Raw genomic sequence first — 46,629 nt, 5'->3', positions numbered from 1 at the left:
CCGGGCGACAATGTGACGATGGAAGTCGCGCTGATCGTGCCGATCGCCATGGAGGAGAAGCTGCGCTTCGCCATCCGCGAAGGCGGACGCACCGTCGGCGCCGGCGTCGTCGCCAGCATCATCGAGTGATTGACGCGCGACGGGATGCGGTCAACCGCATCCCTGTGCGCCGCCCAAGTTATGGCGAGCATTATTGAGTGACGTGAAGACATCGGGGAGGAGGCCGGGCGTCATCCTCTCCGGGACGACAGCAGCCCCCACGGCTTAGCCATCCACGAGATTCAGCCGCTGCTGGATGCGCTCAATCTTGAGCTGAATCGAGGCGATGGCGCCGTCTTGGGCGACCTCGCTCTGCATGAACGCGGCCATGTGTCCCTTTAGGCCCCGCAAGTCGGCCTTGAGGTCCACAATGTCGCTGGCGATGTCGAACAGCTTCGCCTGGATTGCTTTCAGCGTTTCGAGGAGCAACTCGTTCGTGACATTGTCGGCCATGTTCCGCTCCCGATGCGCCAAATAGTACGATAATCGATAATTTAATGCATATCAAAGGGAAGACTAGCGCTCGTCGATCGACGCTGATGCGCAGTAAATCTAAAGGCAGGAGCCGCGCTCTTGCCCCTTTCATTTTGCCGTTCTGATGTCAGACGGCGGCAAAAGATCGAGATCCGCGATGAAGCCTTCGGTCATAAGCCTCGAACGCACGCATCAGCGCTGGGCGACGATGTCGATCGCGACCATCCGCATGCCGGACGGAACGACCTTGTTGCGCGACGTCGAGGATCATGGCTGCGCCGCCGCCGTGCTGCCCTACGATCCCGCGCGCAGGACGGCGTTGCTCGTGGAGCAGCTGCGCGCCGCGGAACTGATCGCCGTCGGCGCGACGGCGTCGCTCGAAGCCATCGCCGGCCTTATCGAAGGCGAGGATGACGCCGCGGCGACGGCGCGACGCGAGGCGCTCGAGGAAGGCGGGCTGCAGCTCGGCGCGCTCGAGCATGTCGCAACCGCCTGGTCGATGCCGGGCGTTTCAACGGAGCGCATGGCGCTCTATCTCGCCGAATATCGCGCCGAGGACCGCGTCGGCGTCGGCGGCGGCGTCGCCGCCGAAAGCGAAGAGGTCCGCGTCGTCGAAATGAGCCTCAACGAACTCGCGGCGCTGATGGCGGGAGACGGCTTCGTCGACATGAAAACGCTCGCCCTCGTGCAGGCGCTGCGTCTTCGTCGCCCCGAACTTTTCGACTGACGGAGCCGCTCCCGCCAGACGGCGGATGTTTCCTCAGCAGCCGGACGTGGTGACGCCCGGCGCGAGCCGCAGCGCGTCGCAGAGGTTGCGCGACTGGAAATCGTCCATCATCTTTCGGGTGATGACGCTGGTCGAGCCCGGGACCTGCATCACGGGCGTCGGCTGCCCCGTCGGCCCCGTCACATAATTCGTGAAATAGCCGTCGTCATAATCGGGCGGCGGCGGCGCGACGCGATGGATGCGCGCGCGGGCGCCGCGGACCCGCTGATCGCCCGCAATGGCGGGGACGGTCAGAACGGCGCACGCGACGACGAGAAGCTGAAACAGTGCGACAGCCTTGCGCATGGCTTTGTCCTCCTCGCCAATCATATAGCTGTCTGGGCATATTCACCAAGGCTCAGGCAAACTGCGCGGGCGCTTGCACCGTCACTTCGACGATCTCCGGCGGCCGCATGAAGCGCATGGGCAGGATCGACTCGCCGAGCCCCGCCGAAATCACCATGTGGCGGTCGTCTTCGACGATATGGCCGTAGATATGCGTGGTCTTCCAGCGCCACTCCGCGAAGACGGGACCCGCAAGGGGAAGATTGATCTGGCCGCCATGCGTATGGCCGCAGAGCGTCAGCGCGACGCGCTTCGGCACGCGCGGGAAAATGAAGGGCTCATGCGCCAGCAGAATGGCGGGGGCGTCGTCGGCCACGCGCGCGAGAGTCGCATCGAGATCGTCATGCCCACGCCAGCCGGCGTCGTCGCCGGGCGTCATCGCCAGCTGGTCGCCGAGCCCCAGCAGCCAGAAGGGCGCGCCGTTCTTTTCGAGCTTGAGCGCGTCGTTTTCATAGAGGCGCGCGCCCATCTGCTTCAATGCGCGGCGCGCGCTTTCGGCGTCGTCCGGAGCGTCGCCAGGCAGCGGACCGTGCCACCAGTCGTGATTGCCGAGCACCGCGTGCACGCCGAGCGGCGCGTTGAGGTCGGCCAGAGCCTCGCCCCATTGCTGGGGCGTCACCCGTCCCGTGGCCAAATGCGTGCCGCCGGCGAAATCGCCGAGCAGAACGGTCAGATCCGGATATAGGGCATTGGCGACGCCGACGATCTTGCGAATGCGCGAGACCGGCATCCAGGGTTCGCAGGCGTGGAGATCGGTGATGACGCAGATCCGCAGCGTCAGGCCTGCGGGCCAGTCTTTCGGCGTCACGACCCGGCGGGTCACGTCGAGAATGAAATTCGGTTCGATAACGACCGAATAGGCGCTCAGGCCGCCGCCGACCGCCGCGCCGAGAACCATGCCGGACTGCCAGCGCAGGAACGCGCGCCGGCTGATCATCGCCAGCCCTTCGGCCGCATGCGACGGACCGGCGCGAAGCGCCGGCTGCGGCCAAGACAGCCGAGATCAGGCGGCGAGTTCGTCGCCGAGGAGCGCCGCGGGCAGGCGGCGTTCGTCGAGGCGTTCGACCGCGGCCGCCGGCCGCTGCGCGAACTGCTCGACCTCCAGCGCCGCCGCGACGGCGGAGATGCCGATCTCGCGGTAGAGACGCGCCAGGAGGTCATGAGGATGGCCGCCGGATTGGGGTTCGTTGAACTCGACGGAAAATTTGTCCGACATGGGCGCGCTCGACGCTGGGAGAGAAACTCAATTGGCCTTTTCCTAGAATTGGGCTCAGCGAGTTAATGAGTCGCTAAGGAATCGAGGCGCGGGCGGCGCCCATCGAAGTTTTTTTGCGGACTGGCGAGAACCGTTGCAATCGCCGTAAATTTGCGAAGAATGCGGCCCAGCCGCCAGCGGCGGCGGTCACGCGAGTCTTTGATCCGATGCGACGTCATTTTCCGCCCGAGCCCTGGTCCAAAGTCGCCCTGTGGAGCCGACGCTTCGCGATTTTCGCCGCGACTGTGGCGATTTTGGCGATCCTTCTGGGGCGACTTGGCGCCATCGACCCGCCCTCGGCGCTCGCGTCGCTCGGCGGCGCCATGGCTTTGGCGCTCATCGCGCTGCTGCTCTTCTTCGCGGCCTGCAATGTGATCTGGCGTGAGGGACGGCGCGGCGTGGGCGCGGCGGCGACCGCCTTGCTGATCGCAGCGGCGACCTTGGGCTATCCGGCCTATCTCGCCTTCGAGGCGATGCGTCTGCCGGTGCTGTCGGACGTTTCGACGGATGTCGCCGATCCGCCCCATTTCTCCTTCTCCCAGGCGGCCGTCGACGCCCGCAACGGCTTTCTGCCGCCGGGGCCGCCGGCGCGGGCGCGGGAGGCGCAGCGGGCGGCCTATCCCGACGTCGAGCCGATCGTCGTCGATCTGGACACGGACGAAGCCTTCGCGCTGGTGTTGAAAACGGCGAAAGCCCGCGGTTGGACTCTCGTCGACAAGCGTCCGCCCGGCGGCCGCAGCGGCGACGGCCATATCGATTTCATCGATAAGACGCTGGTCATGGGGTTCGACGACGACATCACCGTTCGCTTCAAGCCGCTGCCCGGACAGACCCGCATCGACCTGCGGTCGGCGTCGCGCTATGGACGGCATGACTTCGGCGCCAATGCGAAAAGAATCACCGCCTTCGCCGAAGAACTGCAGTCCCAGCTCGACGCCCGCTAGCGCGCTTCCCAAATTGAATGATGGGAAGATGCGCTCGTTTTTGGCGACGTCTTCGATTATGCTGCACAGCAAAGCTTAGCGACGGGAGCGGCGAAATGGTCGAGGAGAGCGGCGGCGTCGCAACGGGCGCGCCAACGGTTCCGCCCTTCACCCGCGAGCAGGAGCTCACAGCCTTTCGCGAGATGCTGCTCATCCGGCGCTTCGAGGAAAAGGCCGGTCAGCTCTACGGGATGGGCGTCATCGGCGGCTTCTGTCACCTCTACATCGGACAGGAGGCCGTCGTCGTCGGCGTCAAGATGGCGACGCAAGACGGCGATCAGTTCACGACGAGCTACCGGGACCACGGACATATGCTCGCCTCGGGCATGGAGCCGAAGGGGGTCATGGCCGAGCTTGCCGGAAAGCGCCACGGCTATTCCAAGGGCAAGGGCGGCTCGATGCACATGTTCTCGCGCGAGAAGAATTTCTACGGCGGGCATGGCATCGTCGGCGCGCCTGCGCCGATCGGCACGGGCGTCGCCTTCGCGAACGCCTATCGCGGCGACGGCCGGGTCTCCATCACCTTTTTCGGCGAAGGCGCTTCCAACCAGGGGCAGGTCTACGAGGCCTTCAACATGGCCGCGCTCTGGAAACTGCCGGTCGTCTTCATCGTCGAAAACAACCGCTATGCGATGGGGACGGAAATTCACCGCGCCTCGGCGCAGACCGACTTCGCGAAACGCGGCGCGGCTTTCGCGATCCCCGGCATGAAGATCGACGGCATGGACGTGCGCGTCGTCAAGGCCGCGGCGGATGAGGCGATCGAATGGTGCCGCAAGGGCAACGGCCCCTATCTCATCGAGGCGCAGACCTATCGCTATCGCGGCCACTCGATGTCCGATCCAGCGAAATATCGCTCCAAGGAAGAAGTGCAGAAGATGCGCGAGGAGCATGATCCGATCGAGCAGGTTCGCGCGCGCTTGATCGCCGACGGGATGAGCGAAGACGAACTCAAGAAGATCGACGCCAATGCGCGCAAGATCGTCTCCGAGGCCGCCGATTTCGCGATGGCGGACAAGGAGCCGGACCCGAGCGAATTGTGGACCGACGTGCTGGCGTGAGGAATTGATTCAATGACCGTCAATGTCCTGATGCCCGCACTCTCGCCGACCATGGAGCAGGGCAAGCTCGCCAAATGGCTCAAGTCGGAAGGCGACGAGGTCAAGGCCGGCGACGTCATCGCCGAAATCGAGACCGACAAGGCCACGATGGAGGTCGAGGCCGTCGACGAGGGCGTGCTGGCGCGCATTCTCGTGCCGGGCGGGACCGAGAATGTCGCCGTCAACACGCCGATCGCGGTGATCGCCGAGGAAGGCGAGTCGGTCGCCGACGCCGCCGCGCCGATCGCGCAAGCCGGCAAAGACGATCAGGCTGAGAAACAGTCCCAGGCGGCGCCGCCCGCGCCGGGCCAGACCGCGCCTCAGGATCAGCCGGGAGAAGCCAACAAGGCTGCGGTCAAAGCCGCCGTCGACGCTGCGGCCCCTTCGCCAAAACCGACGAGCGTCGCCGAACAGCCGTCGGCGACGGTCGCGCCGGAGGTTCCCGCTGGTACCGCCATGGTGTCCATGACCATGCGCGAAGCCCTGCGCGACGCCATGGCCGAGGAGATGCGGCGCGATCCGGCCGTCTTCGTGATCGGCGAGGAGGTCGCCGAATATCAGGGCGCCTATAAGGTCACGCAGGGTCTTCTGCAGGAATTCGGCGCCAAACGCGTCGTCGATACGCCGATCACCGAATATGGCTTCGCCGGCGTCGGCGTCGGCGCCGCCTTCGCCGGACTGCGGCCGATCGTCGAATTCATGACGTTCAATTTCTCGATGCAGGCCATCGACCACATCGTCAATTCTGCGGCGAAGACGCTGTACATGTCGGGCGGACAGATCAATTGTCCGATCGTCTTTCGCGGACCGAACGGCGCCGCGGCCAGGGTCGCCGCGCAGCACAGCCAGGATTATTCCGCCTGGTATTCGCAGGTGCCCGGACTGATCGTGATCGCACCGTCCAACGCCAGCGACGCGAAAGGCCTGCTGAAGGCGGCGATCCGCAACGACAATCCGGTCGTGTTCCTCGAAAACGAGATTCTCTACGGCAAGACGTCGGACGTCCCGGCGCTCGAGGATTTCGTCCTGCCGATCGGCAAGGCGCGCATCGCCCGACCCGGCAAGGACGTGACGCTCGTCTCCTTCTCCATCGGCATGACCTATGCGCTGCAGGCGGCGGAAGAACTCGCGAAAGAGGGGATCGAGGCGGAGGTCATCGATTTGCGCACGCTGCGCCCGATGGACACCGAGACGGTGATCGCATCCGTGAAAAAAACCGGCCGCTGCGTCGCGATCGAAGAAGGCTGGCCGCAATGCGGCGTTTCGGCCGAAATCGCCACCCGGGTTCAGGCTGAAGCGTTCGACTATCTCGACGCGCCGGTGCTGCGCGTCACCGGCAAGGACACGCCGATGCCCTACGCCGCCAATCTCGAAAAGCTCGCCTTGCCGAGCGCACCTGAAGTCATCGCGGCGGCGAAGGCCGTCCTGTACAGGGCTTGAAGATGGCGCTCGTCACTCCCGACACCGGCGCGCCGCGCATTTTCGCCTCGCCTCTGGCGCGCCGTTTGGCGCGAGAGGGCGGGCTGGATCTTTCGGCGCTTACCGGCTCGGGGCCGCACGGCCGCATCATCGAACGCGACGTGAAAGACGCGCTCGCGCGCGGCGGAACGGCAAAGGCGGCGCCGCTCGCCGCCGCGCCGTCGGCGGACGTCACGCGCAAATTCTTCGAGCCGGGCTCCTACGAGGAAATCCCGCACGACAATGTCCGCAAGGCGATCGCGCGCCGGCTGACGGAAGCGATCCAGACGATCCCCCATTTTTATCTCAACGTCGACTGCGAGATCGACGCGCTGCTGCGCCTGCGCGAGGACTACAATTCCGCTGCGCCGCTCGGCGCGGACGGCAAGCCGAATTGGAAGACGTCGGTCAACGATTACGTGGTCAAGGCCCTCGCCATCGCGCTCCAGCGCAAGCCCGAGGCGAATGTCACCTTTACGCCTGACGCCTTGCTGCGCCACAAATCCTCGGATATCGGCGTCGCGGTGTCGATTCCCGGCGGACTCGTCACGCCGATCATCCGCAACGCCGAGGCGAAATCCGTTCGCGAGATTTCCGACGAGATCAAGGAGCTTGCCGGACGCGCCCGCGCGCGCAAGCTGAAGCCGCATGAATATGAGGGCGGCGTGTCGGCGGTGTCCAATCTCGGCATGTATGGGATCAAAAGCTTCACGGCGGTGATCAATCCGCCGCAGTCGACGATCCTGGCGGTCGGGCAGGGCGAGCAGCGCATGATCGTGAAGGACGGCGCGCCGGTCGTCGCGACGCTAATGAGCGTCACGCTCTCCTGCGATCACCGCGCCGTCGACGGCGCGCTCGGCGCCGAGCTTTTGGCGGAATTTAAACATATCGTCGAACATCCGGCGATGATGTTCGCGTAAGATTGGACGAATTGCAGCCTCACATGCAGCTCCGATCGACTCTGACATGCCCGCACTGCGCGCGCGCGGAAACGCTCGACATGCCGCAGGACGCCTGCGTGATCGTGCATGTCTGCGCCGGATGCGGCGCGCGGCTGACGCCCAAGGCGGGCGACTGTTGCGTCTTCTGCTCCTATGCCGACGTTCCATGCCCGCCTGTGCAGATGGCCGGCGATTGTTGCCGTGGACCGATGGACGAGAGGCGCTAATCGCGGCATATGCCTTGCCTAGAATTGCTCTAAACAGGCAAGGAGCGGGCGCGTGGCGACGGAAGCTGACATTTTGAAGACTCTGGAAGGGCTGCATGGGCCGGGCGGCGCGCCGCTTGCCGGCGCCGTGAGCGGGATCAATCTGTCGGGCGCCAAGGCGTTTGTCTCGCTGGCGGCCGATCCGAACCAGTCGCAGGCGTGGGAGGCGACGCGCGTCGCCGCCGAGCGCGCCATCAAGGCGGCGCCTGGAATCGAGCAGGCGGTCGTGACCTTGACCGCAGAGCGCGCGCCGCGCCAGGAGGCTCCGCCCCCGCAGCGCAAGGGCGTCATGCCGGCGCTCGAGAAAATCCGGTTCATCGTCGCCGTCGCCTCGGGCAAGGGCGGCGTCGGCAAATCGACGACCTCGGCCAATCTGGCGCTCGGCCTCGCGGCGCAAGGCTGGCGCGTCGGCGTGCTCGACGCCGACATCTACGGCCCCTCGATGCCGCGGCTTTTCGGCCTGACCGCCAAGCCAAAGGTCGAAGACGGCAAGCTTGTGCCGCTCGAAGCCTATGGCCTGAAGATCATGTCGATGGGTTTCCTCGTCGACGAAAACATTCCCATGGTCTGGCGCGGCCCGATGGTGTCGCAGGCGATTTCGCAGATGCTCGGAGAGGTCGCCTGGGGAGAGCTCGACGCGCTGGTGATCGACATGCCGCCGGGGACCGGCGACGTTCAGCTGACCATCGCCCAGCAGGTCCCGCTCGCCGGCGCGGTGATCGTGTCGACGCCGCAGGACCTGGCGCTGATCGATGCGCGCCGCGCCGTGTCCATGTTCCAGAAGGTCGAGGCGCCGATCCTCGGCGTCATCGAGAATATGAGCTACTTCCTGTGCCCGCACTGCGGCGGCCGTTCGGAGATCTTCGCCCATGGCGGCGCGCGCCACGACGCCGAACAGATGGGCGTGCCCTTTCTTGGCGAGGCGCCGCTCGACATCAAGATACGCGAAACCTCCGACGCCGGACGTCCCGTGGTCGGGGCCGAGCCCGACAGTCCGCAAGCCGCCGTCTATCTCGGTCTTGCGGCGAAAGTAAAAACCCTGCTCGAAACGCAGAAGCAGCGCGCGGCGCCGCAGATCGTTCTCGGCTGAGGCGCGCCGCGCAAAAAAGACGCGCCTCCGATAAGGAGGCGCGCCAGGCAGGCCGACCGCCGCCGGCCGTCAGGGAGCCGCTAAGATTCAGAAATGACTGGGGATCCAGGAGTCGTCGCCTGCATCCCATTTGTAATTGTAGCCGACCGTGAACTCCATGCCCTGAACAAATGGCGAGACGGTCGCGCGCGGGTTGGGCGCGCCAAATGGCGTCGCCGGGCTCTGCGGAAGCCACTCCATGCCGGTAAACGAGTTCTTGAACGCGTAGACGAACGCGAAATCGAACGAGGAGTTCTTGGTGAAGCCGTAGTTGAAGCCGACGCTCGCATGATGCTTGTTGATGATCGGCGTGAGGATGTTCACGACGACCGAGCGCCAGCGTAACGGGTTCGTCGAATAATGATAGCCCGTGCGCAGCGTCAGCGAGGGCGAATAGCGCCATTCCACGCCAAACGACGCCGAATCGACATCAGTCCAGTCGAAGCCGGGGCCATTCGCCCCGCCAAGCGAATTGCGCAGAAGCGGATTGGTCGGATTGCCGAACACCGACACGGCCGAATAGAAGATATGCCGCCAATCGGCCATCACCGTCAGGTTTGGGAAGACGTCATAGGCTAGGCCGGCCTGCATCTGAGCGGGAATGTCCAGGCGGCCGGAGTCGGTGATCAGCCCGGAATATTTGTCGAGACGCGACATCCACATCGGCGTTGAGGCGGAAAGGCCGAAACGGAAGTTGTCCGTGATCCCCCACAGAGCGCCGGCGCGAAGACCGCCGCCGTAGGACCAGTCATAGGCGTCGTCCGACAGCTCCCACGGATTGGAGGAGAGGGGAGCGAAGTTCCTCAAGCCTTGAATATTGATCATCTGAACGGCGATCGTCGGCGCAACGCCGATGGCGATCGGGCCGATGGGCGTCGTGAAGCGCCGCGCGTAGCCGATGCTCATGAAACTTTGCTGGAGATCGACCCCGGCAAAGCCGCCGCCCAGCGGGCCGCCGAGCGGCGGATGCCAGTGGCCCCAGCTGTAGGCGGTGTTGATGCCGCCATTGGCGTAAACGGCGATGCTCCAGGCGGAGGCGTCGTCGATCGGCTGGATATAGCCGGAGTTCGGCACCGGGAACCAGGGACGCCCGCTGCGCACATAGCCGGGCGTCAGAAGCCGGGGCGTGCCGCTCGTCGAATAGCCGCGATCCGCATTGATCGCCGTGAGGCCGATCTGGAACTGCCGCTCCAATCCGATGAAGCTCGCCGGATTGACCGAGAGCGCCATGGCGTCGCGCTGGTCGGCGGCGCCGGCCCCTGCAAGCGCCTTTTGGCGCGGCCCATAGCCGATCAGGAAAAAGCCGTCGGCGCCGAAGGAGAGGGAGGGCGTGAGCGCCGCAGTCGCCGCAAGCGTGAACAGGAAGCCGCGCGAAAACAAATTCTTCATTGGGGCGAATCCTGAAGCGCAAAGTAATTTGATCGCGTGACGGTCGTCCGTCGCGCCTTGCCGACGCATGTTCACGTTGTTTTACAGATTACCAGAGCCCCCCGGCCTTGCAGCGCAAATCTCGCTTCGCATGCACAGATTTCGTGCGCCTGTCACGTCTTTGCAACACAAGCGCTTTTTGGCTTTCGCGCTCTATTTCCCATCTCAATTCGAACAGAGAATTCAGACGAAGGCGCGCTTTCGAAAGGCCGCCGTTCGCCGCCTTGCGATGTGGTCGCGGACGGACTAGTTTTCAGATGATGGCGAGGGGCGCCGCTTGCGCGGCTGAGAAGCACCCGTCGAACCTGATCCGGGTCATTCCGGCGTAGGGAAGGCCAGCGAAATGAGCGCGCGACGCGCCGTCGTCGACGCCATGATTGCGCATCCCTCCTTCGTCGTCCTGGCTCGCGTCCGCTTCACTTGACGAAGCGTGATGAAGGAGCGCGATCATGAATATTCACGACAAGCGCCTGCCGGCGAGCGTCACCACCGGGCCGATCGGAAAGTCGCGCAAGGCCTATTCCTCTCCGGACGGTCGCGACGACATTCGCGTTCCCTATCGCGAGATATCGCTCCATCCTTCAGCGGGCGAGACGGCGCTTCACGTCTACGACCCGTCCGGACCCTACACCTGCGCATCTTTCGCGCCTGACCTTTCGGCTGGGCTTCCGGTTGCGCGTCCCTGGCTCGCGGCGCGCGCCCGGCTCGAAACCTATCAAGGCCGGGCCGTCAAGCCCGAGGACAACGGCTTCGCCGAAGGCGAACGCCTCGTGCCGCCGTGCCCGGCCGAGCGCAAGCTCTACCGCGCCTCCGGGCCGCAGCCGGTGACGCAATTCGAATTCGCCCGCGCAGGCGTCGTCACGGAAGAGATGATCTATGTCGCGCATCGCGAGAACCTTTGCCGCGGGCGCTCGCTCGACGTCGCGAAGGAGCGCATCGCCGACGGCGAAAGCTTCGGCGCATCGCTTCCCGAATATGTCACGCCTGAATTCGTGCGCGACGAAGTTGCGCGCGGCCGCGCGATCATCCCGGCGAACATCAATCATCCCGAGCTCGAGCCGGTCGTCATCGGCCGAAACTTCCTGGTGAAGGTGAACGCCAACATCGGCAACTCGGCCGTCACCTCTTCGGTCGCGGAAGAGGTGGAGAAGATGGTGTGGGCGATCCGCTGGGGCGCCGACACGGTGATGGACCTTTCGACCGGCCGCAACATCCATAACATCCGCGATTGGATCATCCGCAACGCGCCGGTTCCGATCGGCACCGTGCCGATCTATCAGGCGCTGGAGAAGGTCGGCGGCGACGCGCTGAAGCTCGACTGGGAGGTGTTCAAGGACACGCTGATCGAACAGGCGGAGCAGGGCGTCGACTATTTCACCATCCACGCCGGCGTGCGTCTGGCTTACGTGCCGCTGACCGCCAATCGCGTCACCGGCATCGTTTCGCGCGGCGGCTCGATCATGGCGCGTTGGTGTCTCTCCAAGCATCAGGAGAGTTTCCTTTACGAGCGCTTCGACGAGATTTGCGACATCATGCGCAAATATGACGTCTCCTTCTCGCTCGGCGACGGCTTGCGTCCCGGCTCGAACGCCGACGCCAATGACGCGGCGCAATTCGCCGAGCTGGAGACGCTCGGCGAACTGACGAAGATCGCCTGGGACAAGGGCTGTCAGGCGATGATCGAAGGCCCCGGCCATGTGCCGATGCACAAGATCAAAGCCAATATGGAGAAGCAGCTGCAGGCCTGCGGCGAGGCGCCGTTCTATACGCTCGGTCCGCTCGTCACCGACATCGCGCCCGGCTACGATCATATCACGTCGGGCATCGGCGCCGCGATGATCGGCTGGTTCGGCACCTCGATGCTCTGTTACGTCACGCCAAAAGAGCATCTCGGCCTGCCGGATCGCGACGACGTCAAGACCGGCGTCATCACCTATCGCATCGCCGCGCATGCGGCCGATCTCGCCAAGGGCCATCCGGCGGCGCGCGAGCGCGACGACGCGATGAGTCGGGCGCGCTTCGACTTCCGCTGGGAGGATCAGTTCGAGATCGGGTTGGATCCCGACACCGCGCGGGAATTCCACGACGAAACGCTGCCGAAGGAGGCGCATAAGGTCGCGCATTTCTGTTCGATGTGCGGCCCGAAATTCTGCTCGATGCAGATCACCCGCGACCTGCGCGAAGAGGCCGCCGCCATCGCCGCGCGCGAGCAGGGGATGGCCGACAAGGCGGAAGAGTTTTTGGAACGAGGCGCTGAGATCTATGTGCGAGAGTAGGCGTTCGGCCTCCCGTATCTCGATCGTGCATCACCCTCGCTTCTAAAAAAGCGCCCGGCCAGGCCGACAGGCCGGGCGCCGCGTTGACGTCAGCTCTTGCCGAGCACTTCGACATGCACCTGTCCGGTGCCGCGTTCGATGAGGCCGAGCTGAACCGCCGCGCCGCGCGAGACGTCGAGACCGCGCCCCGTCCAGGCCGCCGGACCCCGGTCATTGATGCGCACGACGACGGAGCGCCCCGCATAGGTCAGGCGAAGCCGCGTGCCCATCGGCAGCGTGCGGTGGGCGGCCGTCATGTCCCACATGTCGAAGATTTCGCCGTTGGCGGTGCGGCTGTTGGGTTCATAGCGACGCGGACCGCCGCCGTAGAAAGACGTGTTGACGGTAAAGTCCTTGCCTTGCGTCGCCTCGACGTGACGCCGGGGATGATGATGGTGGTGGGCGTGACGGGACGCGTGGTGCGCCAGCGCGGGCGCGGTCAACAGTCCAAGAATCGTCAGTGCGCCACAGGTTCGCTTCATGCAGGATTGCTCCGTTTACGCGCAATGCGCGAAGAACGTCGACGAGCGCCATCGCTTCATCGATCGCATAAATTCCATCCGCTTGAATGGAGGTGAAGACAAAATCGTTAAATATGAAATGTGGCGAAATATGTATTGATAATATCTCAACGTTAAGTGACGGACGCCTTGTCAGTAGTCCTACGAATTATCCTGAATGCTCTATCGTATATGCGGATAAATGCTTTTTTATATTGACTTATGCAATGAAATTGTGCGCGCTAATCTAGCTTGAGCGCTGCAAACGTCGATAGTGACAAGGGCCGGGCGACGCGGCAAACATGCCGCCGGGAGGCAGGCCAATGACAGACGAACAGCGCGCCGCAATCATCGGCGTCGTCACCGCATCCGACCGCGCGAGCGCGGGCTTATACGAGGATGAGAGCGGACCGGCGATCGAGAGCTATCTGCGCGCCGTGCTCACGACGCCCTTTCGCATCGAGCGGCGGATCATTCCCGACGGGTTTGAGAGCGTGCGCGACACGCTGATCGACCTGGCCGACACTGTGGGCTGCGACCTGATCGTAACCACCGGAGGCACGGGCCCGAGCCCGCGCGATCTGACGCCCGAAGCGACTCTCGCGGCCTGCCCGCGCGAATTGCCCGGCTTTGGCGAACTGATGCGGCAGGTGTCGCTGGCGCAGACGCCGACGGCGATCCTCTCCCGGCAGTTGGCCGCGCATCGCGACAAATGCCTGGTGATCAATCTGCCGGGCAAGCCAAGGGCGATCGAACTCTGCCTGGACGCCGTCATGCCCGCGGTGCCGTACTGCCTCGACCTGATCGGCGCAGCCTTCATTGAAACGGACCCGGCGCGCGTGAAAAGCTTCCGGCCTCAGGCGAAATAACCGCCCTTTTGGGTGGGCGCGCTGCGATTCGACGCAGCCTGCGCGCTTCTCATGACGGCGCCTCGGCTGTATAGGAGAGGCGCTCCAACGAGCCGAATCGAAGCCAAATCGAAGCCAAGAAGCGCAGGGCGAGGGCGACTGAACATGAGCGAACTCCGTTTGGCGGTGGTCGGCGCGACCGGGCGAATGGGCCGAATGTTGACCCAGATCATCCCCGATACGGTGGGCGTTCGCCTAACCGCCGCCCTTGAGCGTCCCGGTTCGCCGGCGCTTGGCTCCGACAGCGGCGGCGCAGCGCCCAATGGCGTGCCGATCACCAGCGACGTCGCGGCGGCTTTCGCCAACGCTGACGCGGTCGTCGATTTCTCAGCGCCGGGTTCGAGCGTCGAAATGGCGAAGGCGGCGGCCGAGGCGAAGATCGCCGCCATCATCGGCACGACGGGACTTTCCGGGGAAGATCTCGCCGCCATCGCCGCATGCGCGCGTGAGGTCGCGATCGTGCGCTCCGGCAATATGAGCCTTGGCGTCAATCTCCTCGCCGTGCTTGTCGAACAAGCCGCGCGGGCGCTGGGAGCCGCCTGGGACGCCGAGATCGTCGAAATGCATCACCGCCTCAAAGTCGATGCGCCTTCGGGCACGGCGCTCCTGCTCGGCGAAGCGGTCGCGCGCGGACGCGGAGTCGACCTCGCGGCGAAGAGCGCGCGCGGACGCGACGGCCTGACCGGACCGCGCAAGGCGGGAGAGATCGGCTTCGCCAGCCTGAGAGGCGGCACGGTCATCGGCGAACACACGGTGATCTTCGCCGGGACCAGCGAGCGGATCGAATTCTCGCATCATGCAGAAGACCGAGGGGTGTTCGCGCGCGGCGCTCTGGCCGCCGCGCTCTGGACGCGCGGCAAGCCCCCGGGGCTCTACTCGATGGCCAACGTGCTTGGCCTTTCCGGCGCCTGAAATCGACGAGAGTCTACGAGCATGATTCGCACTCTCGTTCTGGTTCGCCACGGCCAAAGCGAATGGAATGCCAAAAACCTTTTCACCGGGTGGAAAAATCCCGATCTGACGCCGCTTGGCGTTGAGGAGGCGCGACGCGCCGGCCGCGAGTTGAAGAAGCTCGACATTCTGTTCAGCGTCGGCTTCACCTCGGCTCTGGTGCGCGCGCAACACACGCTCAGCCTCATCTTCGAGGAGCTTGGTCAGACGAATGTTCCGACGATCAAGGACCGCGCGTTGAACGAACGCCATTACGGCGATCTTTCCGGTCTCAACAAGGATGAGGCGCGCGACAAATGGGGCGAGGAGCAGGTGCGGCTGTGGCGGCGCTCCTATGACGTGCCGCCCCCCGGCGGCGAGAGTCTGAAAGACACGGTGGCGCGCGTCGTGCCCTTCTATGTCCAGCGCATTCTGCCGCCGGTGATGCGCGGCGAACGCGTGCTGGTCACCGCGCACGGCAATTCGCTGCGCGCGCTCTGCATGGTGCTGGAGCAGATGACGCCGGAGTCCGTGACGACCCTGGAACTCGCGACCGGCGTGCCGATCATCTATCAGCTCAACGCCGATTCGACGGTCGCGTCGAAGACCGTGCTGGGCTAACGCGCGCAAGCGCATCACGACCTGATGGACGAAAGCCGTTTCGTCGCCACTTATCCATGATGTCCGAACTTGCGCCCGGCGCGTTTCATTATCGTGGCGTCCTCGACGAAGCGGCGCAGAGCGCTCTGGCCGACGACGTCGCCGCCATCATCGCCGCCGCGCCGCTCTATGTCTCGACCATGCCGAAAACCGGGGCGCCGATGTCGGTGCGCATGACGAATTGCGGCGCGTTGGGCTGGGTGAGCGACAAGGCGCAAGGGTACCGCTACGAGCCCCGCCATCCGGCGACCGGCGATCGCTGGCCGGCGATTCCGCAGCGCCTCTTCGACCTCTGGAATGATCTTACGCGCTATCCCAAGCCGCCCGAGGCTTGCCTCGTGAACGTCTATGACGAAACGGCGCGCATGGGCCTCCATCAGGACAGGGACGAGGCGGATGTCGCCGCGCCGATTCTCTCGCTGTCGCTCGGCGCCGACTGTCGCTTCCGGCTCGGCGGTTTGCGGCGGGGCGACAGCGCGTCAACCTTCGCGCTCTCGTCTGGAGACGCGCTCGTGCTCTCCGGACCCGCGCGGATGCGCTTTCACGGCGTGGACAGGATCCTGCCGACAATCGCCATGCCTTTGCCGCCGGCGCTGGCGTCGTTTGGCGTTCGCATCAATCTCACGCTTCGGCGGGTCACCTAAGCCTCAGGTTCAGCGAACGTTCACGCCTGCTGCGATAAAGAGCTGAGCGTACGGACGCCACTCTCGCGTATTGTGTTGCACAGCGGCTTCGTTGTAGTTTCCAATTCGTCTAAAGAGCGCCGTGAGGCGCCAACATTTGGCGGGCGCATTCAATAAGGGCGGGCGCGACGCGAACGCCGGGAAGAGGAAAGGAACAAGGATGAAGACGATTTCCCTGCTGACGTTCGCCGCGAGCGTAGCTTTTGTCGCTTCCGCCGGCCAGGCTTTCGCCGCAGGCGACGCCGCCGCGGGCGAAAAGGTCTTCGCGAAGTGCAAAGCCTGCCATCAGGTCGGCGAGACCGCCAAGAACGCCGTCGCGCCTCAGCTCAATGGCATCGACGGCCGCAAGGCGGGCTCGGTCGAGGGCTACAACTATTCCGAGGCCGACAAGAATTCCGGCATCGTCTGGGACGAGGCGACCTTCAAGGAGTTCATCAAGAACCCGAAGGCGAAGATCCCGGGCACCAAGATGATCTTCCAGGGCCTGCCCAGCGAGCATGACCAGGAGAACGTCTGGGCCTATCTCGTTCAGTTCGGACCCGACGGCAAGAAGAAGTAAGCGCTTCTTCCCGAGAGAGACGATTTTGGCGGCCCTGTTTTCAGGGCCGCTTTTTTCTTGCCGAATCGCACGACGAAGCTCTGTCGACGAGTCCGTCCTCAGGCGTGGACGCGCGGCAACAGTCAACAAAAAGCGCTCCATTCGAACTTAAAACGGTTCCAACCAAATTCGTATTTTTGTCGTATTTGAGCAACACTTCGTTACAATCAGAAATATTCGCTTGGAACCATTCCATACTGGCGGCTCTACTAATTGACGGTTTTCAAATCGAAATCTTATGCATTGCCACGTCTCTGACGCGTATCGGAAGGCATGGCAGACATGATTCAGAAACAATCAGGGCTTCGACGGACGCTCGTCGCTATTATTCCTCCGGCTTTCAACCCCAAGACACGCGCAGCGCCGGTCGCCGCCTTAGGTCTTGCCGCGGCGCTGACGTCGAGCGTCAGCGTTCCTGTTCTCGCGCAATCCCAATCCAACCGCCTGCCAACGGTGAGAGTCGATGCGCCGCCGGAGAAGGCGCGCAAGGTTGCGCGTGCGAAGTCGAAACCTGTCGCCTCTCGAGCGCATGCGAGCGGCGCGCAAAAATTGCCCCGGATTGATGTCGGCGGGGCGCGACGCAGCGCTCGGGTTCATCCGACGACGCATGCGCCGGCTGGCGCTGCAGCGCCTGCTGTCCAGGCCGTTCGGGGCGACCGTCCGCTCTTTCCCGCCACGGCGCTCGGACGCGGTCCTACGGACGTCATCGGCTATTTCGCCGGCAGGACATCGACCGCGACGAAGACGAACACGCCGATCATCGATATTCCTCAATCGATCACGATCCTCACCCAGCAGCAGCTTCAGGATCGCAACAGCATCGATCTCAATCGGGCGCTGATGTATGTGCCAGGCGTGACGGTGGCGCAGGGCGAAGGCAATCGCGACCAGATCACGATTCGCGGACAGGACACGACCGCGGACTTTTATACGGACGGCATACGCGACGACGCGCAATATTACCGCGACCTTTACAACATCGAGTCCGTCGAGGTTCTCAAAGGACCGAACGCGCTGATCTTTGGCCGCGGCGGCGGCGGCGGCGTGGTCAATCGCGTCACGAAAAAAGCGGACGGCCAAAGGCTGCGGTCGATGATCGTCAGTTCGGGCAGTTTCGCGCGCAAGCGCCTCACCGTCGACCTCGGCGACGCCATCAATGACACGCTCGCCGTCCGGCTGAATGGGCTTTACGAACAATCATACGGCTACCGCGACTTCTTCAAACTCGAGCGCTACGGCGTCAACCCGACGATGACCTGGCGTCCGCTCGAAAAGACGTTCGTCACGCTGAGCTACGAACATTTTCGGGATCGCCGCACCGCCGATCGCGGCATTCCGTCGGTGGGCGGATTCGTTTTCGGCGGCGCCTCAATCTATCCGGGATATCCGTCGCCGGCGCCGAGAGACGCTTTCTTCGGAGTCGGCGATCCTTCGGTCGAAGCGGTGAATTACGCCAAAGTCGATCTCAATCGCGCGGCGCTCGCATTCGACCACACGACGGAATTCGGCCTCAACATCCGCAACCAGACGGTCTATGCGGATTATGAGAAGCGCTATCAGAACACGTTTCCGGATCAGGGCCTGGGCGTCGTCACGACGCTTCTGAACCCGGTCGCGACGACCATTACGCCAGCGGGAATCGCGCGTCTCGACGGATACGTCAATTCGAACCCGCGCCAGAACATCTTCAACCAGACGGACCTTGTCTACAAATGGCGGATGACGCCGGACATCCGTCACACCTTTATGTTCGGCGCCGAGGTCGGCAATCAGAGGACCGACGACAACCGCAATCTCTCTTGCTTCAATTTCTCCTGCGCAAATCGGCGCGTGACGACGCCATTCTGGACGCCGACCGCCTATGTCCCGGTGGCGTTCGCCAACCCCAACCGCCGTCGCCACACCAATCTGAATCTCGCCGCGGGCTATGTTCAGGATCAGATCGAACTCACGCGATATTTCGACCTGATCGCGGGGGTGCGATTCGACCGGTTTGATCTGACGTTCACCGGCTTCGACACCGGTCCAACAGATTTCAGAGGCCAGCTGCGCCGCGTCGACAATGTATGGTCGCCGCGCTTCGGCCTTGTCTTCAAACCGATCGAAATTCTTTCGCTCTACGGTTCCTATTCGCGAAGCTTCCTGCCCGTGGCGGGCGATCAGTTCAACGTGCTGTTTCCGACCGTCGCCAATCTTGCGCCGCAAGGCTTCGAGAATTTTGAGGTCGGATTCAAAGCGCAACTATTGCCCGCCTTGCTCTTCACCGGCGCTTTGTATCAGCTCAATCGTTCAAACCAACAGCTCACGGTCAATGCGACGACGTCCATTCTCGCGAACACCAGGACGCAGGGCGGAGAACTCGGTCTCGTCGGCAATCTCACCGATCAGTGGGAGATTTCGCTCGGCTACGGCTATCAGGACGCACGGGTCGTCAGCACCGACAGAACCCCGACCTTGCGGACGCCGTTCTTCACCGACGTCGGCAAGACCAATCCCTCTGTGCCCCGAAACACGTTCTCCTTCTGGAACAAATACGACGTTTCCGCTTTCGTTGACGCGGGTCCCGGCGTTCTGGGGGTGGGCGCCGGCGTCGTCTACAATTCGAAGTTCTATCCCGCGATCGACAATTTCGTCGTTGTGCCAGGTTACGCGCGCGTCGACGGCGCGCTGTTCGTCAAGTTGAGCGAGAACGTCTCGGGGCAGCTCAACGTCGAAAATCTGGCTGGCGCGCGATATTATGTGTTCGCGCACAACAACAACAACATCACGCCGGGGGCGCCGCGCGCCGCATATGTCACTCTGAATGCGAGATTCTAGCGGCGCCCGCTCTTGGGGCTCGCCGATTGGCGCGGAATGGACTATTCCTGCCGCGCCAATCCTCGCCTTGCCCAGAGCAGCGCGTCCGCAGTCGAAATCCCGGAGGGGCTTAGCTCTTGCGCCGCGCACGCCGGGACTGCACCTAGGACGCCGTGACCCGCAAACCCGACGAAATATCCGCCGATCTGATGCAGCCGCTGGCGACTCTGCCGGTGTTCTACGGCCTTGCCGGACGACGCGTGCTGGTCATCGGCGGCGGCGAGGCGGCGGCCTGGAAGGTCGATCTGGCGGCGGCGACCGGCGCGCAGGTCGACGTTTTCGCCGAGGCGCCCTGCGACAAGCTGCGCGAGATCGCGCAGGCGCGCGACAACGTCGCCGTTCATGCCCGCGCCGTCCGGCCGGAGGATTTCGCCGGCGCGGCGATGGCGCTTGGCGCCGTCGAGGACGATGCCCTCGCGCGGAACGCGCATGAATGGGCGCGCGCCGCCGGCGCGCCGCTCAATCTCACCGATCGGCCTGCGCTCAGCGATTTCACCATGGGCGCCATCGTCAATCGTTCGCCGCTCGTGATCGGCGTGTCGACGGGCGGCGCGTCGCCGGTCTTCGCGCAGGCCGTGCGCGGCCGTATCGAGACGCTCGTTCCGGCGACATTCCAGGCGTGGGCGCGGGCCGCGCAGGCCTGGCGGCCGCTCGTGCGCGCGTCAGGCCTGGACTTTCTGGCGCGGCGCGACTTCTGGCGCCGATTCACGCGGCTCGCGTTCCACGACATCGAGCGCGCGCCGCGCGACGAAGACCGCGCCGCATTGCTTGACGAGGCGCGCGCCGGCGCCGAAGCCACGGCGCGCGGACGCGTCACGCTCGTCGGCTCGGGGCCGGGCGATCCCGAGCTGCTGACGCTCAAGGGCATGCGGGCGCTCGCCGGCGCTGACGTCGTGCTCTTCGACGATCTCGTGCCGGCGAGCATTCTCGATTTCGCGCGCCGCGAAGCGACCAGAATCAATGTGGGCAAGCGCGGCTACGCGCCGTCGGTGCGTCAGGAGGAGATCAGCGCGTTGCTCGTCGAACTCGCGCGCGAGGGCAAGAATGTGGTGCGGCTGAAAGGTGGCGATCCGCTGATCTTCGGCCGCGCCAATGAGGAAATCGCCGCTTTGCGCGAAGCCGGCTTTTCGATCGAGATCGTGCCCGGCGTCACGGCCGCCTGCGCCGGAGGCGCCGCCATCGGCGCGTCGCTCACGAGCCGGGAGACCGCCCGGCGCCTTCAATTCATCACCGCCCACACCAAGGACGGCGAGTTTCCCGAAGACTTCGATTGGGGCGCGCTCGCCGACGAACGCGCTACGACGGCGGTCTATATGGGCAACCGCACGCTGCCGGAATTGTCGCGTCGCTTGCTGCAGGAAGGCATGTCGCATGACACGCCCGCCTTCCTCGTCGAACGCGCGTCCACGCCGCACGAGCGGGTCGTCAAGGGCACCATCGCGGATCTGCCGTCGAAAGTCGCGGGACAAATGATCGTCGGCCCCGTCATGGTGCTGATCGGCTGGGCGCTGGCGGAGAACTGATTGCGCGCTATGCTTCGGCGAGGACCGTGAGCGGAGAAAAAGATGGCCTTCACCAGACGATCCGCTCTGCTTGTCTCCGGGCTCGGACTGCTGACGCCCGGCGGCGCCCTCGCCAAGGCGAAACCGCAATCGTCGCCCGTTCGCGAGCCGACGCAGAAACATCTGAACGAACTCAATAAGCTCGTCGTCGACGTCATGAAGAAGACGGGCGTGCCTGGAATGTCGATCGCCGTCGTCACGCCCGATCGCGTGCTTTACCTGAAGGGATTCGGCGTGCGCCGCGCCGGCGCCGCCGATCGCGTCGATCCGGACACGGTCTTTCAGCTCGCGTCGCTTTCCAAGCCGCTGTCCGCCACGGTCGTCGCGGGCCTGGTCGGCGACGGCGTGGTGTCGTGGGATCATCCGATCGCGCGCAGCCTGCCGGACTTTGCGATGAGCGATCCCTGGGTCACGCGCGAGATCACACTGCGCGATATGCTCTGCCATCGCAGCGGACTGCCCGATCACGCCGGCGATCTCGTCGAGGACATCGGCTATGATCGCGACGAGATCATGCGCCGGTTGCGCTACATCAAGCCGGACACGAGTTTTCGCACCCATTACGCCTATAACAACGCGGGGTTTTCGGCGGCCGGCTATGCGGCGGCGAAAACTGCGGGAAAATCCTGGGCGGACGTTTGCGACGAGCGGCTGTACAGGCCGCTCGGGATGGCGAGCGCAAGTTCGCGCCACGCCGATTTCATCGCGCATGGGAACCGCGCCTTCGGCCATGTGCGCCGTCAAGGGAAATGGGTGGTCGGCGAACAGCGAAAGCCCGACGCCCAGCAACCGGCGGGCGGCGCGTCGGCCTCGGCGCGCGACGTGGCGACATGGGTTCGGATGCAGCTCGGACGCGGCGCCCTCGACGGCCGCGAGATCGTCAAGCCGGAGGCGATCGGAGAAACGCATTTCCCGCAGATCGCCACCGGACCCGCCCATGATCCGATGCGCGGGCCAACATTCTATGGACTTGGCTGGGACATCGACTATGGCGGTCCGGCGCAGGTTCGCTGGAGCCACTCCGGCGCATTTTCGCTCGGCGCGTCGACCTGCGTCTATGTCATGCCCGCCGAGCGGTTCGGCGTCGTGGCGCTGAGCAATTCCGCGCCGGTCGGCGCGCCCGAAACCATCTGCCGCAGTTTTCTCGACATCGTCCTCACAGGCAAGACCGAGCGGGATTGGCTTCCGCTCTTTGGGGAGGCGTTCGCGAAGATGGTGGTCCCGACATACGGCCGGGACGCCGATTACGCCAAGCCGCTCGCCAGCGCGCCGCCGCGCGCATCGCGCGCCGCCTATGTCGGCGACTACCGCAACGAGCTTTACGGGCCGATCGGAATCGTCGAGACGGCGGATGGGCTTTCGCTGAACCTCGGACCGGCGCCGACGTCCTATCCGCTGCGCCATTATTCAGGCGACATTTTCACCTTTCAGCCGCCGGGCGAAAACGCGAGCGGGGTCAGTCCGGTGCGGTTCTCCCGCAATGGCGGCGAACAGGCGACGAGCGTCGTCATCGACTATTTGAACGCGAACGGTCAGGGCGTTTTCACGCGCAATTGATCTGACAGAAGAGACAGAAGATGTTCTTCGTCGGGCTTCGCCGCGACCTGAGCATTCAAGCCAAGGGTTCGAAGCGGCGCCGCCACATGCTCCGACAGCGCGAAATGCGTCATGTCGCGCAGCGCATCGGCGAGTCCGGCGTCCTGTGCGAGCTTTAGGAAAATCTCTGCGCTGCGCCTCGAATAGTGCAGGGCGGCGATCAGCCGACGGGCGGCGACGCCGGATATGGCCTCGTCGGTCAGCGCCCGCGCCGCCCGCGCTTCATAGACCTCGACCGTAAGGACGTCGTGGCCGGCGGCGCGCAGGCCCGCCTCCAGAACCGGCTGCCGGTCGCGCCCGGCGAGATAGAGGAAATGCGCCGGACGTCGCCCGTAGCGCGCGAGAAGAAGCGGAAGAATGGCTTCGGCGCTCCCGGCGACGATATCCGGATGAACGTCGAGCTTGCGCGCCGCTTCGGCGGTTTTCTCTCCGACGACATGCAGCGGGATCGTTCCGAGCCGCCGCGCGTCGCCGGCGAACGCGACGCCTTTGGCGCTCGTTACGATGGCGGCGTCAAAATCTCCGCAGGGAATGACGGCGCCGGTGGCGGCGATCTCCAGAACCGGCGAGATCACGGCCGCACAATCGAGCGCGCGCAGTTTCTCGGCGGTGCGCGCGGCGTCATCCGCGGCGCGCAACACCAGGACGCGCCTCACATAAGCCCCGCGACGCCGTGCGGCAGGCGCAGCAAGATTTCCTTTCCGGCGTCGGCGCCGATCAACGCGGCGTCAATGGCGCGGCCGCGCCGGCGCACGACATAGACTTCCGCCCCATCCGCTTTCAGCACCTCGCCGACGAAGGAAAGTTCAGCGCCGTGAACCTGCGCATGGCCGGCGATCGGCGTGCGGCAGGAGCCGTCCAGCGCGGCAAGAAAGGCGCGCTCGGCGGCGAGCGCAAAGCCGGTCGCTTCGTCGAACAGCGGCGCCAGCAGGTCGCGCGCAGCGTCGTCGCCGGCGCGTCGCGTCACGCCGATCGCGCCCTGTCCGCAGGCTGGAGGAAACTGTTCCAGGGGCAGCAGCGCCGTGGCGCGTTCGGCGAGACCCAGCCGTTTCAATCCGGCGAGCGCGAGCAGGGTCGCGTCGATCTCTCCATTTTCGACCTTATTGAGACGCGTCTCGACATTCCCGCGCAGCAGCGTCGTCTCGAGATCCGGGCGCCGGCGCTTCAGCTGCGCGGCGCGGCGCAGCGAGGCGGTTCCGACGACGGCGCCCGCGGGCAGCGCATCGAGCGCGACGCCGCCGCGCGATATCCAGGCGTCGCGGGCGTCCTCCCGCGGGAGATAGCCCGCGATGACGATTTCGCTCGGCAGATGAGTCGGCAGATCCTTCGAGGAGTGCACCGCGAGGTCGATCGTTCCCGCAATGAGCGCCACATCGAGCTCTTTGGTGAACAGTCCTTTGCCGCCCGATTCAGACAGCGGGCGGTCCTGAATCTGGTCGCCGGTCGTGCGGATGATCTCGATGGGAAAATCCGCTTCGCGCGCCGCATGGGCGCGCATCAGCGCCTCGCGGACCATATGGGTCTGGGCGAGAGCGAGCGGACTGCCGCGCGTGCCAATTCGAAGGAAGGAGGGAGATGTCATTTCTTGCCGGCGCTTGTTGCGCGCGACTATAGGCGGGACGGCCCGAAGGGCAAGCGCGACGCATTCCGCACGAACGCTTCGCAAGAAAAGCGGGCGCCCGCTCGTAGAAGCGGACGCCCTGTTTTCGCTCCGCGCGCGAACGCTACGCCGCTCGCGGCGGGCAAAACTCGATCACCACCACCAGCCGCCCAACAGGCCGGATCCAATGCCTGCGCCGAGGCCGAGGCCAGCGCCAAGTCCTGCGCCAAGTCCTGCGCCGACCAGGCCGCCGCCATAGCCGTAGTAGCCTGGACGGTTATAGCCATAGTAGCCATTGGACGGCCAGTTGGCGCCATACCAGTTGGAGCCGCAATAGCTGCCGCAACGCGGCCGGTAGTATCCGTAATAGGCCGGGCGCGAATAGCCCCAATAGGTCGGCCGGCAACGGACGTAACGACCCGTGCGGACGTAGCGCGACGGACGAACCGCGCTGCCCCAATAGGTTCCACAATGCTTGTGCCAGCCGTAATGGCTTCGGCAATAGCGCGCCGCTTCGGCCATACTTGTGGATCCGATCACGGCGGTCATTGCAATCGCGGACGTTAACGCCAAGGCTTTAATTTTGTTCGACGCCATTGTCACCTCCATACAAGTTAGACCGCGAGCAACCTCAACCGGGACGCTAATTACCTCTTCGCCTTAGCCAGTTGACACTGAGCTCAAGATATAGCTGCCCATTGGGAAGCAACGATCTGCTGACCCAACTTGTATTCGCTCAGATCGTGTCAAGAGGGATGCCGATGAAATCTGAAAAATTAATCTGTCGATCTTTAGCGCTGCTTTATGATTACGTTTCGTAATACGAATAAAATGAGAGTTGTAGCTGTAAATCATTCCGCAAACGCAATTTTCTAAACTTCTCATGACCTCAGCGGTATAAGCTTCGTGAGCTTGATCGAGAATCAGCCGTAAGGTTTTTGCGCTGGGAGCGCGCATGCGAGTTTTGGGCATTGAAACGACTTGCGACGAGACCGCCGCGGCGGTCGTGTCGGAACGGCTTGGCGGCGAGGGCGGAGAGATCCTGTCCAATGAAGTCCTGAGCCAGATCGCCCGCCACGCGGCCTATGGCGGCGTCGTGCCGGAGATCGCCGCGCGCGCGCATATCGACGTGCTGGACCGGCTGATCCGCCGGGCGTTGGAGCGCGCCAAGACCGAGGCGCGGGAGCTCGACGCGATCGCCGCGGCCGCCGGTCCGGGACTGATCGGAGGCGTTCTCGTCGGGCTTACCGCCGGCAAGGCGATGGCGCTCGCGCTCGGCAAGCCGTTCATCGCCGTCAATCATCTCGAGGCGCACGCGCTGACGGCGCGCCTCACCGATCGGCTGGATTTTCCCTTCCTGGCGCTGCTGATTTCCGGCGGCCACACGCAGCTCGTCGCGGTCAAGGGCATTGGCGATTACCACCGGCTGGGGTCCACGATCGATGACGCCGCCGGCGAGGCCTTCGACAAGGTCGCGAAGATGCTCGAATTGCCGTACCCGGGCGGGCCGGAGATCGAAAAGCTCGCGCTTGAAGGCGATCCGCGTCGTTTCGAGTTCCCGCGCCCGATGCTTGGCCGCGAAGGGGCGGATTTTTCGCTCTCGGGCCTCAAGACCGCGGTGCGGCAGGAGATCCTCAAACTCCAGAAGGCGAACGACCAGGACGTCAGGGATCTTGCCGCGTCCTTCCAGGCTGCGATCGTCGACGTCATCGTCGATCGGGTCCGGTCCGGCGTGCGCCTGTTCGCGCGAAGCGAAGGCCGGGCGCCGCAAGGCCTCGTCATCGGCGGCGGCGTCGCCGCCAACGGCGCCATCCGGCGTGCGCTGATGCGGCTTTGCGCGGAAAGCGGTCTCCGGTTCGTCTCACCGCCGGCGGCGCTGTGCGCCGACAATGGCGCGATCATCGCCTGGGCCGGGCTGGAGCGATTGAAGCGCGGGATGACGGACGAACTCGACTTTGCGCCGCGGCCGCGCTGGCCACTCGACGCGGCGCCAAGCCGAACGCATCACGGCAAGGCCTGAGGCGCATCGATGCGGCTCCTGTTTCTCGCGGCGCTTGCGGTCATGACGCTTGCGCCGACGCCGCAGCCGGCAGGGCTTCTCGCCGAAGAGCCGACCTTCGCCGGCGTGCGCGTGCTCTACGGACCCGGCGACGGCTTCAGCGCCGTCGATGCGCGTCTGATCAGCCAGGCGCGCCGTTCGATCGACATGGCGGCCTATGTTCTGACGGACCGCTCATTGACGGCGGCGCTGGGCCGCGCCGCCATGCGCGGCGTGAAGGTGCGCGTCTATCTCGACGGCGACGAGATGGGGCGCGGCGCCTCGCCGATCGAAGACATCGCCGACGCGCCCAATCTCGAGGTGCGCCGCAAGGGGCTCGGGCGCGACCTGATGCATCTCAAATCCTATCAGGTGGATGATCGGGTGTTGCGCAGCGGTTCGGCGAATTTCTCGGTTTCCGGCGAAGTCTATCAGGACAATGACCTGATCGTGATCGAAAGCCCGCAGGCGGCGGCGCGGTTTCGTGAAACCTTCGAGAAATTGTGGTCGCGTCCCGACAATCAGAGGATCGGCGTAAGATGACGCGAGCGGCCGTCGCAGTTCTCGGAGCAGGGGCGTGGGGCGTCGCGCTCGCCAATGTCGCTGCGCAAGGCCGCGCGCGGGTGTCGCTCTGGGCCCATGATCCGCAGGCCGCGCAAGCGCTCGCGCGCGACCGCGAAAACACGCGTCGACTGCCGGGGCTGCCGTTCGCAGCCGCGGTTGCGCCGACGGCGGACATTTCCGTTTTACGTGACGTGGACATCGTCCTTGCCGTCACGCCCGCGCAGGCGATCCGCATGACGGCGCGCGCCGCGCGGCCGCACATGCGGGACGGCGTCGCCTTTATCATTTGCGCCAAGGGCATCGAGCGCGACCGCCACAGGTTCCTCAGCGAAGTCGCGGCGGAAGAATTGCCGCAGGCGCGCATCGCTGTGCTGTCGGGACCCAGTTTCGCCGTCGACGTCTGCCGCGGTCTGCCGACCGCCGTGACGCTCGCGGCGCATGACGAGCCGCTGGCCCAGCGTCTTTGCGAAGAGCTGTCGACAAAGACGTTCCGGCTCTATCGCTCGACGGACGTGCGCGGGGTCGAGATCGGCGGCGCGGCGAAGAACGTTCTCGCCATCGCCGCCGGAATGAGCCACGGGCGGGGACTCGGCGCGAGCGCGCAGGCGGCGCTCATCGCGCGCGGATTTGCCGAGCTGATGCGGCTCGGACGCGCGCTCGGCGCGCGTCAGGAGACGTTGATGGGTCTTTCCGGACTGGGCGATCTCGTGCTGACCTGCGGATCGGCGCAATCGCGCAATTTTGCGCTGGGCGAGGCGCTGGGACGAGGCGTGCCGACGGAAGACGCCGCTCACGGCAAGCTCGCGGAAGGCGCGTTTACGGCGCGCGTCCTGGTTGAAATGGCGCGGGCGCATGATGTCGAACTGCCGATCTCGGAGGCCGTCGACGCCATTCTGTCGGCGCGGCTCAGCGTCGACGGCGCCATTGAAGCGCTTCTCATGCGTCCGCTCAAAGCCGAAGACGAATGATCGCCACTATTTCGAATCCAGGATCTCGCGCATCTTCAACGCCAGCTGCTCGAGGGTGAACGGCTTCGTGAGCAGCTTGACCCCCGGGTCGAGAACGCCGTTGTGCACAATGGCGTTGCGCGTATAGCCGGTGACGAAGAGAACATGGAGATTGTGGCGGCGAAACACCGCCTCTCGCGCGAGCCGGGCGCCGTCCATGCCCGGCATGACCACATCCGTGATCATCAGCGCAATGTCCGGGCGGCGGCGAATGATGTCGATCGCGGCGCGCCCATTCTCCGCCTCCAAAACCGAATACCCGAGTTCGCGCACGCCCTGCGCGGTCACCCGGCGGGCCGTTTCGTCGTCCTCCACGATGAGCACGACTTCTTCCGGATGTCCCAGCGGCGCTTCGATCAGGTTCGACGGCGCAAGCGGCTTTTCGGCGGTCGCTTCGACGTGGTTGTAACGCGGCAGATAGAGCTTGACGCAGCTCCCGCGTCCGGGCTCCGAGTAGATTTTGATGTGGCCGCCCGACTGTTTGACGAATCCATGAACCTGCGAAAGCCCAAGTCCGGTTCCCTTGCCGACGGGTTTGGTGGTGAAGAACGGATCGAACGCGCGCGCAATGATTTCGGACGGCATGCCTTCGCCGGTGTCGGTCACCGCGATCATCACATATTGGCCGGGCTTCACGTCGCCGTTTTCGGCGGCGTAAGCGTCATCGAGATAGCAATTGGCCGTTTCGATCGTCAGCTTGCCGCCATCCGGCATGGCGTCGCGCGCATTGACCGCGAGATTGACGATGGCGGTCTCCAATTCGTGCTGATCGATTTTCGTCGTCCACAGACCGCCGGCGAGCACGGTCTCCAGTTGGATTTTCTCGCCGAGCGCCCGACGCACCATATCCGAGACGCCGGAAACGAATTTATTGGGATCGAACGGCTGCGGCGCCAATGGCTGGCGTCGCGAAAAGGCCAGCAGCCGGCGCACCATCGCCGCGGCGCGGTCGGCGCCGTCCATCGCCGAATCGATCAGTTGGCCATGATCGCCGTCAGAGCCCGCGAGCTTGCGCCGCAGCAGATGAAGACTGGCGACAATGATGCCGAGCATATTGTTGAAGTCGTGCGCGATGCCGCCGGTCAGGTGACCCAGCGCTTCGAGTTTCTGCGACTGCCGCAGCTCTGACTCCAGCGCTTCGCGGCGCGTCGTTTCAGCGATCAACTGATCATAGGCGACCTTGAGGGAATCGCGCGAGGATTCGAGCGCCGTCATCTGCTTTTGCGCATTGAGAAGCGAAAACACGCCGAGCACGACGATCGTGCCGCCGAGCGCCCAGATCGCGGCCTCGAATGCGCCGCGCGCCGAATTGTAATCGCGTTCGCGTGATTCAAGCAGATTGTTCTCGTGCTCGATCATGCCGTCGATGATCGCTTGAAGGCGATCCATCAGCGACTTGCCGCGTCCGGATTTGACAATATGGACCGCGTCGTCCAGTTGCCCGGAGCGCGTGTCGACGATCCCCTCATTGACGATCTGAAGTCGTTCGCTGAGCAGAGGCCTGATCTCGGCGACAGCCTCGAGCTGCCTTGGGCTGTCACGCACGCGTTCCGATATTTCATCGAGAATCACCGGGATCTGACCCGCCGTCTCAAGACATCCCTCCGCGAAGCGTTCGTCGCGGGTGATCATGAAGCCGCGCTGGTCGCTTTCGATCGTCTGCAGCATTCCGTAAAGGCGGTAAAGTTCGCTGCGCACCTCGATCGTGTGGCGCAGCCAAACGCCGGCCGAACGTCGGTGCTCTTCGGCCCGCAGGGCGACGTAAGCGGCGAGCACAAGCACCGCAAATCCCAAAGCGATGCCGAGTAGTCCCGAGGCGACGAACTTACGTGACGGCGACATTTTGTTCCGGCGGGGCGAAAGACGCGCAAGACAATCTATGATGCGCGCCCGATTTGCGAAAGATCAAGGGACCAGTCGCACCGCGCCTTTCGCCGCGCTCGTCGTCATCGACGCATATGCGCGCAGCGCCGCAGTCACTTTGCGCGGCCGGGGGGCCGCCGGCGCGAAGCCTTTGGCGGATTGCTCGGCGCGGCGCGCCGCCAGTTCGTCGTCGGCGACGGCGAGCGTGATGCTGCGCGCCGGGATGTCGATCTCGATCTTGTCGCCGTCTCTGACCAAGGCGATCGCGCCGCCTTCGGCCGCTTCAGGAGAGACGTGGCCGATCGAAAGCCCCGCCGTGCCGCCGGAAAATCTTCCGTCGGTGATCAGCGCGCAGGCCTTGCCGAGCCCTTTCGACTTCAGATAGCTCGTTGGATAGAGCATCTCCTGCATGCCGGGTCCGCCGCGCGGGCCTTCGTAGCGGATGACCACGACGTCGCCAGCCTTTACGTCTCCCGTAAGAATCCCCGAAACGGCCGCGTCCTGGCTTTCATAGACCTTGGCGGGGCCGGAAAACGTCAGAATCGAGTCGTCGACTCCGGCGGTTTTCACAATGCAGCCGTCAAGCGCGAGATTGCCGGTGAGCACGGCCAGTCCGCCATCCTTGGAGAAGGCGTGCGCCGCATCGCGTATCGCGCCTTTCTGGCGATCGTCGTCGAGCGCCTTGTATCGGCGGTCCTGACTGAAAGCGACTTGCGTCGGCACGCCGCCGGGCGCGGCGCGGAAGAATGTGCGCGCCGTCTCGCTCTGCGTGACCGCGATGTCCCAGCGCGCCACCGCGTCGCTGATCGAAGGACTGTGGACGGTCGGAAGATCGCCATGCAACAGACCGGCGCGCAGCAGTTCGCCCAATATGGCGATGACGCCGCCGGCGCGATGCACGTCTTCAAGATGCACGTCGGGCGCGGAAGGCGCGACCTTGCACAGAACCGGCACGCGCCGCGACAGCCGATCAATGTCGGCCATGGTGAAATCGATCTGGGCCTCATGCGCCGCGGCGAGAAGATGCAGCACGGTGTTGGTGGAGCCGCCCATGGCGATGTCGAGCGTAATGGCGTTCTCGAAGGCTTCGAATGTCGCGATCGAGCGCGGCAGCGCGCTGTCGTCGTCCTGCTCATAGTAGCGGCGCGCAAGATCGACGATGAGATGGCCGGCCTCGACAAAGAGTCGTCGGCGATCGGCATGGGTGGCGAGAGTCGATCCATTGCCGGGAAGCGCCAGTCCCAGCGCCTCCGCCAGACAGTTCATGCTGTTCGCGGTGAACATGCCGGAGCATGATCCGCAGGTCGGACAGGCGGAACGTTCGATCGTGGCGACGTCGGCTTCGCTGACCGCGTCATCTGCGCCGGCGATGATCGCGTCGACAAGATCGAGCGCGTGCTCCTTACCGCCGAGCACGACCTTGCCCGCCTCCATCGGACCGCCCGAAACGAACACTGTCGGGATGTTGAGGCGCAGCGCCGCCATCAGCATGCCCGGCGTGATCTTGTCGCAATTGGAGATGCAGACCAGCGCATCGGCGCAATGCGCATTCACCATATATTCGACGCTGTCGGCGATGAGGTCGCGCGAGGGCAGGGAATAGAGCATGCCGTCGTGGCCCATGGCGATGCCGTCATCGATCGCAATGGTGTTGAATTCCTTCGCGACGCCGCCGGCCTTTTCGATCTCAGCGGCGACGAGTTGGCCGAGATCCTTCAAATGCACATGGCCGGGGACGAATTGCGTGAAGGAATTCGCGACCGCGATGATCGGCTTGCCGAAGTCCTCCTCCTTCATGCCTGTCGCGCGCCACAGGCCGCGGGCGCCCGCCATGTTGCGGCCGTGAGTCGTCGTGCGTGAACGGTAAGGAGGCATTGGAATCTCGTCGTCGCGCCGGCTCGTCATTCGAGCCATTCTCAAGACGACTAGCGCAGCGCAGGAACTGCCGCAACTGCGGGCGGCGCAGCCGTAGCCGCGACGTTCGAAGCGCCAAGCTTGGCGCGCCCGGCCAAGACCCCGATGCGCGCGTCGCTTGACTTAAATCGCTTAGCTTAAGCCGCGCGGCGCTCGGCCGAAGGGGCCAGTTGGCTGACGCAATTGCGAACAGCGTCGATCGAAATGAAGCTTTGCCGCTGGAGCATGGACACCGGGAACTCGACGTCGAAGGCCTCTTCCAGCGCCAGCATCGTGCGGATCGCCGCGAAAGGCGTCAGCCCGGCGTTATAGAGATCATCCGAATCCGACAATTGTTCCACCGGGGTGTGCAGTCGGCCGTGTTCTTGCAGTAAACGGCGTATCGTATCCATCATCATCGATCCAACTCCATGAGCCCCGCTGTCTCGCGGGCTGCAGCGTTGTTGTCGCGATTAGCGCGATCGTTACTTGCAATCGTAACTAGCGCAGAAAGGATTCGGGCGCCTCGCCTGAACGCAGGATGAATTGGCCATGCGCGCATCGAGTCGTGGCTTACAAATGGTTAATGAAAGTCGCTTCCGCGCGCCGCGCTGTGGCCGTATTTGTTTTGCTGCGCTATGTTAGCGACGATGCGAACCCCATCGTTTCTTCCACTGTCGCTCGTCTTGTTTTTCGGAGGCTTGCCGACCACTCAGGGACTGGCGCAGGCGATGGACCAGCCGTCGATCGAATCGTTCGGAGAGGATGAGGGCGAGTTTCTTTTTATTCCGGGGATCGGCAGGATTCCCTTGCCGCCGGGCAGTCGGGCGCTCGGCCCGGGAATAGGCGGGCGCGAGCTTGGTCCGGAGCGGCGCGCGCCCTCGGCCGCTGCGCCGCCACCGCCCCCCAAGGACCCTGCGGAACGGCGCGCCGAGGAGATGGCGCGGCTCTATCTGCGCCTGGAGCAGGCCGAAGACGAACGCGAGGCGAAGGGCCTGACGGCGGCGATCGTCAGCCGCTGGTCGCAGTCCCAGTCGGACACAATCGACCTGCTGGCGGCGCGCGCGCTTGCGGCGGACGCCGGCGGCGCGCCGTCGCTCGCGTTGAGACTCCTCGATTACGTGGTGGCGCTCGCGCCACAGTGGGCGGACGGCTATGTGCGTCGCGGCAAGGTGCGGGCCGAGCAGGGGGACGACAGCGGCGCGATCGCCGATCTCGAAACCGCCGCGAGGCTCGAGCCCAAGCGTTTCGACGCCCTCGCCGCGCTTGGCGCGCTTGAAGAAAAAACCGGCGACAAGAAGCGGGCGCTGGCGTCCTACCGGAAGTCGCTCGCGATCTCGCCGCAGCAGGATTCGCTTCGCAAGACGGAAGAGCGTCTGCGGATCGAAGTCGAGGGGCGCGACATCTGAACCCCGCCCCGGGGGAGTGTGATGACGAGCGATAACCACGCCGCGGGCCCGATTGCGCCGGAAGCCCTGGAGCGGCTCTATACGGGAGCGCGGACTCACAATGGCTGGCTTCCCAAGGAGGTTCCGGACAGCCTGCTGGAGCTCGCCGTAGATTACGCCAAATGGGGGCCGACAAGCGCCAACTGCTCGCCGCTGCGCGTCGTCTTTGTGCGCTCGCCGGAGGCCAAGGCGCGGCTCGCGCCGGCGATGTCGGACGCCAATCGCCCGAAGACCATGGCCGCGCCGGCCACCGCAATCATCGCCTATGACCTCGATTTTCCGGATCGTCTCCCGCATCTCTATCCGGCGACGGACGCCCGCTCCTGGTTCGTCGGCAACGAGACGCTGATCGAGGAAACCGCCGTCCGCAACGGCTCGTTGCAGGGCGCCTATCTGCTGCTCGCGCTGCGCGCCATGGGTCTCGACTGCGGACCGATGAGCGGATTCGACCGGGCCAAGGTCGACGCGGAATTCTTCCAAGGAACGCGTATAAAATCCAATTTCCTGATCAATATCGGCTACGGTGATCCGGCCAAGCTCTATCCTCGCGGCCCACGGCTCGCCTTCGAGGAGATCGCCAGCATTCTTTAGGGAGGCCAATCCGCATGACTTTGCGAATCATTCCGCAACGCTTCGCGCCCTATGCGCAGGGTCTGCTGCGCATCGCCGCCGCTTTGCTGTTCATGCAGCACGGCGCCGCCAAGCTCTTCAGCGTTCCGCATGTCGAGATGTTCGACGGTCTGAAGCTGTTCTCGCTGATGGGCGCGGCGGGCGTTCTCGAACTCGTCGGGGGCCTGCTGATGCTCATCGGCCTGCTCACCCGACCTGTCGCCTTCATCCTTTCCGGCCAGATGGCGGTCGCTTATTTCCTCGCCCACGCCGGCGCGAATATTTGGCCGATTCTCAACAAGGGCGAACTCGCTGCGCTCTATTGCTTCGTATTTCTGTTCTTTGCCGTCGCCGGACCGGGGGCCTTTGCGCTGGACCGCGAATGAACGCGAACCTGAAGCGTCGGCGACGACGCGAACGCGTCTCTATTGACATTGGGCGGCGGGAACATATTCCCTTGCGGAATGTCCGAGACGGCCGTCAACGGCAAGCGTCGGTCTCAAGCCCTGGCGCTGCCTAATCTGCTGACCTATGGCCGCGTCGCCGCCGTTCCGGTGGTGGCGGCGCTGCTCCTGGGGTTCAAGGAAGACTGGGCGCGCTGGGCCGCGCTCGGCGTGTTCATAGCGGCTGCCGTGACCGATTTTCTCGACGGCTATTTCGCGCGAATCTGGCAGCAGCAATCGCCGCTCGGGCGCATGCTCGATCCAATCGCCGACAAGCTGCTCGTGGCGACGACTCTGATGGCGCTGGTCGCCGACCAGACTCTCTCCGGCTGGACGATCTGGGCGGCGATCATCATCCTGTGCCGCGAGATCCTCGTTTCCGGATTGCGGGAGCACCTGGCCGAGCTCAAGGTCCGCTTGCCGGTCTCCGCGATCGCCAAGTGGAAAACGGCGGCGCAGCTCGTGGCGCTGGGGTTCCTGATCGCCGGGTCGGCGGGCGAACTCGTTCTCCCCGGCACCGTCAAGATCGGGGCGAGCCTGTTGTGGGCGGCGGCGATTCTGACGCTTTACACGGGGTTCGACTACCTTCAGTCCGCTTGGGATCATTTCGGGGAAGACGAGCCCAGATGAAGGCGCTGTATTTCGCATGGGTGCGCGAACGCATCGGCGTGGCGGAAGAGGACATTGCGCCGCCGGCGGACGTGGCCACGGTTCGCCAGCTGATCGAGTGGCTTTCCGCGCGCGGCGAGGGCTATGCGGCGGCCTTCGCCAACCCGGCGACGATTCGCGCCGCGGTCGACAAAATGCATGCGACGGCCGACGCGCCGATCGGCGCGGCCCGCGAAATCGCCTTTTTCCCGCCGATGACGGGCGGCTGACGTGACGACGCGGCCGGCGCCGTCGGTGCGCGTGCAGGCGGAGGATTTCGATTCGGGGCGCGAGCAGGCGCTACTGACGCGCGGACGACGAGACATTGGCGCGCTCGTCAGCTTCGTCGGCCTCTGCCGGGACGAGGACGGCGCGCTCGACGCGCTGGAGCTCGAACATTATCCGGGCATGGCCGAGGCCGAGATCGCGCGCGTCGCCGATCAGGCGCTCGAGCGCTGGCCGCTGCAGGGCCTGACGGTGATTCATCGATTCGGCCGCATCCGGCCGGGGGAGCAGATCGTGCTCGTGCTGACGGCGTCGCGTCGCCGCGCCGACGCCTTCGCCGCCGCGGAGTTTCTGATGGATTATCTCAAGACCCGCGCTCCCTTCTGGAAAAGGGAGCGTCGCGCCGACGGCGCGGCCGGCGACTGGGTCAGCGCGAAATCCGAGGACGACGCGGCCGCCGAGCGCTGGCGCTAGATCAGCTGCTGCGGCGCAATCAGATGCACGACCCATCCATGCAGCGCGACCGTCGCGACGGCGAGAAAAAGCGTGGCGAGCGTGAAGACGTCGAGATTTTCCTTCGGCACCCGCATCATTGTCGGCAGCCCCACGGAAAAAACATAAATTCCGTAGAAACCAAGCACATCGAGCCAGCGCAGACCGGGCAGCAGACCGAAAAGCGCGGCGAGCCAGACCGGCGTATAGGCATAGGCGATCAGCATCAGGGCCCGGCGGTCGTCGGTCTTCCCTTCAAAATGCGGCGCGATCGCCGATATGACGAAGGCCACGAGGAAGAAGGCCGGCAGGCTGAGCAGATATTGCACGAAGGCGCGATACAGTCCGCCCGAGAAGGTCGGATGCATCACCTCGCCGGAGCCGTATGAAACGCCGAACAGCCACGAGCCGAGGAAACTCGCGAAAGGCGGAAGAAGCGCCAAAATGGCGATATAGTTCTTGTAAAGATCGAGAGTCGACGTCTCCTCTTCCGAAATCTTCGCCCATTCCGTCTGCGGCGTAAGGATTAAGCCCTTGATCCGCGATAGCAATTGCATTCCGGTCTCCGTTCTGTGCGCCGCAAGCGTGAGTTATGGAGGCGATTGCGGAGCCGGGCTTGCGGGCGCCGGGTCCTCCATGCGAGGGAGAGTGCGGCCAGCTGCGGCCGGTTCGATGATCGACGGTGAAATCTAACGCGACGGGCCGCATGAGAAAACTGCTGGAATATTTTTGGCCGGTCGTCGGCCTTATCGCGGTCGTCGCCTCTTTCTTCCTCCTCTATCATGAATTCAAAGGAGAATCGGTCGGCGCTGAGGTCTGGGCCAATCTGAAGGCCATTCCGACGACTCACTATCTGCTCGCTGGAATGTCGACGCTTGTCGCCTATGCGGCGCTCGCCTGGTACGATCGCATCGCCCTCCTGCATTTGGGCATCAAACATATCAACTGGCTGTTCATTTCGATCTGCTCGTTCACGACCTACGCCCTGTCGCACAATATCGGCGCAAGCGTTTTCTCGGGCGCCATGGTGCGCTACCGCGCCTATTCCACCAAGGGGCTGACGGCGACCCAGGTCGCAGCGCTGGTCGTGCTGTGCTCTTACACCTTCGGCTTCGGCAATGTGCTGCTCGCCGGGCTGTTGCTGACCTATGATCCGGCGCTGATGCAGCGGCTGTCCGGCTTCCTGCCGGACATTCTCACGCACCCGCACGCCGCGCTCGGCGTCGGTCTGGCCTGTCTCGGATTCGTCGTTCTCTACGTCATCGGATCGCTCATGCATTTCCGCGCGATCCGGCTGTTCGGACGGTTCGAGATTCTCTATCCGCGCCCCGGCATCATGCTGCGCCAGCTCTTTGCGGCGCCGCTGGAGCTCATTGGCGCGGCCGGCATCATCTATTTCGCGCTGCCGGAGCAGGGCAATCCCGGCTATCTCGTCGTCCTCGGCGCGTTTCTCCTGTCCTTTTCGGCGGCCCTGGTGTCCCATGCGCCGGGCGGGCTCGGCATTTTCGAGCTGCTGTTCATCAATGTCATGCCGGACGTGCCGCGGCTGAAAGTGCTCGCCGCGCTGCTCGTCTGGCGACTCTTCTATCTGATCATCCCGCTGCTGATCGCGCTCGTCGTGGTCGCGCTGTTCGAACGCAAGAAACTCGTCGAGCGCTGGCGCGGGGTGGAGGAGCAGCCCCAAAAATGAAAACGCCGGCCTTCTCTGGCCGGCGCCTTGAGGATTTGGACGTCCGTCGCGGCTAGATGCGATATTGCTGGAGGCGCGTGGTGCGCAGCCCGGCGAGGCCGTGCTGGTCGATCGACATCTGCCAGCTCAAAAATTCGTCGACGGTCAGCGTATAGCGGGTGCAGGCTTCATCGAGCGAAAGAAGGCCCCCGCGCACCGCCGCCACCACTTCCGCCTTGCGCCTGATGACCCAGCGTTTGGTCGAAGCGGGGGGGAGATCCGCAATGGTCAGCGGACTGCCATCGGGACCGATGACATATTTGACACGGGGGCGGTGCGTCTCGGTCATCTCACTCACTCGTTACTCAAAACAGCCACGTTGCAGCGAACGTTATAGACATGTCACTTTAAGAATTGCCTAAACGAATAGGCTCCATAAGCAGCGGAAAATATACCAAATTTTAGGAAGATGCTGCGGACGACAGCGCGTGCGCGCCGACGCTGCAGGCCAATACCAGTCTTGGCGACGTTGTTGCCTGGGTTTGCTTGCGTGGCGCGCGTAATGCCGCGCCGGCGCATTTAGAAATATGCGCGACGATCGCGTTGATTTTGGCGAAGCTTCAAAAACGGGTCGTTAACTGCGTCAACCATTCGGGCGAAGCTGTGACGAGCGCCGCCTCCAATGTCTTGTCGTAGCCTGTGAGAATAAGGCCGCCGATCAGGATCAGCGACGCGCCGAGCGCCTGCTTCGCGCTTTTCCCGACCGTCAGCAGGCGATCGCGCCAGCACGCCATCGCCTGACGCGACAGAGTTCCGAGCAGCATCAGGGGCGCGGCGGTGCCGATCCCGAACGCGGCCATCGTCGCCGTGACGGCGGCGAGATCCTCGCCCCGCGCGGCCAGCACCGACGCTGCGCCGAGCGTCGGGCCGACGCAGGGGCTCCAGACGGCGCCGAGCAGCAGCCCGACGCCGAACTGGCCGAACATGCCGCTTTGGGTCCCGCCGAAGGCCGCGTTCAACCTGTCGCTGAGGGGGCCGCCGGCGGCGGCGACGCGCGCCTGAAGCGCGGGCGCCAACATGATCACGCCGAGTCCGATCAGCAGCCCCGCCGCCACGAAGCGCAGCGATTCGCCGTCGAGGCCGACAGCGAATCCGATCGTCGCGACAAAGACGCCGATCGCTACGAAGGAGATCGCGACGCCGAGCGCAAGCAGCACGGGCGCATAGCGGTGCTCCGCCGCCGCGGCGCCGAGCACCAGCGGCAGGAGCGGCAGGACGCAGGGCGACAGCGTCGAGAGGAGGCCGGCGACGAAGGCGACGCCGATAGCGCCGAACTCCATGATTTACAACGCCTTCGAGACAAGCGCCGAGATCGCGCCGGGATCGGTCGCGCCCACCGAGCGTCCGACTTCCTTGCCATCCTTGAAGACGATGATCGTGCTTTGCCGGTTGGCCTTCAATGCGCGGAGCGCGTTCTTCTGGCTGTCGAAATCGACGCGAAACATGTCGACGCCGGCATAGGCCGGATCGGATTCGACGCGCTGCATGATCGGCTCCTGCGCGCGACAGGTCGGGCACCATGGCGCATAGACATGCACGATGATGGGCTTACCGGCCTTTTGCGCGGCGGCGAAAGCCTCCTGCGTGAAATTTTGCGAAGCGGCGAATGCGGGGGCGCCCGCGAGAACGGCGGCGCCAAAGGCGCAGGCGATAGCGGCGAAGCGACGACGCGAGATCATGGGCTCTCCTCGAAAGACGCGCTTTGCGCGCACGGCGGTCAGGATTATGGAAGGAACATAATGACGGCTGCGCCTGAAACCAAATCCCCACGCGCATGAACGACTGCATCGGCGTCATCCTTGCCGGCGGCCTGGCGCGGCGCATGGGCGGAGGCGACAAGCCGCTCGTCGAGATCGGCGGACGGCCAATCCTCCAGCATGTGATCGATCGCTTGAAGCCGCAGTGCGGGTCTCTCGCGATCAACGCCAATGGCGATCCCGCGCGTTTCGCGCGCTTTGGGTTGCCGGTCGTCGCAGATTCCGTCGACGGCTTTGCGGGGCCGCTCGCCGGCGTTCTCGCCGGTATGGACTTTGGCGCCGCCAGGGGCGCAACGCATGTGCTGACCGCGCCGGGCGACACGCCATTCCTGCCGGCCGATCTCCTGTCGCGGCTCGAAGCGGCGCGACGGCGGACGGACGCCGCGATCGCCGTCGCCGCATCGGATGCGCGCGCCCATCACGCGGTCGCGCTATGGCCGGTCGCGATGCGGGAAGATCTGCGGCGCGCCCTTGTTGACGAAGGCGAGCGCAGGGTTTCGGCCTTCATCGGACGCTTTGCGAACGTCGTCGTCGAATGGCCGGTCGAACCTTACGACCCGTTCTTCAACGTCAACAAACCTGTGGATCTGGCGCGCGCCGTCGCGATAGCCAAGGCGGAATCGCGCAGCTAGATTGACGCGACGGAATGCTTGAAGAAACAGGCGGCGAGACGGACATGAGCGAGCAGGCAAAGAAGGGGCTGACGAGCAGGGTGCAGGAGGAGGCCAAGTCCTTCCTACCGGTGTTCCTTTACATTTGGTTCCTGCTCGCCGTTCTCGGCGTCTACAAGTCGATTGTTCTGTCAAAGGCGCATATCGTCGAACATCAGAGCATCGCCATCGTCAAGGCGCTGACGTTCGCCAAGGTGGTGTTTGTCGCCAACAAATTCGGCGTCTGGCGCGGCTTCGACAAAATGCCGCTGATCGTGCCGATCCTGGCCAAGTCGTTCCTCTTCGGCGTGCTGCTCATCGACATGGACATGCTCGAGCAGGCGCTGCTCGCGCAATTTTGGCCGACGCACGCGGACCATAATGGCTTTGACCTTTATAATATGCGCACCCTGTTGTCGGTCGCGCTCGTCACCTTCGCCGCCCTGATCCCGTTCTTCGGCTATCGCGAATTCGCCAAGGTGATCGGCGCAGAGGAACTGCGAAAAACGCTTTTCGTGCGCCGCGAGAATTTCGTTCCACAGGGCCAGGCCGAGCGCGCGCCGGCCGCCGCCCCGGCCGAGACCATCAAGCGCTAAACGAATCCCGGATCGATCGTGACGGCGCCCTCGAGCCACGGCGGCGTCGGCAGGTTTTGGCCGCGCAGGAACGCAGCGTTGAACAGCTTCGAGGCGTATCTTGCGCCGCCGTCGCAGAGCACGGTCACGATCGTGTTGCCGGGGCCGAGATCGCGCGCGAGTCGGATGGCCCCAGCGACGTTGATTCCGGAAGAGCCGCCCAGCAGCAGGCCTTCCTGCTCGGCGAGGTCGAAGACGACCCGCAGCGCCTCGTCGTCCGGTATGCGATAGGCGACGTCGACCGGCGCGCCTTCGAGATTGGCGGTGATCCGGCCCTGGCCGATCCCCTCCGTGATCGACGAGCCTTCGGACTTCAGTTCGCCGGTCGTGTAATAGGAATAGAGCGCCGCGCCGAACGGATCGGCCAGACCGATCTTCACTTCCGGATTTCGTTCCTTGAGCGCCATGCCGACGCCGGCGAGCGTGCCGCCGGTGCCGCAAGCGCAGATGAAGGCGTCGACCGCGCCGTCCAGCGCTTCGTAAATCTCGGGGCCCGTCGTGGTGAGATGCGCGACGCGATTGGCCACATTGTCGAACTGGTTGGCCCAGATCGCGCCATTCGGCTCCTCCCGGGCGAGGCGCTCGGCGAGGCGGCCGGAAAGCTTCACGTAATTGTTGGGATTGGCGTAGGGAACCGCCGGCACTTCGACCAGCTGCGCGCCCTGCAGGCGCAGCATGTCCTTCTTTTCCTGGCTCTGGGTCTGGGGAATGACGATCACGGTCCGAAAGCCGAGCGCATTGGCGACGAGCGCCAGGCCGATGCCGGTGTTGCCGGCCGTGCCCTCGACGATGACCCCGCCCGGCTTCAACGCGCCTCTGGCGCGGGCGTCCTCGACGATCGACAGGGCGGCGCGATCTTTCACGGAGCCGCCCGGATTCATGAATTCGGCCTTGCCGAGGATGCGGCAGCCGGTCGCCTTGGACGCGCCGCGCAATTCGATGAGCGGCGTGCGCCCGATGGCTTCGATGACGTTGGAGGCGACGGTCATTGATCGTTCCTGGCGAGTGGCGGGTCGTTCCTAGCTGAGCGGCGTCTCTCGCTCAAAGGCGAAAATCGCGCCATGGCGCGCGCATTCGCCGGGCGCCAGCGTGCGCATCGAAGGCTTCTCATAGAGATCGCCGTAGAAGTCGTCGGGATCGGCATGACCTGTCCAGGGCTCTATGCACAGATAGGGGGCCGGCGGCAGCGTCCAGAATCCGACATGCGGGAAATCCTCCAGCATGACCGACAGGCGCGCGCCGTCTCCATTGTCAAAGATGAGGCTGCGGCTCGCGATATTCAAAAAGCACAAAGCCTCGCGCCTGAACATCTCCGGGTCGAGCGGCAACCGCCGGCCGGCGAGCGGCGTCTTGCGGACCCGCTTGGAGAGAAGCCCGCCCGGTTCGACGATGGGAACTTCGGGACGCTCCGCCGTCTCGAAGACGATCGCGTGCGGCGCGGCGGAGCCGGCGAGCGGCCAGCGAAAGGCTGGGTGCAGCCCGCAGGCGTAGGGAAGCGGCCGCGCGTCGGCGTTTGTGACGATCAGCCGGTTCTCGAGCGCGCCGGCGCTGAGCCGGAACTCCACTTCAAAGCGGAAGGCGAAGGGATAAAGCGCGCGCGTCTCGTCGTCGTCGACCAGCGCGAGGCGCAGATAGTCGTCCCGCCGCTCGGCGATATCGAAGCGCTTTTTCCAGGCGAAGCCGTGGAGGACGAGCGGGTAGGTCCGGCCGTCGACGCGCACGCCGCCGTCGCGGGTCCAGCCGACGATGGGAAACAGCACGGGCGCGGTTTGATCCCAGATCTTGGGGTCCTTCGCCCAGATCATGTCGACCCCCTTCGCGCGCCAGGCGAAAAGCTCGGCGCCGAAGGTCAGAATCTGCGCGCTGTCGCCGGAGGAATGGGTGAGCTGAATCGCTTCGGTCATCGCGCGATCCTAACGCGGCGCTCAAGTCCAAGCGAATATTTGCGAAATCGGCGCGGGCGAGAGCCTGGCGGCCGCACTGGCGCGGAATGTCGGAGCTCAGTTAAAGGCCGCGCAAAGTCTCGCCGAGCCTCAGATAGATCTCGCGATGCGCGTCGCGAAGTCCGGGCACCCAGGGTTTGAGCTGCGCCCCGATGACGGCGTCGAAATGGTCGAATCTCGCGCCGATCGCCTTGTCGAGATACTCGTAATACCAGCGCCCCGGCTCGAGCTTCCTGCGGGTGAAGACGCCTTCGCCTCCGACCGGCTCTTCCCGCGCCGTAAACGGAAAGCGCTGCGAGATGACGCTCACCGCGCCGTCGTTGGGCCGCCATTGCGGCAGCGATAGACAGCCGCCGCCCCAGCCGATGATCGGCGCCTTGGCGAATTTCGCCTCTCGCGCCTGATAGAGCGCCGGCTGCCAAAGTATCGGATGAATTGTCGGATCGGGGCGCCAGGTCCTGCCGAAAAAGCCCGACGCGCGGACATGCGTCGCATTGGTCACGAGCGACAGATAGTAAGTGCCCGGATGCGATCTGAATCGCGCATTGGCGTTGCGGCAGCCCTGCAGCGTCATGTCGAAGGCAAGATTGTCCTCGCCCGAGACGAAGGCGCCCGCATCGAGACGCTCCATCGCCTCTTGCGAGGCCGCTGCGCCCTCGGTCCAGTGATCGAGATGCAGATCGAAGGGCCTGCGCATGGCGCTGGGCACGCCGGCCGCCATGCCGAGAAATTTGAACGACTCCGCAATCAGACGGCTCGGCCTGCGCGTCAGCCGGCCGTTTTGGCGGTCGCAGCCATAGCCATAGGGAAGCAACGACCCGTTGATGGCGCCGGCGACGCTGACCACGCCTTCGATCCAGTCGGCGGTGGTGCCGCGCCCCCAGAAATCGCTGGCGAGCAGCGCCTGCAACTGCATGGCGGTCTGGACGCCTGCGCCATGTCCGACGAGCACCACGGGGTTCTCTTCCGACCAGTCCGGGGCGAAAGGGACCGCATATTCCCGCGAGTAACGGGCATGGCGCGCTTCGCTGCTGTGCTGCGCGCCATAGTCGATCCGTCCGCCGCCGATCTGCGCGAAAAGTTCGCAGGCGCGGTCGTGAAAGGAGCTGATCGGACCGACTTTCGCCTCATGGACCGCGAAGGGTTCGCCGATCTGGTCGAGAGCGTCGCCCCAATAGGGAAGTCCGAATTCTTGAGGGCCCCAGCCAAAGAAATCATGCACGAAAATGATGTGAGTCGATTTGAGCGCCATCCGCCGATCCGAAATAATGAAAATTCAAACCCTTCGACGCTCAGGCGAGCGCGTCGTACGTGTAGAACGCGCTCACGTCCAACATTTCGCGCGGCGTCGCGCCGCCGCCGAGCGGCGAACTGATCGGATCGTCGAGGCGGTGGCCCTTGAGATCGGCCCCCGCCGTCATATCGGGCGCATAGACGCGCCCGTTTCTGACCATCCAGCTTTCCCACAGGCGATCGATGTTGCAGTGATTGAGAAAGAAAACCGGATCGTTGGGCGAGGAGCCGAGCAACATCTCTCCGCCGACCCAGACGTGAACCAGATTGTGCAGCCAAGTCTCCGCGACGCCGGCGTCGTTCATCCACCCTTCGACGCGATTGCGGAAACTGCTCGCGTCGGCGTCCCAGCCCGGCGCGTCGTAATTCGTCAGCGCCAGCGCATTGGCGACATGCGCGGTTTTCGGCAGCGCGCCGGCGCTGACGCCAAAGGCGCGCCGAAGGCCGCGGTTCACCGAGCGCAGTTCGCCTGAGATATTCGTCGAGATGCGCACCCTGAACGCCGAAGGATCATTGGCGCGGAATGCAAAAGGCCCGGTGGAGACCGGGTTGCCGGCGCCGCCCATGCACTCCACGCCCCAGATGGCGGCGGCCGCCTGCTGCTGGGGCGGCAGGTCGCCGTCCTCCGCCCAGTCCCAGTAGGGCAGGCCGAAATTCGCGTCATCCAACGCGCGCTGGAGGTTTTGCTCGAAGACCATCAGCATCAAACGATGCCATGGCGCGAAAACGGGTCCGCGATGCGCAGCGTTGCGCTGCGCCGGATTTCCGGGCGGCGTCTCGATCATCATCGCCGTGACGTGCCAGACGACGAAAAGATCATAGGCGCTCACGGCGCGCGCCGCGCCGGGAATCCCGAATTCATCGGTCGTTCGGCCGGACGGCTCTTTTTTCAGTCGCTTGACGCCTTCGATGAATTGATCGCGGACGGTCGAATCCGCGTGAATATTTTTTCGGACGACGGGCATCGTCTGAACTCCTGATCGTCAATGCTTGTGCTTTGAACCCTTCTTCGAACCTGTCTTCGCACCCTTCTTGGCGGCGGGCGGCTTCTTGCGCGCCGCCGGGGTCCGCGCCTTGCGTTTGGCCGGTTTGCGTTCGAATTCCTCGGGAAAGCCGTCGATCAACGCCCGAACCATGTCGACGGCGGAAGCGGTCTGGTAGTTGGGCAGGGCATGGCAATGAACCTTGCCGGCGGCGTCGACGCCCAGCGGCGCGCGAATCTTCCTGCCATCGACCAGGATCTTGTAGGTCGTGACGATTTCGATCGCGTGGCCGTTGTATTCGTCCGTGCGCACCGACTGCGCGCCGCGCGCGCCATGCCCGGCGTGCGTGGACGCCTTGTCGCGCGTTCGCGTCAGGTAGTCGCCGAGTTTGCGAGGGGTCGCGCCCGATTCGAGCTTCCTGGTCTCCATAAAGCGCTCCGCTCACAATCCTTTTGCTTCGACCCGAGGGAGCGGCTCTCGATGGCGTTCGCATCGCGACGGGAGGGCGTTCCGTGAATCGCTAAGTCAGGGAAAAGATTACAGACTTTCGTCAGATCGACGCCTCATCAAAACGGATTGGATAGAACATATTTCACTGGAAATATGGCGCGGCGATTGACAACGCTGTCAAGCCGGCTGGGCAACAGTTTGAGCTGCGAGGCGATTTCTCGCGCAATGCGTTCGCGCCGCCGCCGCGACAGGACGAACTTGCGTCCGTCGTCGGCAGCGCTTAGCGACTGCTTCGAGGCAGCCATATCCTTCGAGGCAGCCATGTCCGATTCGATGGTTCCGGCCTTTTTCGGGGTCGAGCGCTCCGTGCTCGGCCGACGTTGGCGCGGTCGGCTCGATGCGCGCGGCGAGGCGCAGGCGCTTGCGCTCGCCCAGACGCATGGGATCGACGATTTCCTCGCGCGCGTGATCGCGGGGCGCGGCGTGACGGTCGCCGACGCCGCCGCCTATCTCGATCCGAAGCTGCGCGACCTCATGCCGGATCCCTCTTCGCTGCGCGATTTGGACGCCGCGGCCGAGCGCCTTGCGCGCGCGATCGAAAAGGGAGAGCAGATCGCGATTTTCGGCGACTATGACGTCGATGGAGCCTGCGCGTCGGCGCTGCTCGTCGACTTCTGGCGCGCGGCTGGCGCACCGGAGCCCTTGGTCCACATTCCGGACCGGATCGTCGAAGGCTATGGGCCAAATATCGAGGCGATCCGCGATCTCGCCGGGCGCGGCGCGACGCTCCTGGCGACGGTCGATTGCGGGACCACGAGCCATGAGGCTTTGGCCGTCGCCCGCGAACTGGGGCTCGACGTCATCGTTCTCGATCACCATCAGGCGCCTGAACGCCTGCCGGACGCGATCGTCGTCAATCCCAACCGCCAGGACGATCTTTCGGGGCAGGGCGCGCTCTGCGCCGCCGGCGTCGTTTTTCTTACGCTCGTTGGATTGTCGCGGACGCTGCGGGGGCGCGGCTGGTGGCATGACGATCGGCCAGCGCCGGACCTGCTCGCCGCGCTCGATCTCGTCGCGCTGGCCACCGTCGCCGACGTCGCGCCGCTCGCGCGGCTGAACCGGGCGCTCGTCGCCAAAGGTCTGACCGTGATGGCGGCGCGATCGCGTCTGGGGCTCGCCGCGCTGATGGACGCCGCCCGTCTGGATGGGCCGCCGCGCGCCTCTCATCTCGGATTTGCGCTCGGTCCGCGCATCAACGCCGGCGGCCGCATTGGCGACGCAGGCCTCGGCGCGCGCCTACTGACGCTCGCCGATCCCCTGGAGGCGCGTCGCATCGCCCTCGAGTTGGACCGGCTGAACTGCGAGCGACAACTCGTCGAGAAGGCGACGCTCGAACAGGCGATCGCGCAGGCTGAGGCGCAATTGGCGCGATCCAATCGATTGTCATGCCTCGTGGTCGAAGGCGAGGATTGGCATCCAGGCGTCGCGGGACTGATCGCGTCACGCTTAAAGGATCGCTTTAATATACCTTCATTTGTTATTGCTTTTACAATTGAATTAGGAACTG

The 46,629-nt window shown here is 64.5% G+C and carries 51 protein-coding genes, 1 pseudogene and 1 riboswitch; of the genes and pseudogenes, 30 read left to right on the top strand and 22 right to left on the bottom strand.

The genetic code is table 11. The features are described 5' to 3' along the window. A pseudogene (gene tuf, locus AB7F41_RS10455) lies at nt 1-129 on the top strand (elongation factor Tu); the annotation flags it as partial. Nucleotides 130-264: 135 nt separating this feature from the next. On the opposite strand, the gene AB7F41_RS10450 reads toward tuf, so the two are convergent. After that, the gene (locus tag AB7F41_RS10450) at nt 265-492 is read right to left on the bottom strand and encodes a hypothetical protein (protein WP_428381099.1); all 228 of its coding nucleotides are present in this window, start codon (nt 490-492) and stop codon (nt 265-267) included. A 178-nt stretch (nt 493-670) separates the two neighbouring features. Here AB7F41_RS10450 and AB7F41_RS10445 point away from each other — a divergent pair, with 178 nt between their 5' ends. Continuing rightward, nucleotides 671-1,240: an NUDIX domain-containing protein gene (locus tag AB7F41_RS10445; protein ID WP_428381097.1), complete on the top strand. Its 570-nt coding sequence runs from the start codon at nt 671-673 to the stop codon at nt 1,238-1,240. Nucleotides 1,241-1,273: 33 nt separating this feature from the next. Here AB7F41_RS10445 and AB7F41_RS10440 read toward each other — a convergent pair whose 3' ends face one another. The 3 genes from AB7F41_RS10440 to AB7F41_RS10430 form a co-directional block, all read right to left on the bottom strand. Then, nucleotides 1,274-1,585 carry a TonB-dependent receptor plug domain-containing protein gene (locus AB7F41_RS10440; protein ID WP_428381095.1) on the bottom strand — a complete coding sequence of 104 codons (312 nt, stop codon included), beginning with the start codon at nt 1,583-1,585 and terminating at the stop codon, nt 1,274-1,276. Nucleotides 1,586-1,637: 52 nt separating this feature from the next. Then, entirely contained in the window at nt 1,638-2,561 is a 924-nt protein-coding gene (locus tag AB7F41_RS10435; RefSeq protein ID WP_428381093.1) for a metallophosphoesterase, read from the bottom strand. Nucleotides 2,562-2,627: 66 nt separating this feature from the next. Further along, complete coding sequence (locus AB7F41_RS10430; protein ID WP_428381091.1) at nt 2,628-2,840, bottom strand: hypothetical protein; 213 nt, start codon at nt 2,838-2,840, stop codon at nt 2,628-2,630. Between the two features lie 206 nt (nt 2,841-3,046). Here AB7F41_RS10430 and AB7F41_RS10425 point away from each other — a divergent pair, with 206 nt between their 5' ends. The 6 genes from AB7F41_RS10425 (at nt 3,047) to AB7F41_RS10400 (ending at nt 8,717) form a co-directional block, all read left to right on the top strand. Then, complete coding sequence (locus AB7F41_RS10425; RefSeq protein ID WP_428381089.1) at nt 3,047-3,823, top strand: DUF1499 domain-containing protein; 777 nt, start codon at nt 3,047-3,049, stop codon at nt 3,821-3,823. 95 nt (nt 3,824-3,918) lie between these two features. Next, a complete protein-coding gene (pdhA, locus tag AB7F41_RS10420; RefSeq protein WP_428381087.1) occupies nt 3,919-4,923 on the top strand; it encodes a pyruvate dehydrogenase (acetyl-transferring) E1 component subunit alpha in 1,005 nt (334 codons plus the stop codon). A 12-nt stretch (nt 4,924-4,935) separates the two neighbouring features. Further along, nucleotides 4,936-6,402 (top strand): pyruvate dehydrogenase complex E1 component subunit beta, encoded by a 1,467-nt coding sequence (locus tag AB7F41_RS10415; protein WP_428381086.1) that lies wholly within the window; start codon nt 4,936-4,938, stop codon nt 6,400-6,402. 2 nt (nt 6,403-6,404) lie between these two features. Further along, nucleotides 6,405-7,340 (top strand): 2-oxo acid dehydrogenase subunit E2, encoded by a 936-nt coding sequence (locus AB7F41_RS10410; RefSeq protein WP_428381084.1) that lies wholly within the window; start codon nt 6,405-6,407, stop codon nt 7,338-7,340. A gap of 23 nt (nt 7,341-7,363) precedes the next feature. Continuing rightward, on the top strand, nt 7,364-7,588 hold the full coding sequence (locus tag AB7F41_RS10405; RefSeq protein WP_428381082.1) for a GDCCVxC domain-containing (seleno)protein: 225 nt from the start codon (nt 7,364-7,366) through the stop codon (nt 7,586-7,588). Nucleotides 7,589-7,640: 52 nt separating this feature from the next. Then, nucleotides 7,641-8,717: a P-loop NTPase gene (locus AB7F41_RS10400; protein WP_428381080.1), complete on the top strand. Its 1,077-nt coding sequence runs from the start codon at nt 7,641-7,643 to the stop codon at nt 8,715-8,717. Between the two features lie 87 nt (nt 8,718-8,804). Here AB7F41_RS10400 and AB7F41_RS10395 read toward each other — a convergent pair whose 3' ends face one another. After that, nucleotides 8,805-10,145: an OmpP1/FadL family transporter gene (locus AB7F41_RS10395; protein WP_428381078.1), complete on the bottom strand. Its 1,341-nt coding sequence runs from the start codon at nt 10,143-10,145 to the stop codon at nt 8,805-8,807. A 295-nt stretch (nt 10,146-10,440) separates the two neighbouring features. Next, nucleotides 10,441-10,534, top strand: a riboswitch (TPP riboswitch). 99 nt (nt 10,535-10,633) lie between these two features. Here AB7F41_RS10395 and thiC point away from each other — a divergent pair. Beyond that, the gene (gene thiC / locus AB7F41_RS10390; protein ID WP_428381076.1) at nt 10,634-12,460 is read left to right on the top strand and encodes a phosphomethylpyrimidine synthase ThiC; all 1,827 of its coding nucleotides are present in this window, start codon (nt 10,634-10,636) and stop codon (nt 12,458-12,460) included. Between the two features lie 89 nt (nt 12,461-12,549). Here thiC and AB7F41_RS10385 read toward each other — a convergent pair whose 3' ends face one another. After that, nucleotides 12,550-12,981 carry a septal ring lytic transglycosylase RlpA family protein gene (locus tag AB7F41_RS10385; protein ID WP_428381075.1) on the bottom strand — a complete coding sequence of 144 codons (432 nt, stop codon included), beginning with the start codon at nt 12,979-12,981 and terminating at the stop codon, nt 12,550-12,552. Nucleotides 12,982-13,322: 341 nt separating this feature from the next. Here AB7F41_RS10385 and mog point away from each other — a divergent pair, with 341 nt between their 5' ends. From mog to AB7F41_RS10345, 8 genes are all read left to right on the top strand, one after another. Then, nucleotides 13,323-13,868, top strand: a complete 546-nt coding sequence (mog, locus tag AB7F41_RS10380; RefSeq protein WP_428381073.1) for a molybdopterin adenylyltransferase — start codon at nt 13,323-13,325, stop codon at nt 13,866-13,868. 144 nt (nt 13,869-14,012) lie between these two features. Next, a complete protein-coding gene (gene dapB / locus AB7F41_RS10375) occupies nt 14,013-14,819 on the top strand; it encodes a 4-hydroxy-tetrahydrodipicolinate reductase (protein WP_428381071.1) in 807 nt (268 codons plus the stop codon). A 21-nt stretch (nt 14,820-14,840) separates the two neighbouring features. Beyond that, the gene (locus AB7F41_RS10370) at nt 14,841-15,458 is read left to right on the top strand and encodes a 2,3-bisphosphoglycerate-dependent phosphoglycerate mutase (protein ID WP_428381069.1); all 618 of its coding nucleotides are present in this window, start codon (nt 14,841-14,843) and stop codon (nt 15,456-15,458) included. 59 nt (nt 15,459-15,517) lie between these two features. Then, complete coding sequence (locus tag AB7F41_RS10365) at nt 15,518-16,141, top strand: alpha-ketoglutarate-dependent dioxygenase AlkB (RefSeq protein ID WP_428381112.1); 624 nt, start codon at nt 15,518-15,520, stop codon at nt 16,139-16,141. A 199-nt stretch (nt 16,142-16,340) separates the two neighbouring features. Next, the gene (locus AB7F41_RS10360; protein WP_428381067.1) at nt 16,341-16,739 is read left to right on the top strand and encodes a cytochrome c-554; all 399 of its coding nucleotides are present in this window, start codon (nt 16,341-16,343) and stop codon (nt 16,737-16,739) included. Nucleotides 16,740-17,327: 588 nt separating this feature from the next. Beyond that, complete coding sequence (locus tag AB7F41_RS10355; protein ID WP_428381065.1) at nt 17,328-19,595, top strand: TonB-dependent receptor; 2,268 nt, start codon at nt 17,328-17,330, stop codon at nt 19,593-19,595. A gap of 152 nt (nt 19,596-19,747) precedes the next feature. Further along, entirely contained in the window at nt 19,748-21,157 is a 1,410-nt protein-coding gene (gene cysG, locus AB7F41_RS10350; protein WP_428381063.1) for a siroheme synthase CysG, read from the top strand. 42 nt (nt 21,158-21,199) lie between these two features. Beyond that, a complete protein-coding gene (locus AB7F41_RS10345) occupies nt 21,200-22,753 on the top strand; it encodes a serine hydrolase (protein ID WP_428381061.1) in 1,554 nt (517 codons plus the stop codon). On the opposite strand, the gene AB7F41_RS10340 is transcribed toward AB7F41_RS10345, so the two are convergent. The 3 genes from AB7F41_RS10340 to AB7F41_RS10330 all read right to left on the bottom strand — a co-directional run bounded on the left by AB7F41_RS10340 (nt 22,729) and on the right by AB7F41_RS10330 (nt 24,914). Continuing rightward, nucleotides 22,729-23,433 (bottom strand): uroporphyrinogen-III synthase, encoded by a 705-nt coding sequence (locus AB7F41_RS10340; protein ID WP_428406568.1) that lies wholly within the window; start codon nt 23,431-23,433, stop codon nt 22,729-22,731. The two genes, AB7F41_RS10345 and AB7F41_RS10340, sit on opposite strands and share 25 nt — an antisense overlap. 11 nt (nt 23,434-23,444) lie before the next feature. After that, nucleotides 23,445-24,374, bottom strand: coding sequence for a hydroxymethylbilane synthase (gene hemC, locus AB7F41_RS10335; RefSeq protein ID WP_428381057.1), 930 nt, complete (start codon nt 24,372-24,374; stop codon nt 23,445-23,447). 171 nt (nt 24,375-24,545) lie between these two features. Further along, nucleotides 24,546-24,914: a hypothetical protein gene (locus AB7F41_RS10330; protein ID WP_428406567.1), complete on the bottom strand. Its 369-nt coding sequence runs from the start codon at nt 24,912-24,914 to the stop codon at nt 24,546-24,548. A 433-nt stretch (nt 24,915-25,347) separates the two neighbouring features. Here AB7F41_RS10330 and tsaD point away from each other — a divergent pair, with 433 nt between their 5' ends. Genes tsaD through AB7F41_RS10315 form a run of 3 tightly spaced genes read left to right on the top strand, consistent with a single transcriptional unit; the run spans nt 25,348 to nt 27,962 of the window. Continuing rightward, nucleotides 25,348-26,412 (top strand): tRNA (adenosine(37)-N6)-threonylcarbamoyltransferase complex transferase subunit TsaD, encoded by a 1,065-nt coding sequence (tsaD, locus tag AB7F41_RS10325; RefSeq protein ID WP_428381053.1) that lies wholly within the window; start codon nt 25,348-25,350, stop codon nt 26,410-26,412. 9 nt (nt 26,413-26,421) lie between these two features. Next, a complete protein-coding gene (locus AB7F41_RS10320; RefSeq protein WP_428381052.1) occupies nt 26,422-26,973 on the top strand; it encodes a phospholipase D-like domain-containing protein in 552 nt (183 codons plus the stop codon). Next, nucleotides 26,970-27,962, top strand: a complete 993-nt coding sequence (locus tag AB7F41_RS10315; protein ID WP_428381050.1) for an NAD(P)H-dependent glycerol-3-phosphate dehydrogenase — start codon at nt 26,970-26,972, stop codon at nt 27,960-27,962. Before AB7F41_RS10320 ends, AB7F41_RS10315 begins: the two co-directional genes overlap by 4 nt. Before the next feature lie 6 nt (nt 27,963-27,968). Here AB7F41_RS10315 and AB7F41_RS10310 read toward each other — a convergent pair whose 3' ends face one another. The 3 genes from AB7F41_RS10310 to AB7F41_RS10300 form a co-directional block, all read right to left on the bottom strand. Continuing rightward, the gene (locus tag AB7F41_RS10310) at nt 27,969-29,843 is read right to left on the bottom strand and encodes a CHASE3 domain-containing protein (protein WP_428381048.1); all 1,875 of its coding nucleotides are present in this window, start codon (nt 29,841-29,843) and stop codon (nt 27,969-27,971) included. Nucleotides 29,844-29,906: 63 nt separating this feature from the next. Further along, nucleotides 29,907-31,739 carry a dihydroxy-acid dehydratase gene (gene ilvD, locus AB7F41_RS10305; protein WP_428381046.1) on the bottom strand — a complete coding sequence of 611 codons (1,833 nt, stop codon included), beginning with the start codon at nt 31,737-31,739 and terminating at the stop codon, nt 29,907-29,909. A 176-nt stretch (nt 31,740-31,915) separates the two neighbouring features. After that, entirely contained in the window at nt 31,916-32,173 is a 258-nt protein-coding gene (locus AB7F41_RS10300) for an acyl carrier protein (RefSeq protein ID WP_428381110.1), read from the bottom strand. A gap of 285 nt (nt 32,174-32,458) precedes the next feature. Between AB7F41_RS10300 and AB7F41_RS10295 the strand changes: the two genes are divergently transcribed. The 6 genes from AB7F41_RS10295 (at nt 32,459) to AB7F41_RS10270 (ending at nt 35,604) form a co-directional block, all read left to right on the top strand. Further along, nucleotides 32,459-33,166 (top strand): hypothetical protein, encoded by a 708-nt coding sequence (locus AB7F41_RS10295; protein WP_428381044.1) that lies wholly within the window; start codon nt 32,459-32,461, stop codon nt 33,164-33,166. A gap of 21 nt (nt 33,167-33,187) precedes the next feature. Beyond that, nucleotides 33,188-33,796 (top strand): malonic semialdehyde reductase, encoded by a 609-nt coding sequence (locus AB7F41_RS10290; RefSeq protein WP_428381042.1) that lies wholly within the window; start codon nt 33,188-33,190, stop codon nt 33,794-33,796. Nucleotides 33,797-33,810: 14 nt separating this feature from the next. Then, complete coding sequence (locus AB7F41_RS10285; RefSeq protein WP_428381040.1) at nt 33,811-34,200, top strand: DoxX family protein; 390 nt, start codon at nt 33,811-33,813, stop codon at nt 34,198-34,200. Nucleotides 34,201-34,278: 78 nt separating this feature from the next. Next, the gene (pgsA, locus tag AB7F41_RS10280; protein ID WP_428381038.1) at nt 34,279-34,887 is read left to right on the top strand and encodes a CDP-diacylglycerol--glycerol-3-phosphate 3-phosphatidyltransferase; all 609 of its coding nucleotides are present in this window, start codon (nt 34,279-34,281) and stop codon (nt 34,885-34,887) included. After that, nucleotides 34,884-35,135: a molybdopterin converting factor subunit 1 gene (moaD, locus tag AB7F41_RS10275; RefSeq protein WP_428381036.1), complete on the top strand. Its 252-nt coding sequence runs from the start codon at nt 34,884-34,886 to the stop codon at nt 35,133-35,135. The genes pgsA and moaD overlap by 4 nt, the downstream gene beginning before the upstream one ends. Nucleotide 35,136: 1 nt before the next feature. Continuing rightward, on the top strand, nt 35,137-35,604 hold the full coding sequence (locus tag AB7F41_RS10270; protein ID WP_428381034.1) for a molybdenum cofactor biosynthesis protein MoaE: 468 nt from the start codon (nt 35,137-35,139) through the stop codon (nt 35,602-35,604). Here AB7F41_RS10270 and AB7F41_RS10265 read toward each other — a convergent pair. Then, the gene (locus AB7F41_RS10265; protein ID WP_428381032.1) at nt 35,601-36,179 is read right to left on the bottom strand and encodes a Yip1 family protein; all 579 of its coding nucleotides are present in this window, start codon (nt 36,177-36,179) and stop codon (nt 35,601-35,603) included. The two genes, AB7F41_RS10270 and AB7F41_RS10265, sit on opposite strands and share 4 nt — an antisense overlap. A 149-nt stretch (nt 36,180-36,328) precedes the next feature. Here AB7F41_RS10265 and AB7F41_RS10260 point away from each other — a divergent pair, with 149 nt between their 5' ends. Next, complete coding sequence (locus AB7F41_RS10260) at nt 36,329-37,312, top strand: lysylphosphatidylglycerol synthase transmembrane domain-containing protein (RefSeq protein ID WP_428381030.1); 984 nt, start codon at nt 36,329-36,331, stop codon at nt 37,310-37,312. Between the two features lie 52 nt (nt 37,313-37,364). Here the strand turns inward: AB7F41_RS10260 and AB7F41_RS10255 are convergent, their stop codons facing one another. The 3 genes from AB7F41_RS10255 to AB7F41_RS10245 form a co-directional block, all read right to left on the bottom strand. Then, the gene (locus AB7F41_RS10255; RefSeq protein WP_428381028.1) at nt 37,365-37,640 is read right to left on the bottom strand and encodes a DUF1153 domain-containing protein; all 276 of its coding nucleotides are present in this window, start codon (nt 37,638-37,640) and stop codon (nt 37,365-37,367) included. A 271-nt stretch (nt 37,641-37,911) separates the two neighbouring features. Continuing rightward, on the bottom strand, nt 37,912-38,631 hold the full coding sequence (locus AB7F41_RS10250) for a cytochrome c biogenesis CcdA family protein (protein WP_428381027.1): 720 nt from the start codon (nt 38,629-38,631) through the stop codon (nt 37,912-37,914). A gap of 3 nt (nt 38,632-38,634) precedes the next feature. Continuing rightward, nucleotides 38,635-39,030, bottom strand: coding sequence for a thioredoxin family protein (locus tag AB7F41_RS10245; protein WP_428381025.1), 396 nt, complete (start codon nt 39,028-39,030; stop codon nt 38,635-38,637). 95 nt (nt 39,031-39,125) lie between these two features. Between AB7F41_RS10245 and mobA the strand changes: the two genes are divergently transcribed. Then, nucleotides 39,126-39,740 (top strand): molybdenum cofactor guanylyltransferase MobA, encoded by a 615-nt coding sequence (mobA, locus tag AB7F41_RS10240; RefSeq protein ID WP_428381023.1) that lies wholly within the window; start codon nt 39,126-39,128, stop codon nt 39,738-39,740. Between the two features lie 14 nt (nt 39,741-39,754). Further along, a complete protein-coding gene (locus tag AB7F41_RS10235) occupies nt 39,755-40,354 on the top strand; it encodes a hypothetical protein (RefSeq protein WP_428406566.1) in 600 nt (199 codons plus the stop codon). On the opposite strand, the gene AB7F41_RS10230 is transcribed toward AB7F41_RS10235, so the two are convergent. The 6 genes from AB7F41_RS10230 to AB7F41_RS10205 all read right to left on the bottom strand — a co-directional run bounded on the left by AB7F41_RS10230 (nt 40,351) and on the right by AB7F41_RS10205 (nt 45,385). Beyond that, nucleotides 40,351-41,382, bottom strand: coding sequence for a cysteine synthase A (locus AB7F41_RS10230; protein ID WP_428381019.1), 1,032 nt, complete (start codon nt 41,380-41,382; stop codon nt 40,351-40,353). The two genes, AB7F41_RS10235 and AB7F41_RS10230, sit on opposite strands and share 4 nt — an antisense overlap. A gap of 30 nt (nt 41,383-41,412) precedes the next feature. Further along, on the bottom strand, nt 41,413-42,297 hold the full coding sequence (locus AB7F41_RS10225) for an aldose 1-epimerase family protein (protein ID WP_428381017.1): 885 nt from the start codon (nt 42,295-42,297) through the stop codon (nt 41,413-41,415). 100 nt (nt 42,298-42,397) lie between these two features. Next, nucleotides 42,398-43,588 (bottom strand): lipase, encoded by a 1,191-nt coding sequence (locus AB7F41_RS10220; protein WP_428381016.1) that lies wholly within the window; start codon nt 43,586-43,588, stop codon nt 42,398-42,400. A gap of 40 nt (nt 43,589-43,628) precedes the next feature. After that, on the bottom strand, nt 43,629-44,594 hold the full coding sequence (locus AB7F41_RS10215; protein WP_428381014.1) for a tyrosinase family protein: 966 nt from the start codon (nt 44,592-44,594) through the stop codon (nt 43,629-43,631). 18 nt (nt 44,595-44,612) lie between these two features. Further along, the gene (locus tag AB7F41_RS10210; protein WP_428381012.1) at nt 44,613-45,041 is read right to left on the bottom strand and encodes a hypothetical protein; all 429 of its coding nucleotides are present in this window, start codon (nt 45,039-45,041) and stop codon (nt 44,613-44,615) included. A 137-nt stretch (nt 45,042-45,178) separates the two neighbouring features. After that, entirely contained in the window at nt 45,179-45,385 is a 207-nt protein-coding gene (locus AB7F41_RS10205; protein WP_428381010.1) for a hypothetical protein, read from the bottom strand. Between AB7F41_RS10205 and AB7F41_RS10200 the strand changes: the two genes are divergently transcribed. Continuing rightward, the coding region (locus tag AB7F41_RS10200; RefSeq protein WP_428406565.1) for a single-stranded-DNA-specific exonuclease RecJ at nt 45,384-46,629 on the top strand (1,246 nt) is incomplete at its 3' end. The two genes, AB7F41_RS10205 and AB7F41_RS10200, sit on opposite strands and share 2 nt — an antisense overlap.

Source organism: Methylocystis sp. (assembly GCF_050251305.1).
In the GTDB taxonomy this organism is placed as follows: domain Bacteria; phylum Pseudomonadota; class Alphaproteobacteria; order Rhizobiales; family Beijerinckiaceae; genus Methylocystis.
Note: the sequence above shows the minus strand (reverse complement) of the source record. Positions and strands in the feature narration are given on the sequence as shown.

Excerpts from the sequence above, each read along its gene's own strand:
- AB7F41_RS10235 (WP_428406566.1), top strand. The coding sequence starts at position 39,755 with ATGCTTGAAGAAACAGGCGGCGAGACGGACATGAGCGAGCAGGCAAAG.
- AB7F41_RS10345 (WP_428381061.1), top strand. The coding sequence starts at position 21,200 with ATGGCCTTCACCAGACGATCCGCTCTGCTTGTCTCCGGGCTCGGACTG.
- AB7F41_RS10425 (WP_428381089.1), top strand. The coding sequence starts at position 3,047 with ATGCGACGTCATTTTCCGCCCGAGCCCTGGTCCAAAGTCGCCCTGTGG.
- moaD (WP_428381036.1), top strand. The coding sequence starts at position 34,884 with ATGAAGGCGCTGTATTTCGCATGGGTGCGCGAACGCATCGGCGTGGCG.
- dapB (WP_428381071.1), top strand. The coding sequence starts at position 14,013 with ATGAGCGAACTCCGTTTGGCGGTGGTCGGCGCGACCGGGCGAATGGGC.
- tsaD (WP_428381053.1), top strand. The coding sequence starts at position 25,348 with ATGCGAGTTTTGGGCATTGAAACGACTTGCGACGAGACCGCCGCGGCG.
- AB7F41_RS10395 (WP_428381078.1), bottom strand. The coding sequence starts at position 10,145 with ATGAAGAATTTGTTTTCGCGCGGCTTCCTGTTCACGCTTGCGGCGACT.
- thiC (WP_428381076.1), top strand. The coding sequence starts at position 10,634 with ATGAATATTCACGACAAGCGCCTGCCGGCGAGCGTCACCACCGGGCCG.
- AB7F41_RS10315 (WP_428381050.1), top strand. The coding sequence starts at position 26,970 with ATGACGCGAGCGGCCGTCGCAGTTCTCGGAGCAGGGGCGTGGGGCGTC.
- ilvD (WP_428381046.1), bottom strand. The coding sequence starts at position 31,739 with ATGCCTCCTTACCGTTCACGCACGACGACTCACGGCCGCAACATGGCG.
- AB7F41_RS10265 (WP_428381032.1), bottom strand. The coding sequence starts at position 36,179 with ATGCAATTGCTATCGCGGATCAAGGGCTTAATCCTTACGCCGCAGACG.
- AB7F41_RS10450 (WP_428381099.1), bottom strand. The coding sequence starts at position 492 with ATGGCCGACAATGTCACGAACGAGTTGCTCCTCGAAACGCTGAAAGCA.
- AB7F41_RS10205 (WP_428381010.1), bottom strand. The coding sequence starts at position 45,385 with ATGGCTGCCTCGAAGGATATGGCTGCCTCGAAGCAGTCGCTAAGCGCT.
- AB7F41_RS10225 (WP_428381017.1), bottom strand. The coding sequence starts at position 42,297 with ATGACCGAAGCGATTCAGCTCACCCATTCCTCCGGCGACAGCGCGCAG.
- AB7F41_RS10260 (WP_428381030.1), top strand. The coding sequence starts at position 36,329 with ATGAGAAAACTGCTGGAATATTTTTGGCCGGTCGTCGGCCTTATCGCG.
- AB7F41_RS10360 (WP_428381067.1), top strand. The coding sequence starts at position 16,341 with ATGAAGACGATTTCCCTGCTGACGTTCGCCGCGAGCGTAGCTTTTGTC.
- hemC (WP_428381057.1), bottom strand. The coding sequence starts at position 24,374 with ATGACATCTCCCTCCTTCCTTCGAATTGGCACGCGCGGCAGTCCGCTC.
- AB7F41_RS10330 (WP_428406567.1), bottom strand. The coding sequence starts at position 24,914 with ATGGCCGAAGCGGCGCGCTATTGCCGAAGCCATTACGGCTGGCACAAG.
- AB7F41_RS10445 (WP_428381097.1), top strand. The coding sequence starts at position 671 with ATGAAGCCTTCGGTCATAAGCCTCGAACGCACGCATCAGCGCTGGGCG.
- AB7F41_RS10290 (WP_428381042.1), top strand. The coding sequence starts at position 33,188 with ATGACGAGCGATAACCACGCCGCGGGCCCGATTGCGCCGGAAGCCCTG.
- AB7F41_RS10410 (WP_428381084.1), top strand. The coding sequence starts at position 6,405 with ATGGCGCTCGTCACTCCCGACACCGGCGCGCCGCGCATTTTCGCCTCG.
- AB7F41_RS10435 (WP_428381093.1), bottom strand. The coding sequence starts at position 2,561 with ATGATCAGCCGGCGCGCGTTCCTGCGCTGGCAGTCCGGCATGGTTCTC.
- AB7F41_RS10415 (WP_428381086.1), top strand. The coding sequence starts at position 4,936 with ATGACCGTCAATGTCCTGATGCCCGCACTCTCGCCGACCATGGAGCAG.
- AB7F41_RS10210 (WP_428381012.1), bottom strand. The coding sequence starts at position 45,041 with ATGGAGACCAGGAAGCTCGAATCGGGCGCGACCCCTCGCAAACTCGGC.
- AB7F41_RS10250 (WP_428381027.1), bottom strand. The coding sequence starts at position 38,631 with ATGGAGTTCGGCGCTATCGGCGTCGCCTTCGTCGCCGGCCTCCTCTCG.
- pgsA (WP_428381038.1), top strand. The coding sequence starts at position 34,279 with ATGTCCGAGACGGCCGTCAACGGCAAGCGTCGGTCTCAAGCCCTGGCG.
- pdhA (WP_428381087.1), top strand. The coding sequence starts at position 3,919 with ATGGTCGAGGAGAGCGGCGGCGTCGCAACGGGCGCGCCAACGGTTCCG.
- mog (WP_428381073.1), top strand. The coding sequence starts at position 13,323 with ATGACAGACGAACAGCGCGCCGCAATCATCGGCGTCGTCACCGCATCC.
- mobA (WP_428381023.1), top strand. The coding sequence starts at position 39,126 with ATGAACGACTGCATCGGCGTCATCCTTGCCGGCGGCCTGGCGCGGCGC.
- AB7F41_RS10255 (WP_428381028.1), bottom strand. The coding sequence starts at position 37,640 with ATGACCGAGACGCACCGCCCCCGTGTCAAATATGTCATCGGTCCCGAT.
- AB7F41_RS10220 (WP_428381016.1), bottom strand. The coding sequence starts at position 43,588 with ATGGCGCTCAAATCGACTCACATCATTTTCGTGCATGATTTCTTTGGC.
- AB7F41_RS10230 (WP_428381019.1), bottom strand. The coding sequence starts at position 41,382 with ATGACCGTCGCCTCCAACGTCATCGAAGCCATCGGGCGCACGCCGCTC.
- AB7F41_RS10370 (WP_428381069.1), top strand. The coding sequence starts at position 14,841 with ATGATTCGCACTCTCGTTCTGGTTCGCCACGGCCAAAGCGAATGGAAT.
- AB7F41_RS10405 (WP_428381082.1), top strand. The coding sequence starts at position 7,364 with ATGCAGCTCCGATCGACTCTGACATGCCCGCACTGCGCGCGCGCGGAA.
- AB7F41_RS10245 (WP_428381025.1), bottom strand. The coding sequence starts at position 39,030 with ATGATCTCGCGTCGTCGCTTCGCCGCTATCGCCTGCGCCTTTGGCGCC.
- AB7F41_RS10385 (WP_428381075.1), bottom strand. The coding sequence starts at position 12,981 with ATGAAGCGAACCTGTGGCGCACTGACGATTCTTGGACTGTTGACCGCG.
- AB7F41_RS10430 (WP_428381091.1), bottom strand. The coding sequence starts at position 2,840 with ATGTCGGACAAATTTTCCGTCGAGTTCAACGAACCCCAATCCGGCGGC.
- AB7F41_RS10320 (WP_428381052.1), top strand. The coding sequence starts at position 26,422 with ATGCGGCTCCTGTTTCTCGCGGCGCTTGCGGTCATGACGCTTGCGCCG.
- AB7F41_RS10215 (WP_428381014.1), bottom strand. The coding sequence starts at position 44,594 with ATGCCCGTCGTCCGAAAAAATATTCACGCGGATTCGACCGTCCGCGAT.
- AB7F41_RS10285 (WP_428381040.1), top strand. The coding sequence starts at position 33,811 with ATGACTTTGCGAATCATTCCGCAACGCTTCGCGCCCTATGCGCAGGGT.
- AB7F41_RS10440 (WP_428381095.1), bottom strand. The coding sequence starts at position 1,585 with ATGCGCAAGGCTGTCGCACTGTTTCAGCTTCTCGTCGTCGCGTGCGCC.
- AB7F41_RS10310 (WP_428381048.1), bottom strand. The coding sequence starts at position 29,843 with ATGTCGCCGTCACGTAAGTTCGTCGCCTCGGGACTACTCGGCATCGCT.
- AB7F41_RS10365 (WP_428381112.1), top strand. The coding sequence starts at position 15,518 with ATGTCCGAACTTGCGCCCGGCGCGTTTCATTATCGTGGCGTCCTCGAC.
- AB7F41_RS10300 (WP_428381110.1), bottom strand. The coding sequence starts at position 32,173 with ATGATGGATACGATACGCCGTTTACTGCAAGAACACGGCCGACTGCAC.